At 70.2% G+C, this 54,878-nt stretch carries 56 protein-coding genes and 3 pseudogenes (1 of these 59 only partly in view); 37 read left to right on the forward strand and 22 right to left on the reverse strand.

What is annotated here, in order from left to right:
- A pseudogene (locus ACFY10_RS47510) lies at positions 1–744 on the reverse strand (hypothetical protein); the annotation flags it as partial.
- A 421-nt stretch (positions 745–1,165) separates the two neighbouring features.
- On the opposite strand from ACFY10_RS47510, the gene pstS reads away from it, so the two are divergent.
- The gene (gene pstS / locus ACFY10_RS47515) at positions 1,166–2,311 is read left to right on the forward strand and encodes a phosphate ABC transporter substrate-binding protein PstS (protein WP_390671631.1); all 1,146 of its coding nucleotides are present in this window, start codon (positions 1,166–1,168) and stop codon (positions 2,309–2,311) included.
- Positions 2,312–2,331: 20 nt separating this feature from the next.
- Here the strand turns inward: pstS and ACFY10_RS47520 are convergent, their stop codons facing one another.
- Positions 2,332–2,898 (reverse strand): TetR/AcrR family transcriptional regulator, encoded by a 567-nt coding sequence (locus ACFY10_RS47520; protein WP_390671632.1) that lies wholly within the window; start codon positions 2,896–2,898, stop codon positions 2,332–2,334.
- 85 nt (positions 2,899–2,983) lie between these two features.
- Between ACFY10_RS47520 and ACFY10_RS47525 the strand changes: the two genes are divergently transcribed.
- Both ACFY10_RS47525 and rph read left to right on the forward strand, forming a co-directional pair.
- A complete protein-coding gene (locus ACFY10_RS47525) occupies positions 2,984–3,907 on the forward strand; it encodes an SDR family oxidoreductase (RefSeq protein ID WP_390671633.1) in 924 nt (307 codons plus the stop codon).
- Between the two features lie 343 nt (positions 3,908–4,250).
- Positions 4,251–6,854, forward strand: coding sequence for a rifamycin-inactivating phosphotransferase (gene rph / locus ACFY10_RS47530; protein ID WP_390671687.1), 2,604 nt, complete (start codon positions 4,251–4,253; stop codon positions 6,852–6,854).
- A gap of 13 nt (positions 6,855–6,867) precedes the next feature.
- Here the strand turns inward: rph and ACFY10_RS47535 are convergent, their stop codons facing one another.
- Complete coding sequence (locus ACFY10_RS47535; RefSeq protein WP_390671634.1) at positions 6,868–7,143, reverse strand: hypothetical protein; 276 nt, start codon at positions 7,141–7,143, stop codon at positions 6,868–6,870.
- A 71-nt stretch (positions 7,144–7,214) separates the two neighbouring features.
- On the opposite strand from ACFY10_RS47535, the gene ACFY10_RS47540 reads away from it, so the two are divergent.
- On the forward strand, positions 7,215–7,463 hold the full coding sequence (locus ACFY10_RS47540) for a hypothetical protein (protein ID WP_390671635.1): 249 nt from the start codon (positions 7,215–7,217) through the stop codon (positions 7,461–7,463).
- 19 nt (positions 7,464–7,482) lie between these two features.
- Here the strand turns inward: ACFY10_RS47540 and ACFY10_RS47545 are convergent, their stop codons facing one another.
- The 4 genes from ACFY10_RS47545 to ACFY10_RS47560 all read right to left on the reverse strand — a co-directional run bounded on the left by ACFY10_RS47545 (position 7,483) and on the right by ACFY10_RS47560 (position 11,846).
- Positions 7,483–8,358, reverse strand: a complete 876-nt coding sequence (locus ACFY10_RS47545; RefSeq protein WP_390671688.1) for a phosphotransferase family protein — start codon at positions 8,356–8,358, stop codon at positions 7,483–7,485.
- Between the two features lie 191 nt (positions 8,359–8,549).
- A complete protein-coding gene (locus ACFY10_RS47550) occupies positions 8,550–9,242 on the reverse strand; it encodes a DUF4328 domain-containing protein (RefSeq protein WP_390671636.1) in 693 nt (230 codons plus the stop codon).
- Positions 9,243–9,385: 143 nt separating this feature from the next.
- The gene (locus ACFY10_RS47555) at positions 9,386–10,864 is read right to left on the reverse strand and encodes a transferase (RefSeq protein WP_390671637.1); all 1,479 of its coding nucleotides are present in this window, start codon (positions 10,862–10,864) and stop codon (positions 9,386–9,388) included.
- A 280-nt stretch (positions 10,865–11,144) separates the two neighbouring features.
- Complete coding sequence (locus ACFY10_RS47560; protein WP_390671638.1) at positions 11,145–11,846, reverse strand: hypothetical protein; 702 nt, start codon at positions 11,844–11,846, stop codon at positions 11,145–11,147.
- Positions 11,847–11,883: 37 nt separating this feature from the next.
- On the opposite strand from ACFY10_RS47560, the gene ACFY10_RS47565 reads away from it, so the two are divergent.
- A complete protein-coding gene (locus ACFY10_RS47565; protein WP_390671639.1) occupies positions 11,884–12,393 on the forward strand; it encodes a CGNR zinc finger domain-containing protein in 510 nt (169 codons plus the stop codon).
- Positions 12,394–12,424: 31 nt separating this feature from the next.
- On the opposite strand, the gene ACFY10_RS47570 is transcribed toward ACFY10_RS47565, so the two are convergent.
- Positions 12,425–13,240, reverse strand: coding sequence for an NAD(P)H-binding protein (locus ACFY10_RS47570; RefSeq protein ID WP_390671640.1), 816 nt, complete (start codon positions 13,238–13,240; stop codon positions 12,425–12,427).
- 87 nt (positions 13,241–13,327) lie between these two features.
- Here ACFY10_RS47570 and ACFY10_RS47575 point away from each other — a divergent pair, with 87 nt between their 5' ends.
- The 3 genes from ACFY10_RS47575 (at position 13,328) to ACFY10_RS47585 (ending at position 15,395) form a co-directional block, all read left to right on the forward strand.
- Positions 13,328–13,750 carry a winged helix-turn-helix transcriptional regulator gene (locus ACFY10_RS47575; protein WP_390671641.1) on the forward strand — a complete coding sequence of 141 codons (423 nt, stop codon included), beginning with the start codon at positions 13,328–13,330 and terminating at the stop codon, positions 13,748–13,750.
- A gap of 221 nt (positions 13,751–13,971) precedes the next feature.
- Positions 13,972–15,174, forward strand: a complete 1,203-nt coding sequence (locus tag ACFY10_RS47580; protein WP_390671642.1) for a cytochrome P450 — start codon at positions 13,972–13,974, stop codon at positions 15,172–15,174.
- Positions 15,171–15,395 (forward strand): ferredoxin, encoded by a 225-nt coding sequence (locus tag ACFY10_RS47585; RefSeq protein ID WP_390671643.1) that lies wholly within the window; start codon positions 15,171–15,173, stop codon positions 15,393–15,395. The genes ACFY10_RS47580 and ACFY10_RS47585 overlap by 4 nt, the downstream gene beginning before the upstream one ends.
- Positions 15,396–15,446: 51 nt before the next feature.
- On the opposite strand, the gene ACFY10_RS47590 is transcribed toward ACFY10_RS47585, so the two are convergent.
- Together ACFY10_RS47590 and ACFY10_RS47595 are read right to left on the reverse strand one after the other, a co-directional pair.
- The gene (locus ACFY10_RS47590) at positions 15,447–16,094 is read right to left on the reverse strand and encodes a methyltransferase family protein (protein WP_390671644.1); all 648 of its coding nucleotides are present in this window, start codon (positions 16,092–16,094) and stop codon (positions 15,447–15,449) included.
- 96 nt (positions 16,095–16,190) lie between these two features.
- The gene (locus tag ACFY10_RS47595) at positions 16,191–16,862 is read right to left on the reverse strand and encodes an enoyl-CoA hydratase-related protein (RefSeq protein WP_390671645.1); all 672 of its coding nucleotides are present in this window, start codon (positions 16,860–16,862) and stop codon (positions 16,191–16,193) included.
- A 270-nt stretch (positions 16,863–17,132) separates the two neighbouring features.
- Here ACFY10_RS47595 and ACFY10_RS47600 point away from each other — a divergent pair, with 270 nt between their 5' ends.
- The 3 genes from ACFY10_RS47600 (at position 17,133) to ACFY10_RS47610 (ending at position 20,726) form a co-directional block, all read left to right on the forward strand.
- Complete coding sequence (locus tag ACFY10_RS47600) at positions 17,133–17,969, forward strand: DUF2182 domain-containing protein (protein ID WP_390671646.1); 837 nt, start codon at positions 17,133–17,135, stop codon at positions 17,967–17,969.
- A 211-nt stretch (positions 17,970–18,180) separates the two neighbouring features.
- Entirely contained in the window at positions 18,181–19,365 is a 1,185-nt protein-coding gene (locus tag ACFY10_RS47605; RefSeq protein ID WP_390671647.1) for a permease, read from the forward strand.
- 125 nt (positions 19,366–19,490) lie between these two features.
- Positions 19,491–20,726 (forward strand): alpha/beta hydrolase family protein, encoded by a 1,236-nt coding sequence (locus tag ACFY10_RS47610; RefSeq protein ID WP_390671648.1) that lies wholly within the window; start codon positions 19,491–19,493, stop codon positions 20,724–20,726.
- A 20-nt stretch (positions 20,727–20,746) separates the two neighbouring features.
- Here the strand turns inward: ACFY10_RS47610 and ACFY10_RS47615 are convergent, their stop codons facing one another.
- Positions 20,747–23,425, reverse strand: a complete 2,679-nt coding sequence (locus tag ACFY10_RS47615) for a discoidin domain-containing protein (protein WP_390671649.1) — start codon at positions 23,423–23,425, stop codon at positions 20,747–20,749.
- A gap of 334 nt (positions 23,426–23,759) precedes the next feature.
- On the opposite strand from ACFY10_RS47615, the gene ACFY10_RS47620 reads away from it, so the two are divergent.
- Complete coding sequence (locus ACFY10_RS47620) at positions 23,760–24,581, forward strand: SAM-dependent methyltransferase (RefSeq protein ID WP_390671650.1); 822 nt, start codon at positions 23,760–23,762, stop codon at positions 24,579–24,581.
- Between the two features lie 21 nt (positions 24,582–24,602).
- Here the strand turns inward: ACFY10_RS47620 and ACFY10_RS47625 are convergent, their stop codons facing one another.
- The 3 genes from ACFY10_RS47625 to ACFY10_RS47635 all read right to left on the reverse strand — a co-directional run bounded on the left by ACFY10_RS47625 (position 24,603) and on the right by ACFY10_RS47635 (position 27,737).
- On the reverse strand, positions 24,603–25,562 hold the full coding sequence (locus ACFY10_RS47625) for a hypothetical protein (protein WP_390671651.1): 960 nt from the start codon (positions 25,560–25,562) through the stop codon (positions 24,603–24,605).
- Between the two features lie 87 nt (positions 25,563–25,649).
- Entirely contained in the window at positions 25,650–26,648 is a 999-nt protein-coding gene (gap, locus tag ACFY10_RS47630) for a type I glyceraldehyde-3-phosphate dehydrogenase (protein WP_390671652.1), read from the reverse strand.
- Positions 26,649–26,780: 132 nt separating this feature from the next.
- A complete protein-coding gene (locus tag ACFY10_RS47635) occupies positions 26,781–27,737 on the reverse strand; it encodes a GlxA family transcriptional regulator (protein WP_390671653.1) in 957 nt (318 codons plus the stop codon).
- Positions 27,738–27,867: 130 nt separating this feature from the next.
- On the opposite strand from ACFY10_RS47635, the gene ACFY10_RS47640 reads away from it, so the two are divergent.
- On the forward strand, positions 27,868–28,110 hold the full coding sequence (locus ACFY10_RS47640) for an SDR family NAD(P)-dependent oxidoreductase (protein WP_390671654.1): 243 nt from the start codon (positions 27,868–27,870) through the stop codon (positions 28,108–28,110).
- Positions 28,111–28,463: 353 nt separating this feature from the next.
- Positions 28,464–29,000, forward strand: coding sequence for a GNAT family N-acetyltransferase (locus ACFY10_RS47645; RefSeq protein WP_390671655.1), 537 nt, complete (start codon positions 28,464–28,466; stop codon positions 28,998–29,000).
- A gap of 121 nt (positions 29,001–29,121) precedes the next feature.
- Here ACFY10_RS47645 and ACFY10_RS47650 read toward each other — a convergent pair whose 3' ends face one another.
- The gene (locus tag ACFY10_RS47650) at positions 29,122–29,790 is read right to left on the reverse strand and encodes a Type 1 glutamine amidotransferase-like domain-containing protein (protein WP_390671656.1); all 669 of its coding nucleotides are present in this window, start codon (positions 29,788–29,790) and stop codon (positions 29,122–29,124) included.
- Between the two features lie 18 nt (positions 29,791–29,808).
- Between ACFY10_RS47650 and ACFY10_RS47655 the strand changes: the two genes are divergently transcribed.
- Complete coding sequence (locus ACFY10_RS47655; protein ID WP_390671689.1) at positions 29,809–30,441, forward strand: tyrosine-type recombinase/integrase; 633 nt, start codon at positions 29,809–29,811, stop codon at positions 30,439–30,441.
- Here ACFY10_RS47655 and ACFY10_RS47660 read toward each other — a convergent pair.
- Positions 30,378–30,704 carry a hypothetical protein gene (locus ACFY10_RS47660; protein WP_390671657.1) on the reverse strand — a complete coding sequence of 109 codons (327 nt, stop codon included), beginning with the start codon at positions 30,702–30,704 and terminating at the stop codon, positions 30,378–30,380. The two genes, ACFY10_RS47655 and ACFY10_RS47660, sit on opposite strands and share 64 nt — an antisense overlap.
- Positions 30,705–31,080: 376 nt before the next feature.
- Here ACFY10_RS47660 and ACFY10_RS47665 point away from each other — a divergent pair, with 376 nt between their 5' ends.
- The 3 genes and pseudogenes from ACFY10_RS47665 to ACFY10_RS47675 all read left to right on the forward strand — a co-directional run.
- Positions 31,081–31,668: a DUF4240 domain-containing protein gene (locus ACFY10_RS47665; RefSeq protein WP_390671658.1), complete on the forward strand. Its 588-nt coding sequence runs from the start codon at positions 31,081–31,083 to the stop codon at positions 31,666–31,668.
- 38 nt (positions 31,669–31,706) lie between these two features.
- Positions 31,707–32,129, forward strand: coding sequence for a hypothetical protein (locus ACFY10_RS47670; RefSeq protein WP_390671690.1), 423 nt, complete (start codon positions 31,707–31,709; stop codon positions 32,127–32,129).
- A pseudogene (locus tag ACFY10_RS47675) lies at positions 32,089–32,187 on the forward strand (AAA family ATPase); the annotation flags it as partial. The gene ACFY10_RS47670 and the pseudogene ACFY10_RS47675, both read left to right, overlap by 41 nt.
- Positions 32,188–32,285: 98 nt before the next feature.
- Here ACFY10_RS47675 and ACFY10_RS47680 read toward each other — a convergent pair.
- Both ACFY10_RS47680 and ACFY10_RS47685 read right to left on the reverse strand, forming a co-directional pair.
- Positions 32,286–33,191 carry an aminoglycoside phosphotransferase family protein gene (locus ACFY10_RS47680; RefSeq protein WP_390671659.1) on the reverse strand — a complete coding sequence of 302 codons (906 nt, stop codon included), beginning with the start codon at positions 33,189–33,191 and terminating at the stop codon, positions 32,286–32,288.
- A gap of 299 nt (positions 33,192–33,490) precedes the next feature.
- Entirely contained in the window at positions 33,491–34,030 is a 540-nt protein-coding gene (locus tag ACFY10_RS47685) for a hypothetical protein (protein WP_390671660.1), read from the reverse strand.
- Between the two features lie 153 nt (positions 34,031–34,183).
- Between ACFY10_RS47685 and ACFY10_RS47690 the strand changes: the two genes are divergently transcribed.
- From ACFY10_RS47690 to ACFY10_RS47725, 8 genes are all read left to right on the forward strand, one after another.
- Positions 34,184–35,266: a substrate-binding domain-containing protein gene (locus ACFY10_RS47690; protein ID WP_390671661.1), complete on the forward strand. Its 1,083-nt coding sequence runs from the start codon at positions 34,184–34,186 to the stop codon at positions 35,264–35,266.
- Positions 35,267–35,401: 135 nt separating this feature from the next.
- Complete coding sequence (locus tag ACFY10_RS47695) at positions 35,402–36,733, forward strand: ABC transporter substrate-binding protein (protein WP_390671662.1); 1,332 nt, start codon at positions 35,402–35,404, stop codon at positions 36,731–36,733.
- A 25-nt stretch (positions 36,734–36,758) separates the two neighbouring features.
- Positions 36,759–37,736 carry a carbohydrate ABC transporter permease gene (locus ACFY10_RS47700; protein ID WP_390671663.1) on the forward strand — a complete coding sequence of 326 codons (978 nt, stop codon included), beginning with the start codon at positions 36,759–36,761 and terminating at the stop codon, positions 37,734–37,736.
- Entirely contained in the window at positions 37,733–38,596 is an 864-nt protein-coding gene (locus tag ACFY10_RS47705; protein WP_390671664.1) for a carbohydrate ABC transporter permease, read from the forward strand. The genes ACFY10_RS47700 and ACFY10_RS47705 overlap by 4 nt, the downstream gene beginning before the upstream one ends.
- Positions 38,597–38,634: 38 nt before the next feature.
- Positions 38,635–39,654: a hydroxyacid dehydrogenase gene (locus tag ACFY10_RS47710; protein WP_390671665.1), complete on the forward strand. Its 1,020-nt coding sequence runs from the start codon at positions 38,635–38,637 to the stop codon at positions 39,652–39,654.
- Complete coding sequence (locus ACFY10_RS47715; protein WP_390671666.1) at positions 39,651–41,540, forward strand: DUF2264 domain-containing protein; 1,890 nt, start codon at positions 39,651–39,653, stop codon at positions 41,538–41,540. The genes ACFY10_RS47710 and ACFY10_RS47715 overlap by 4 nt, the downstream gene beginning before the upstream one ends.
- Before the next feature lie 123 nt (positions 41,541–41,663).
- Positions 41,664–41,978 carry a hypothetical protein gene (locus ACFY10_RS47720; RefSeq protein WP_390671667.1) on the forward strand — a complete coding sequence of 105 codons (315 nt, stop codon included), beginning with the start codon at positions 41,664–41,666 and terminating at the stop codon, positions 41,976–41,978.
- 43 nt (positions 41,979–42,021) lie between these two features.
- Entirely contained in the window at positions 42,022–42,486 is a 465-nt protein-coding gene (locus ACFY10_RS47725; RefSeq protein ID WP_390671668.1) for a nitroreductase/quinone reductase family protein, read from the forward strand.
- Positions 42,487–42,499: 13 nt separating this feature from the next.
- Here ACFY10_RS47725 and ACFY10_RS47730 read toward each other — a convergent pair.
- Positions 42,500–42,655, reverse strand: a pseudogene (locus tag ACFY10_RS47730) (aldehyde dehydrogenase family protein); the annotation flags it as partial.
- A gap of 333 nt (positions 42,656–42,988) precedes the next feature.
- Between ACFY10_RS47730 and ACFY10_RS47735 the strand changes: the two are divergent.
- Entirely contained in the window at positions 42,989–43,429 is a 441-nt protein-coding gene (locus ACFY10_RS47735; RefSeq protein WP_390671669.1) for a MarR family winged helix-turn-helix transcriptional regulator, read from the forward strand.
- Positions 43,430–43,445: 16 nt separating this feature from the next.
- On the opposite strand, the gene ACFY10_RS47740 is transcribed toward ACFY10_RS47735, so the two are convergent.
- Complete coding sequence (locus ACFY10_RS47740; RefSeq protein ID WP_390671670.1) at positions 43,446–44,441, reverse strand: Gfo/Idh/MocA family protein; 996 nt, start codon at positions 44,439–44,441, stop codon at positions 43,446–43,448.
- A gap of 23 nt (positions 44,442–44,464) precedes the next feature.
- Here ACFY10_RS47740 and ACFY10_RS47745 point away from each other — a divergent pair, with 23 nt between their 5' ends.
- Positions 44,465–44,626, forward strand: coding sequence for a hypothetical protein (locus ACFY10_RS47745; protein ID WP_390671671.1), 162 nt, complete (start codon positions 44,465–44,467; stop codon positions 44,624–44,626).
- Positions 44,627–44,632: 6 nt separating this feature from the next.
- The gene (locus tag ACFY10_RS47750; RefSeq protein ID WP_390671672.1) at positions 44,633–45,388 is read left to right on the forward strand and encodes a DeoR family transcriptional regulator; all 756 of its coding nucleotides are present in this window, start codon (positions 44,633–44,635) and stop codon (positions 45,386–45,388) included.
- Here the strand turns inward: ACFY10_RS47750 and ACFY10_RS47755 are convergent.
- On the reverse strand, positions 45,303–46,289 hold the full coding sequence (locus ACFY10_RS47755) for a threonine/serine dehydratase (RefSeq protein WP_390671673.1): 987 nt from the start codon (positions 46,287–46,289) through the stop codon (positions 45,303–45,305). The two genes, ACFY10_RS47750 and ACFY10_RS47755, sit on opposite strands and share 86 nt — an antisense overlap.
- Before the next feature lie 101 nt (positions 46,290–46,390).
- On the opposite strand from ACFY10_RS47755, the gene ACFY10_RS47760 reads away from it, so the two are divergent.
- The 4 genes from ACFY10_RS47760 to ACFY10_RS47775 all read left to right on the forward strand — a co-directional run bounded on the left by ACFY10_RS47760 (position 46,391) and on the right by ACFY10_RS47775 (position 51,046).
- Complete coding sequence (locus tag ACFY10_RS47760; RefSeq protein WP_390671674.1) at positions 46,391–47,491, forward strand: ABC transporter substrate-binding protein; 1,101 nt, start codon at positions 46,391–46,393, stop codon at positions 47,489–47,491.
- Positions 47,492–47,573: 82 nt separating this feature from the next.
- Positions 47,574–48,239: a LysE family translocator gene (locus ACFY10_RS47765; RefSeq protein ID WP_390671675.1), complete on the forward strand. Its 666-nt coding sequence runs from the start codon at positions 47,574–47,576 to the stop codon at positions 48,237–48,239.
- An 83-nt stretch (positions 48,240–48,322) separates the two neighbouring features.
- The gene (locus ACFY10_RS47770; protein ID WP_390671676.1) at positions 48,323–48,997 is read left to right on the forward strand and encodes an HAD family hydrolase; all 675 of its coding nucleotides are present in this window, start codon (positions 48,323–48,325) and stop codon (positions 48,995–48,997) included.
- 639 nt (positions 48,998–49,636) lie between these two features.
- A complete protein-coding gene (locus ACFY10_RS47775; RefSeq protein WP_390671677.1) occupies positions 49,637–51,046 on the forward strand; it encodes an RICIN domain-containing protein in 1,410 nt (469 codons plus the stop codon).
- Positions 51,047–51,094: 48 nt separating this feature from the next.
- Here ACFY10_RS47775 and ACFY10_RS47780 read toward each other — a convergent pair whose 3' ends face one another.
- The gene (locus ACFY10_RS47780; RefSeq protein ID WP_390671678.1) at positions 51,095–51,583 is read right to left on the reverse strand and encodes a polyketide cyclase; all 489 of its coding nucleotides are present in this window, start codon (positions 51,581–51,583) and stop codon (positions 51,095–51,097) included.
- Positions 51,584–51,734: 151 nt separating this feature from the next.
- Between ACFY10_RS47780 and ACFY10_RS47785 the strand changes: the two genes are divergently transcribed.
- The 4 genes from ACFY10_RS47785 to ACFY10_RS47800 all read left to right on the forward strand — a co-directional run.
- Complete coding sequence (locus tag ACFY10_RS47785) at positions 51,735–52,904, forward strand: sensor histidine kinase (protein WP_390671679.1); 1,170 nt, start codon at positions 51,735–51,737, stop codon at positions 52,902–52,904.
- On the forward strand, positions 52,901–53,560 hold the full coding sequence (locus ACFY10_RS47790) for a response regulator (RefSeq protein ID WP_390671680.1): 660 nt from the start codon (positions 52,901–52,903) through the stop codon (positions 53,558–53,560). Before ACFY10_RS47785 ends, ACFY10_RS47790 begins: the two co-directional genes overlap by 4 nt.
- A 114-nt stretch (positions 53,561–53,674) precedes the next feature.
- Positions 53,675–54,313 carry a GPP34 family phosphoprotein gene (locus ACFY10_RS47795; protein ID WP_390671681.1) on the forward strand — a complete coding sequence of 213 codons (639 nt, stop codon included), beginning with the start codon at positions 53,675–53,677 and terminating at the stop codon, positions 54,311–54,313.
- A 15-nt stretch (positions 54,314–54,328) separates the two neighbouring features.
- A protein-coding gene (locus ACFY10_RS47800) for a carboxylesterase/lipase family protein (RefSeq protein ID WP_390671682.1) crosses the window boundary here: on the forward strand, positions 54,329–54,878 show its start. The gene runs 1,007 nt beyond the window's last position; 550 of the gene's 1,557 nt are visible here — the first part of the coding sequence; the start codon lies at positions 54,329–54,331; its stop codon lies beyond the right edge, outside the window.

Genomic DNA, 54,878 nt, shown 5'->3' on the forward strand with positions numbered 1-54,878 from the left:
CGGCTTCACCGGGTGCTCCGGATAGGCAGGCTTCACCGGGTGCTCCGGATAGGCAGGCTTCACCGGGTGCTCCGGATAGGCAGGCTTCACCGGGTGCTCCGGATAGGCAGGCTTCACCGGGTGCTCCGGATAGGCAGGCTGAGCCGGATACGCAGGCTTCACCGGCTGCTCCGGATAGGCAGGCTTCACCGGGTGCTCCGGATAGGCAGGCTGAGCCGGATACGCAGGCTTCACCGGCTGCTGAGGATAAGCAGGCTGAGCCGGGTACGCAGGCTGGGCCGGGTGCGCCGGATACGCAGGCTGAGCCGGATACGCAGGCCTCACCGGCTGCTGAGGATAAGCAGGCTTGACCGGCTGCGCCGGATACGCGGGCTTCACCGGATACGCAGGCTTCACCGGCTGCGCCGGATACGCAGGCCTCACCGGCTGCTGAGGATAAGCAGGCTTGACCGGCTGCGCCGGATACGCAGGCTTCACCGGCTGAGCCGGATAGGCGGGCTTCACCGGCTGAGCCGGATAGGCGGGCTTCACCGGCTGAGCCGGATACGCAGGCTTGACCGGGTGTTCCGGATACGCAGGCTTGACCGGGTGTTCCGGATACGCAGGCGGCGCCGGGTACGGCGGGTGCGGGGTGGCGCGGTCCTGGGCGTAGGCGGTTCCCGCGCTGGCCAGCGCGGCTGCGCCGAGCGCGGCAGCCATGACGGCTGGCGCCAGAACGGATCGCCATTGCGGCGACTTCGTCATCTTCTCCACTCTCCTCGACTCGGTTCGGGGCTTCGTGACGGCCGGTCAGTACCAAGAGCCGGATAGTGGAATGATCAGAAAATCGGAGACATGAATAACGCTCTGGCGCCCATAAGCCACCGGATGGTGTACCGCGGGAGGCCAGTTGGCCCGGGTGGCGGCGAGGGTCTGGGCCGGGACGGATTCATGAGCCGGCCAGATCGCCGACCCTCACCGCCGCTCCGCCCGCCTCCTCCAGTTGCCGTATGCCGGCGACTTCTGCGGCCAGGCATGACCGGATAGACGCCCGAAATCGACTGATTTGGTGCGTATAGTGCCGCTGAGGTGAAGGCCGTGACCGCTACTCGATCACTCGATCCACGGTCATCACACCCCTCTGCTGCGCAGACTGCGGACGCCTACAGCAAGGAGCACGGAAGAAGTGAAGCCTCAGCGGAAGAGCAGGCTGCGCGCCCTGGCGGCCGGCTCGGCGGTTGTCTCCGGCGCCTTGCTCCTGACGGCCTGCGGCTCGAGCGACGGCTCCGGGGCGTCCGGTGAATCGTCCACGGCTGCCGCACCGGCCACCACGGCCGCCAACGCTGTCAAGTGCGGCAAGGCGGCCCATGTGTCGGCTTCCGGCTCGACTGCGCAGGAGTTCGCGATGCAGTTCTGGATCAAGAACTACATGCGCGCCTGTCCCGGTACGCGGATCAGCTACAAGAGCAACGGCTCCGGTGCCGGCCAGACCGATTTCCTCAACGGCAGGACCGCCTTCGCGGGTTCCGACTCCGCGCTGAGCGCCGCCCAGATCGCCCAGTCCAAGAGCGTCTGCCCGGGCGGCGGCCAGGCCGTCCACCTGCCGACGGTCGGCGGCCCGATCGCCATCGGCTACAACCTGCCAGGGGTCCGGAGGTTGATCCTGGATGCCCCCACACTCGCCAAGGTCTTCGACTCCCGGATCACAAAGTGGAACGATCCGGCGATCGCGAAACTCAACCCCAAAGCCAAGCTGCCGTCGACGCCGATCCAGGCGTCGCACCGCTCCGATTCCTCCGGCACGACGGACAACTTCACCTCCTATCTCAGCGCCGCTGCACCGAGCGCCTGGCCGCATGGGCACAACAAGGAGTGGATGGCCAAGGGCGGCCAGTCGGCCAAGGGTTCCTCGGGCCTCGTCGATCTGGTGAAGAAAACCCCGGGTGCGATCGGTTACGTCGAGCTGTCGTATGCCATCGCCCGCAACATTCCCACGGTCTCGATCGACACCGGCGCCCCCGCTCCGGTCGACGCCAGTGTCTTCACGGCTTCCAAGGCGATCTCCACGGCCAAGATCGCCGGCACCGGTGACGACCTCGTACTCAAGCTCGACTACGCGACCAAGACCCCGGGCGCGTATCCGATCGACATGGTCACGTACGAGATCGTCTGCGACAAGGGCAACAAGGCGACGACATGGCCCGCCACCAAGGCGTTCCTGACGTACATCGCCGGCGTGAAGGGGCAGCAGGACCTGAGCTTCCAGGGCTACGCCACGCTCCCGGCCGCCATCGTGAACCAGGTCCGCAGCAAGATCAACAGCCTGTCCTGACCCCACGGGACCGCGCGGCTTCAGCCGCCCGCGGTCACGGCCTTGAGCTCGTCCAGTGATTCCCGCATCAACTGCGCCATCGTGCGTTCCTCGGCCGCCGCGATCCAGCGTTCGAAGCCGACTTTGAAGACGGCGACCCCCGCCTCGGCGGTGAGGCTCGCGGCCGGCTCCGGCACGCCGCGTCGGCGCAGGGCGTCGGCGAGCGCGGCGGACAGCGAGGCGAGCTTGATCAGCTCGCGCTCCTGGAGTACGGCGTTCGCCACGATGACGGCATGCCGCCGCCGGGAGTGTCCGTGGCGGCCGACGAACACGCTGGAGACCGCCTCGAGGCCCGCCGCGATCGCGTCGATCGGTGCCGCGGACTCCGGAGCCTCGGCGACCGCGTTCACAAACAGCTCCTGCAACGCGCTCGAGCCGTCGAACAGCACCTCGCGCTTGTCGGCGTAGTGCCGGAAGAAGGTCCGCTCGGTGAGGCCGGCCCGTTTGGCGATCTCCGCCACCGTGGACTGCTCGTAGCCGCGCTCGCTGTAGAGCTCCAACGCCGCTTTCGCCAGGCGTTCGCGCGCGTTCGGCTCCCATCTACCCATGAGCAGATCCTACGTGATGACAGCCCCTGGCATCACATGCTAGCGTCGACGACAGTCACTGACATCGACAGTTTGGGGCTCTCCCATGCGCATCTTCGTGACCGGCGCGTCCGGCTGGATCGGCTCCGCCCTCGTTCCCGAACTCATCGACGCGGGGCACCGGGTCGTGGGGCTCGCCCGCTCCGACGCCTCTGCCGCCGCCCTCACCACCGCAGGCGCGGACGTGGTCCGCGGCACCGTCGACGACCTCGACGTCCTGGCCGGCGCCGCCGCCGCGTCGGACGGGGTGGTCCACCTCGCCTTCAAGCACGACCTCGCCTTCGGCGGTGATTTCCAGGGCGCTGCCGAGGCCGACCGCCGCGCCGTCGAGACCCTCGGCGAGGCGCTGGCCGGCACCGGCCGCCCGTTCGTTCTCGCCTCCGGGCTGGTCGGTCTCAAGCCGGGGCAGGTGTCGACCGAGCAGGACATGCCCGCGGTCGACGGCTCGCCGGTGTCCATCCGCTCGGCAACCGCCACGGCGATGCTCGCACTTGCCACGCGCGGTGTGCGCTCATCCGTGGTGCGGCTGTCCCCGACCTGCCACGGCGAAGGAGACAACGGATTCATGGCGACTCTGGTCGCCATCGCCCGGGACAAGGGTGTCTCCGGCTACATCGGCGACGGCGCCAACCGCTGGCCGGCCGTCCACCGCCTCGATGCCGCACGGCTGTTCCGCCTGGCGGTCGAGAAGGCTCCGGCGGGCACCGTGCTGCATGGCGTCGCGGAGGAAGGCGTCCCGATCCACGACATCGCCGAGGTGATCGGCCGTCACCTCGATGTACCGGTGGCCTCCGTGGCCCCCGAGGCCGCGGCCGAGCACTTCGCCTGGCTGGGCCGCTTCCTCGGACTCGACGGCCCGGCGTCCAACACCCTGACCCGCGAACTGCTGGACTGGCATCCGACCCACCCCGGCCTCCTCGAGGACCTCGACAAGGGCCACTACTTCCACGCCCCTGCCGCCACTTCCTGACCGGGCGGCATACCTGCCGCCGGCGACAGGAGCGCCCGGATGCGGCGCGCCGCCGCCTCGCGAGAAGCTTGTCGGTTCCATTGAACGCCAAAAGGCAAGGAGATATCTCTCCTTGCCTCTCTCAACGTATAGCGCACTGGGGGGCTTGCCGCAAGACCCGGGTCACGGCGCAGAATCGTCGGCCGAGGCCACAACCTGCGGAAATGGGGGCGGGACGTGCGTGTGTTGGGAGTTGACCAGGGATGAGGACGTGCTCGACAAGAGGATCGACGGAGTGGGAGGCGCCGGTGATTCGATCGGCCACCGCAGTTCAACGGAGCACGGCCGCCTCGGAGGTGTCGCAGTGATCGAGCGGTACGTGTTGGATCTTCAAGAGGTTGACGGGACGCAGGTCTCGGTCGTTGGCGGCAAGGGCGCGCACCTGGGCGGGTTGTCGCGGATCGCAGGCATCCGCGTGCCGGGGGGCTTCTGCGTGACGACGGACGCGTTCCGGCGCATCATCGCGGAAGCGCCGTCGATCGACGATCTACTCGATCAGCTGTCGCGCCTGAACCCGGACGACCGCGAGGCCATCCGCACGCTCAGCGCGCAGATTCGTCGGACCGTCGAAGGGATTGCCATCCCGGACGATCTCGTGGCGGCGATCACCCACGCGCTCGCCAAGCTCGGCGAGCAAGCCGCCTACGCCGTCCGATCCAGCGCGACGGCGGAGGACCTGCCGACGGCCTCCTTTGCCGGCCAGCAGGACACGTACCTGAACGTCATGGGACCGGCGGCGATCCTCCAGCACGTCAGCCGGTGCTGGGCCTCGCTGTTCACCGAGCGGGCCGTGACCTACCGTCAGCGGAACGGCATCGACCACCGTACGGTCCACATGGCCGTGGTCGTGCAGCAGATGGTCTTCCCGCAGGCGGCCGGCATCCTGTTCACGGCCGACCCCGTCACGGGCAACCGGAAGGTCGCCACCGTGGACGCCGGCTTCGGCCTCGGCGAGGCCCTGGTGTCCGGCCTGGTGAATCCGGATGTCTTCACGGTGCGGCACGGCGAAGTCGTCGCCAGGGCGATCGCCGCCAAACAGCGTGCCGTTCATGCCCTGCCGGCCGGCGGTACGCAGGAAGTGGCGATCGACGCGGAGCGCCAGGAGCAGCCGGCGCTGACGGATGCGCAGGTCGTGCGGCTCGTGCAGCTCGGGCGGCGGATCGAGGCGCACTTCGGCCGCCCGCAGGACATCGAATGGTGCCTGGTCGATGACGGCTTCCAGATCGTTCAGAGCCGGCCGATCACAACGCTGTTCCCCATCCCCGAGACCGGCGACCAGGAGAATCACATCTACGTCTCCGTCGGTCATCAGCAGATGATGACCGACCCCATGAAGCCCTTGGGGCTGTCCATGTGGCAGCTGACGGCCATGGTGCCGATGCACGAGGCCGGCGGGAGGCTGTTCGTCGACGTCACCCGGCGCCTGGCCTCGCCCGCGAGCCGCGCCGGCCTCCTGGACGTCATGGGGAGAGGCGATCCGCTGGTCAGGGATGCTCTGGAGACCGTGCTCGACCGCGACGATTTCGTCCCGTCGCTCCCGGACGCGGGTCCCGGCGGGCCACCGGCCGGCGGTGCCTCCACGCCGGTCCAGACCGATCCGGCCGTCGTCACCGAGCTGATCGAGCGCAGCCAGGTGTCCATCGCCGCCCTGGAGCGCGACATCCGGACGAAGACCGGACCGGCACTGTTCGACTACCTGTTGGAGGCCTTCGAGGAGCACAAACGAGTCCTCAGTGATCCGCTGAACATTCAGGCGATCATGGCGGGGATGGAGGCCACCTGGTGGCTCAACGACAAGCTGCAGGAGTGGCTGGGCGAGAAGAACGCGGCTGACACGCTCACGCTGTCCGCCCCCGACAACGTCACCTCGGAGATGGGCCTGGCGCTGCTCGACGTCGCGGACGTGATCCGCCCGCAGCCGGAGGTGGTGGCGTTCCTCGAGGGTATCGGCGTCGAGGACGAGGGCTTCCTGGACGAGCTGGCGAAACTCGCGGGCGGGGCCGAAGCACGCGACGCCATAGAGACCTATCTCGACCGGTACGGCATGCGCTGCGTCGGCGAGATCGACATCACGAGGCCGCGTTGGCGCGAGCGCCCCACCACGCTCGTGCCCGTGATCCTCGACAACGTCAGGAACTTCGAACCGGGCGCCGCCGGGCGGCGCTTCGAGCAAGGGCGGCACAAGGCGCAGGAGAAGGAACAGGACGTGCTGTCACGCCTGCGGGCCCTGCCGGACGGGGACCGGAAAGCCGACGAAACCAAGCGGATGATCGACCAAGTCCGAGCCTTCATCGGGTACCGGGAGTACCCGAAGTACGGCATCATCAGCCGCTACTTCGTCTACAAGCAGGCCTTGCTGGCGGAGGCGGAGCGCCTCGTGGAGGCCGACGTGCTTCCTGAGAAGGAGGATGTCTTCTACCTCACGTTCCAGGAACTCCACGACGTCGTGCGCTCGAACCAGCTGGATGACCGGCTCATCCGGCAGCGCAAGGACGCCTTCCGGTCGTACCACGCGCTCACACCGCCCCGGGTGCTCACATCGGATGGAGAGGCCGTCACCGGGGCGTACCGGCGCGACGACGCGCCGGCCGGCGCCCTGATCGGCCTGCCGGTCTCCACCGGGACCGTCGAGGGAAGGGCCCGCGTCATCCTCGACATGGCGGAGGCGGATCTCGAAGCGGGCGACATCCTGGTCACGACCTTCACGGACCCCAGCTGGTCGCCGCTGTTCGTCGGAATCGCGGGCCTGGTGACGGAGGTCGGCGGCCTGATGACCCATGGCGCGGTGATCGCCCGGGAGTACGGCTTGCCGGCTGTCGTGGGCGTGGATCGGGCCACCCGGCTGATCCGGGACGGGCAGCGGATCCGCGTGCACGGAACCGACGGGTACATCGAGATCCTGCCCTGAGCGACCACGCCGGCTAGAGCGCCGCCAGCCGGCTGCTGCGGCCTTGCAGGCGGATCGTGGCCAGGGTGCCGCAGACGAGTGCCACGCCGAGGAGGGTGCCGCGGGCCGCCGCGGGGGTGTGCGCGTCGCCGTCGAGGGCGGCGCGCAGGCCTCCGGCGGCCCAGTAGCCGGGGGAGGCCGGGGCGGCGTCTGCCACCCAGGCCGGCAGGACGCTGAGCGGTACGAGGGCGCCGCCGGTGCTGCTGAGCAGCATGCCGCCGATGTCGTAGGCGGCTGAGAGCTCGCCCATGCTGCGGACCAGCACACCGAGCAGCGCGCCGAGGCCGAGCAGGGTGCGAGGCCGGGGTTCCGGAGCCCGAAGTGCCGTGGCTGGTACGTCTGATCAGCACCTTCGTGATCGGATTCGCCGCCTCCGAGGCGTCGGGCCGCTTCTCCCCCGGCGCCCTCGACCCGCGCAGCCGTCGCGGCCGGCTCCCGGAGAAGGAGCTTTCCGGCCACAGCAGGCTCGGGCCGTGGCTGGATCTGCCCGTCGACCTCACCGCCGAGTTCGAGGCCGACCTGGCCGACATCCGACGCCCGGTCGAAGCGGCCGCGCGGCAACCGGACTGACCCGCCGCCCTGAGGGAGTTCAGGTGCGGATCAGTTCCAGCGCCTGTTTGAGGTTGTGTTCGGCGATGCCCGCCATGAACGACCGGTCGGGGAAGGCGCCGTCGAGCAGCCGCAGCGGGCCCGCGGTCAGCGAGAGCCGCTGGGCCAGCAGGTAGAGCGCGAGCCGGTCCTCGTCCAGTCCGTCGGCTGCCAGCGGCCCGTAGGCGTCGTGAAGACGGATCTGCAGAAAGACGTGCTCCCACTCGACGTCGAAGTACATCGTGCCCTCGATGTCGATCGCCACGGGGTTCCCGTCCGGGTCCACCAGCACATGGTCGGGGCCCAGTTCACCGTGTACGACCGCGTACTCCGAGCGCGGCCGCACCGCCGCCGCCAGGCCCAGCAGTCGCTCCTCCAGCCGGTCGCGGGCTGCCGCGATCCGCGGATCACGCGACGCCGCCTCGGCGAGGTCCGTCAGCGCCCGCTTCAGGACGACCCCCTCGCACGACGTCCCGCGCGACGTTCCGCCTGCGTCGACCACGGCCACCTTGCCGTACCCGGGGGCCCGATGACGCCGCATCGCCTCCAACGCCTCCCCCAGCCGGGCCATGACCGGGGCAGCCGCGCGGGGGTCGCGTGCGAGCAGGTTCTCCAGGTTCTCGCCCGGCAGATCCTCGACGATCGCCACGTCGGCCGGGCAGTGGGCGCCGTCGCGGTCGACCAGTCGGATCGCCGGGACGCGAACGCCGAGCGCGTCCAGCCGAGCGTGCGCGGCCTCGAACAGGTCGAGTCCGAGACCGGGCGAGAACGGGTCGGTGAGGTCGTCGTCGCCCTCGGCCGCCGGCCAGTAGTTCTCGGCGTCGTCCCACAGGTAGGCGATCGCCGTCGTCGCATCGTCCATCACCAGGCGGTACACGCCCTTCTTGCTGCCGCCCGCAATCCGCCGGACCGCCTCCAGCCGCCGCCCGCCGCCCAGCGCGTCCCGCGCCGCACTCGCCAACTGCTCCTGCGTCGCTGCCCCGAGCACCACGTTCCGACCCGCCCCTTCGTCACGGCAACTCGCGCACCTTACGGGGGCGGCGATGCGCAGGCGAGTGGTTTGTTCCCTCAGACCGCGTTCGGGACGTGCCCCTGGGTCTGCCACGCGGTGATTCGCCTGATGATGAGGATGACCAGCAGGCCGGCCCCCACGTAGAGCACCGTGAGCAGGGTGGACACATTCGCGTTGGACAGCACGTCCTGCTCGCTGTCGAACTTCGAGGCCATGCGCCATTGGATCGGCTTTACGACGACGGTGGCGGCCGCGAACAGCGCCCACCAGGCGTTGACCAGGGTGAGGGGGACGGGGCGCCGTGGGGCGCTGGCCCGCCAGATGTCCGACACGACCTGGTACGGGATCCACAGGTTGACCACTGGGCCGATCCAGCCGCCCACCACCCAGCCCCGGGACCGGCGCTGCGCGGCGGCGCCGCTCATCAGCTCGGCGTTGATCCGAGCCCGCCACAGCCAGACGACGAACGCCACTCCGGCCGCGATCCACACCAGGAACGACGGCCACGACACCAGCTTCGCGAGGGCATCGCTGTCGGCGGCATCGAGGTCCGCGGCCGTCGCCCTCCCGGCCAGGTAGTCGTGGGCGACGAAGTAGAGGCGCCAGTTGGCCGCCGAAAGCAATACCTCACGCACGACCGCCAGCGCGATCAGTACCGTCACGGCAGTGGCCGCGCCGGTCACCGCCCTGCGCCGTTCCGCAACGGCCGGGCCTGTGCTCGTCGGCGTGCCCTGCTCTGGACCGTCCATGATCCCCCCGGAAGATCGTTCGACCCGCTGTGCATCACTTGGAGCCCGGGGGACGTTACTGTGCGTTGCCCTGTCGTGCCCGCGGTTTCACAAGTCCCTTTCTTCTCCGGCATGTTGTGCTGGAATGGCGCCACGGAACGGCGCTACCGCAGGCCGAACAGTTGCAGCGCCCGGAACGCCAGCCAGGACAGCAGGGCCAGCGCCGTCACCACAACGACGCCTTTCCACAACGACGTCTGTGTGGCGAGGGTGGCCCTCCAGGCCATCGTCCGTTTACGGACCCCCACGGACGCCAGGGCGGCTTTCATCGCGCGGGCCACGTGGTGCACCGGCGAGAGCATGATCGTCGAAACCAGGGCGGCCTTCACGGCGCGGGCCGCGCGGCGCACGAGCGCGCCCCGCGGGGTCTTGGCGCGGGGCGCGGGCCCAACCGGGTGCACCTGGGGCGTCCAATCGGGCGCGAAGGTGATGACGGCGGAGGTCCAGGGATCGCCCCCGGCCACTTCGTTCAGTCGGGACGGGGTCGGCAGGTGCTGGTCCAGCCGTTCGGCCACCTCCGGCTGCCCGCCCGGCGCCAGCAGGACGAGCTTCCGCGCGGGCTGGGTGGCGCGGGCCTGCTGGACCTCCCACCACAGCCCGTCGCCCAATCCCAGGCGCAACACGATGAGTTGGGACAGCTCCATCAGCCGCAGCACCGTGGGCTGCCAGTCGTCGAGCGGCAGATAGAACCGCGCCGCCCCCAGCTGCGGCAACGGCTCCCCGGGCCTGCCCACCGTGATCACGGGACCGACGGCGCCCAACGCCCCCGCGAGCTGCTCCTCCCGCGAGTGGAGACTGACGTACGCCGCCGAGTCGTCGACCTGGGCAGCGGTGTCGTCGTCGGCGAAGCTGCGCAGGTAGAGCACAGGTTTGCGGCCGTCTGCCAGCAGGGCCTGGGCCGCGCCGCGCGCCGAGCGTGGGCGGGTGTAGCGCAGGAGCAGGACCCCGACCCCCAGCGCGGCCAGCCCGCCGACCAGCAACAGCACGAAGTCCACCGGGGGCAACTTGTAGCCCTGCCGCTGTGCCGTGGTGGCGGCGATGGCGCCGCCCGCGAACAGCCCGTATCCGGCAGCGCCGGCCACCACGAACATCGGCCGCCACCACCACGGCCGCCGCGGGACGAACTGGCTGACCACGGCGACGATCTCCGCGGCGCCCGCCCGGCGACGACGCCGCAGCCACAGTGCCGGCACGAGCAGCAGCACGGCCGGCACCGCCCACCACAGCGCGGTCGCGCTCGACGAGTTGAGCCTCCGGTCGAGCCCCGCCTGATCCTGTTCGACCTCCGCAGCCAGCCCGGCGACACGCGCGCGGCCAAGGGAGATCCGGCCCTTCTCGGCGTCGCCGGTGACGGAGGAAACCACAGACCGGCTTTCTCCCGACGGGGCGTTCCGCTCGAACCACGCGTTGCCCGCACGGATCTCAGCGCGCGCGGACACCTCCCCTTCGGCGTAGCGGTCCACCGCGGCGGTGAACGCGGCGGCCCTCGCCGGGGCGCCACGGAAGCGGTCGCAGGCCCGCAGGTCCAGGCCTGCCGTGATCGCCAAGTGCAGTGCGACGTAGGCCGTGACGATCGTGACCATCGTGACCAGCCGAGCGAACGCCCGAAAGCCCGAGGACACCTCGGACCACCCCCCTTACCGCGCCCCAGCACCACCGTCCGGCTCAGATCGCCTCCCGTACTACCACCCGGGCCCGGCGGCCGTGTCCAGCTCAGGCCACCACTGCCGACCAGGCGGCACTGCGAGCGCTCGCCGGCGCCCGCTGCACCCACTGCACCCACTGCACCCACTGCACCCACTGCACCCACTGCACCCACTGCACCCGCAGATCCTGGCCGCCCGATGGCGAGTTGAAACAGCGTCAGAGCGCGCGGAGCAGCCAGGTCAGGTTCAGCTCACGGGCGGTCAGGCGCGCTGTCTCGCGGAGTTGGTCGGCCTCGGTTCCAGGGGGCAGTTCACCGGCAAGCGTCAGGGCCGCCGCTGCCGTCTGCGGACGAGCACCGAGGGATGCCCGCAGATGGTAGGAGCGGCGCAGCAGGCTGATGCCCTGTTCCCGGTCCCGCTCCATGAGCTGGGCCCCGATGTGGCGTACGGCGTACGACTCCAGCAGCGCGTCATCCTGCTCCCGGGCCTGATCCAGGGCCTGCTGGTAGGCCGGTCCGGCCGCGCCGGGATCGCCGTCGATGTTGTCGGCGAGCACCCCGAGCCAGAACGTGGACCAACCGGACAGTCGGGGGTCGGCCGTGGCGGCGGTGAAGGCCTCGCGGGCCTGCTGGAGGTCTTCGGGGAGTGGGCCCAGGCTGAACAGCAGCCGGGTGTAACGGACTTGTGCGCCGAGATATCCGGCGAGCACCGGGTCGTACAGAAAGAGTGTGATGACCGCCTCGTCGGCCGCCGCGGCGCCGTCCAGCCGCCACCAGTAGCGGTCCACCAGGATCTCGGCCCGCTCCGCGAGTGCGCCGGCGGGCAGCACGGCGAGCGCCTCGTCCCACCGGCCCATGCGGTGCAGCATTCGCGCGACGGCGGGTCCACGATCCATCATGTAGGCGACATCAGTAGTCATGGTGCCTACTTTTCAGGCACGGGAGGTAGGTGGTCAAGTGCGTTACGTCGACTACATCGGGAACCTGACGCGGCTGGCGGTCGAGATCGTCAACGGCGACGTCCCGGGCGAGCTGCGCCGGGAGATGTTCCGCCAGCACCGGATCGCGGAGCCGGACGCCGAGCGGCTCGCCGCATTCCTGCCCGGACTGCGCGATGCCGTCGAGGCCGCCTCCCAGGGTGGTCCTATCGACCCCGTCAACGCCCTGCTGGAACAGCACCCACCGCTGATCCGGGTCGACGACCACGACGGCGAAGGCTCTGCGCACCTGCACTTCGCTCCGAACGGCGAGGATGCCGTGAGCTGGCTCGGACGCAGCTGCGCCGCCGCACTCGCGCACGTCGTCTGCGGCGACCCGGCCGTGACGATCGGCCGCTGCCGCGCCGCCGCCTGCGGGCGTTTCTACGTCGACGACTCCCGCAACCGCACCCGGCGCTTCTGCTCCAACGCCTGCGCCAGCCGGACCACCGTCGCCGCATACCGCGCGCGCCGCAAAGCCGCCGGCTGATCCGGAAGGGGGCGGGTCCTGTCCCTGCGGATCAGAGGGCCGGCCTCGCGGCGGACGCGGCTGCAACGGCCGTAGTCAGTGGGTCGCGGGCGGCGCGGCCGAGGAGGTCCGCGAGGTCGGGGGTGGTGCCGTCCAGGAATCCGTGTCGGATGCCCGTGGCTATCGAAGCGAGCATGGGCGGCTGGAACGGCAGCAGTCCCGGTGTCTCGTCCAGGAGCCTGCGCCGGTATTCGCCCAGGCCGATGGTGCGGTGCGGGACGCCGAGCCGATCGGCCACCTGATCCGCCGTGATCGGCATGCCGACGAGGTCGTGGACGCGCCCGCCGTGCCGTGCCGGATTCGCCGCCACGATCGCCGCGGCATCGGCGAGATCCTCTCGTGCGACCGCGGCCAGCGCGCCGTCCCCGAACGCCGACTCCACACCGTCCTCGGCCCACATCAACAGGCCGCCGAAGAGTTCGGCGTAGAGGCCGTTGCGCAGGATCGTCCAGGGCAATCCGCTTGCCCGGACGAGGCGTTCGGTCGCACGGTGCGCGAGTGCGAAACCGAGATGGTCGCCGGCGCCGGTCAGGCTCGTGTAGACGACGTGGCGGACGCCGTCCCGGACGGCGGCGTCCAGGACCGCCGCGTGCCGCCCGACAACCTGGTCGTCCTCGGCATAGCCGGCGGAGATCAGCACCAGGGTCGACACACCGGCGAGATCGACGCCCGCATGGTCGTCGAAGTCGAGACGCCGCATCCCCGCACCCGGCGTGCGGCTGCCGCCCGTCGCGGCGACGCCGCGGGCACGCAGGGCCGCAAGAGTGGCCGAGCCGAGGTTCCCGTTCGCTCCGGTCACCAAGATCATGTCAGTCGCAGTCTTCCGTCGTGGTTCTCATCGGTAACTACGGTTGATCCTTGACCGCACGCCCACCGGCCACAAGAAGGCAGTTTCATGTCACTCACGCACACCGGGGTAACCGCCACCCCGGCAGATCTCGAGCCCTGCGGACGCGAAGAACACCCCGACTGCGGCATCCGTGACGTCCTGGACCGCATCGGGGACAAGTGGTCGGTGCTCGTGATCGTCGAACTCGCGGGCGGTCCGCGCAGGTTCCGCGAACTGCAGCGCGCCATCGACGGCATCTCCCAGCGCATGCTCACCCTCACCGTGCGCAGGCTGGAACGCGACGGTCTCGTGCTGCGCACCGTGTACCCGACCGTCCCGGCCCAGGTCGACTACCGCCTGACCGAGACCGGGACGGGACTGACCCACCTGGTCAAGGCACTCGCCGACTGGTCCCTCGCCCACCGTGCCGTCATCGCCGAGGCACGGCAGACATACGACCGCGCCCACCCCGGCCACGACATCCGCTGACGAGCCGCCCGGCGAGGGTCAACCGTCCTGCTGCCGTGTGCCGCCGGTATTGCCTTCGCCGCCATTCATTGCAACGCTTCGTTGCATTCGACGTCAGCGTCATTGCATCAATTTACCGCCGTTTACCTGGTGTTACACCTTGAGATTCATTGACACGATTCTGAACGCAACGTAGCTTTCGGAAAGCGTCAAACACGTAATATCTCGAGATGGGAATGGCCATGAGTGAGTCCCTCCACACCGTCACGACGCTGCCGACGGAACGTCAGTCCGGCTGCCCCTTCGACCCGCCGGCCGAGCTGCTCGACGCCCGCCGGCACGGCCCCATCAGCCGCTACACCCATCCCGGCGGAAAACCTGGCTGGCTCATCACCGGATACGACCTGGTCAGGTCGGTCCTGGCCGACTCGCTGTTCAGCTCACGGAAGGAGCTGCTGAATGTGGGCGACTTCGAGGTGCCTGCGGCGCCGCCCGGCGAGTTCCTCCTCATGGACGAGCCGCAGCACGGTCGCTATCGCAAGCCGCTGGTGGGCAAGTTCACGGTGCGGCGGATGCGGCTTCTCACCGAGCGCATCGAGCAGATCACCGCGGACTGCCTGGACGCCATGGAGCAGGCCGGGCCGTCGGCGGACCTGGTGACCGCGTTCGCCAAGCCCATCCCCACCATCGTCATCTGTGAGCTGCTGGGGGTGCCGTACCAGGACCGCGGCTCCTTCCAGGAGCAGATCGACACGTTCATGGGCGGGGAGACAAGCGACGAGGAGCTGATAGCGGCCTACACCGCAACCCAGGAGTACCTCGCGAAGCTGGTGGCCGCCAAGCGCGCAAACCCCACCGACGACGTGCTCAGCGAACTCACCGACAGCGATCTGACCGATGAGGAACTGCAGGGAATCAGCCTGATTCTGCTGGCCGCCGGATTCGACACCACCGCGAACATGCTGGCCCTCGGCACCTTCGCACTGCTGCAGAACCCGGCACAACTGGCCGCACTGCGCGCCGACCCCGCGCTCACCGACGGGGCGGTGGAGGAGCTGCTGCGGTATCTGAGCGTCGCCAAGACGTTCATGAGGACGGCCCTTGAGGACGTCGAGGTGGGCGGCCAGACCATCGAGGCGGGCACGACGGTCGTCCTGTCGTACAACACCGCCAACCGCGACCCCGAGCGCTTCTCCGACCCCCACGTGCTCGACCTCCGCAGGCAGGACGCGGGCGGGCACCTGGCCTTCAGTCACGGCATCCACCAGTGCCTGGGGCAGCAGCTGGCCCGTGTCGAGATGCGGGTCGCGTTCCGCGCGCTGGTCGACCGGTTCCCCACGCTGCGCCTGGCCGTACCGGCTGAGGAAGTCGGCCTGCGCCCCGAGACCGCGGACATCTACGGGGTGAAGAGCCTCCCGGTCACCTGGGACAAGGAGGAGTCATGAGGACGACGCATCTGCGCGTGGACCGTGAGCGCTGCATCGGCGCCGGGATGTGCGCCCTGACCGCTCCCGAGGTCTTCGACCAGGATCCCGACGACGGCCGCGTGCTCCTGCTGCACACCGAGCCGCCCCCCGCCCATCGCGCGGCCGCACAGATGGCCGCCGGCGTCTGCCCCTCCGGGGCGATCACCCTCCGCGAGCCGGAATCATCCGGCGGTTCCTGACTCCGGGGGTTCACGGGCTGCCGTACACGTCGGTGGGTGCGTCCCTGGGCATCACAGCCGGTGCTCCTCGCCGGCGGCATGGCGGGGCCCGACAGGAGCGGGGCGTGTCCAGGGGATCAGTGCCGGGACGCCTGCGCGGTAGGCGTCGTAGGCAGTGCCGAACCGGCCGGCCATGAGACCGTCCTCGATCCGGACCCGGCGCAGCAGCCACGGTATGGCGACCACCGTCAACGCAATCCAGACGCCGAAGCCGCAGGCGAGCATGGAGCCGATGACCAGGCCGAGCAAGCCGGTGTAGATGGGGTGGCGGACCAGCCGGTAGGGGCCGTCGGTGCGCAGCTCGTGGTGGTCCTTGACCATCGGGACGCCGGCCCACATCGTGCCCAGAACCCAGCGGGCCCACAGCAGCAACGCGGTGGAGGCGACGGCGAGCAGGGCGCCCAGGAGCGCGAGTTCGGGCTGCCAGTACTGCAGATGGCGCCAGAAACTCTGCGAGTGACGGACCAGCGCGGAAAGGGCATAGACGCCCGCTATCAGCAGAATCCGGCGGGGCAGCGTACGTCGCAGGCCATGCGCCCAGCCGTGCAGGCCGGCCTGGCTCTTCACGCCGAAGTAGACGGCGCCCACGATCCAGGCCACGACGAAGATCAGGACGCAGACGCCGGTGAGAGCGACGAGTGCCGAGTGGAGAGAGCCCATGCCTCAAGCCTGCTCCGGGCACCCGGTGGATCACCACCACCCACGGGTCGATGGAGAGGTCTCCACCCATGGACTGCGGCGGCTTTGCCCGTTTGGTCAGCCCAGGGGGTCGGCCGTGTCGCGCAGGGCGGCGAGGGCGGGTGCGTACATGCGGGCCTTGATGGTGGCGAGGGTGTCGCCCGCCTTGGCCGCCTGGGCCCGCGCGATCCCAACTGCCGTCGTCCGTACGGCGTCCTCGTCGGCGGCGTGGTCGACGATGTCGGCGGCCAGGGCGTCATGGCCGCCGTAGCGGCGGGCGGTGACCATGGCCTCGTGGGCGGTCCGCGGCGTCAGGCGGGACTGGATGAGCGCGGACATGCCGGGCGTGAAGGGGATGTTGATGTCGGCCTCGGGCAGGCACCAGAAGCCGCGGTCGGCGCGCATCACGCGGAAGTCGTGGGCCAGCGAGAACATGGCTCCGGCGGCGAAGGTGTGCCCCTGCAGCGCCGCCACGGTGACCACCGGCAGGGACAGCAGCCGTGCGAAGAGCGCGTGCACGGAGACGACGTAGTCCGCGTGCTGGTCGGCGTGGGCGAACAGCCAGTCCAGGTCGAGGCCGTTGGAGTAGAACTTGCCCGTCGCGGCGGTCACCAGGGCGCGCGGCCCGTCCGCCTTCTCCACCTCTTCCAGGGCGGCGTCGACGGCGGCGATCCAGCCGGGGTGGAAACGGTTCTCGCCGTCTCCGAGGTCGAGGACGTAGACGTCGTCCTGGCGGTCGAGCACGGGCATGGCGGCTCCCTCGGGCTGTGCGGTCACGGGCGGGTGCGGTGCTGCGTCCGGCCCGGCACCACGGTCGGGCCGCCGGCCGGAATTCGCTTTCCCGCCGCCGGCCTTCCATGGGCACCCACCATTGCTACCAGCAGGTAACTTATGGTGCGCGGCGTAGAACATGCAAGAGGTGGCACGCCTGCCGGGGCGCCGCCGACGCCCGGCAGTGCTTTGGCTAGCGCCGCTGACGGGGGCGTGCTCTCCTGGAAGTGTCTGCAGGAGAGCACGCCGATGCGTCACATCCGGACTTCCGCCCGCCCATCCGCCCGTCCGCCCGCGCCGACCGGAACGAGCGGAGGCCTGCTGCCGGTGCGGGACCTGGCAATCGCCTGGCTCCTGGTCGTCCTGATCGCGGTGCCCGCCTGGGCGCTGACCATCGGGCAGGCCCAGGACATGGGGGTCGAGCCCGGCACAATGGGCTTGGCACTGCCACTGTTCCTGCTGCTGTGGGTGACGATGATGGCGGCCATGATGCTGCCGTCCATGGCACCGGTGGCCATCACCTGGGTGCGGGGCATCGGCCGGCAGTCCTCCGGCTGGACTCGCACCGTGCGCACCGTCGAGTTCGTGGGCGGGTATCTGCTGGTGTGGACCGCGTTCGGGCTCCTCGCCTACGCGGCCCTGGCTCTCACCGGCGGCCTGGTCGACGACCATCCGACCGCCGGACGCTGGATCGGCTCGGTGGCCTTCCTGCTCGCGGGCCTGTATCAGCTCGGCCCCCTCAAGCACGTCTGTCTGCGGCACTGCCGCGACCCCATGAGCCACCTGGTGCACTACGCCGGGTTCCGGCAGCCGGCCCGGGATCTTCGGGTGGGCGTCCATCACGGCACCTACTGTGTCGGCTGCTGCGCGGGGCTGATGGTCGTCCTGATCCCGCTCGGCGTGATGAACGTGGCGGCGATGGCCGGGCTGGCCGTGGTGATCTTCGTGGAGAAGCTGTGGTCCCGCGGCCCGCTGCTCGCGCGGGCCGTGGGCGTCGCCTTCCTCGTGCTGGCCGTGCTCGCACCGTTCCAGGACTGGATCCTGCCGGGTCTGCAGGGGTCGATGCCCTCGATGGGCGGCATGTGACTCACCTGGCCCTCGATGGGTCTCCCGTGTCCGTCTCGCTCGGACCCTGTGTCCGGCTGGGAGGGAGTCGACCGGCCGTCGCACGGACAGCTGCACAACACCGCACAAGAGCAACCGGCCGCATCAGTGCCGGATATCGTCCACGACATGGCTGCTCCCCTTCCCCGACGGTGGTGGCGAGCGTCGTCCTTTGAGCAGAAGTGGGTGCCCTGTGGAAGCGATCGGCCACGCGCTGTCCATCGCCGGGTCGATGACCTGGGAGGTCACCTGGGCGCTGATCCTGGGTTTCGCCCTGTCGGCCGTGGTGCAGGCGGTGGTGCGCCGGTCGACGGTCGTCCGGCTGCTGGGTGATGACCGGCCGCGCACGCTGAGTCTGGCGGCCGGGCTGGGGGCGGCCTCGTCGTCCTGCTCGTACGCGGCCGTGGCCCTGGCCCGTTCGCTGTTTCGCAAGGGCGCGAACTTCACGGCGGCGATGGCGTTCGAGATCGCCTCCACCAATCTGGTGGTGGAACTCGGCGTGATCCTCGCGCTGTTGATGGGCTGGCAGTTCACGGCCGCCGAGTTCGTCGGCGGGCCGATCATGATCGTCGTACTCGCTGTGCTGTTCCGCCTGTTCCTGCGCGAGCGGCTGCTGGGCCGGGCACGGGAGCAGGCCGAGCGCGGGATCGCGGGTTCGATGGAGGGCCATGCGGCCATGGACATGTCGGTGCGGGCGGAGGGCGGCTTCGCCCGGCGCCTGTTCTCCCGTGCCGGCTTCACGTCCGTGTCGCACATCTTCGTCATGGAGTGGGCGGCGATCGTGCGGGACCTGGTGGCGGGGCTGCTGATCGCGGGGGCGATCGCGGCCTGGGTGCCGGACGATTTCTGGCGCACGTTCTTCCTGGCGGACCATCCGCTCGCCGCCAAAGTGATCGGCCCGCTGGTCGGGCCACTGGTGGCCGTCGCCACCTTCGTCTGCTCGATCGGCAACGTGCCGCTGGCCGTGGTCCTGTGGAAGGGCGGTATCAGCTTCGGCGGTGTGATCGCCTTCATCTACGCCGACCTGCTGATCCTCCCCATCCTGAACATCTACCGGAAGTACTACGGCGCCCGGACGGCCGTCTTCCTCCTGGCCACCTTCTTCGCCGCGATGGCCGTCGCCGGATACGTCGTCGAGTTCACCTTCGGCGGGCTGGGCCTGATCCCCGACCAGGCCGACGCCACGGTCCCCGAGGAGGGGATCACCTGGAACTACACGACCTGGCTCAACATCGCCTTCCTGCTGCTGGCCGCGACTCTGCTCGTACGGTTCTGGCGCACCGGCGGCCCGGCCATGCTGCGGATGATGGGCGGCTCGCCCGAAGCCGGGGAACACGGACACGAGCACGGGCACGCGCACACCCCGCACGAGTCGTGAGTACGGGAACCGTGGGATAACCCCCGTGTGCATCAACCGGCCTGCCGGATGGTCGACGGCCGGGTCGCTCCACAAGTCTGTACTGCGTGGACGTTGAACACGCATACAGACGAAGGAGTTGAGGCATGCAGACCCGCCGCGCCGCCATGCTGTCGGCCGTTGCAGCGGTCGCCCTGTCCGCCGTCCCGGCGCGAGCCGCGGCCGCCGGGGCGCGGGGAGCCGGTCCGGTGCGGCTGACCTTGCCCGCGCCCGGCGGCCCGTATCCCGTGGGGACGGTCTCGCTGCGCCTCGTCGATGCCTCGCGTGCCGATCCCTGGGTCGCGTCGCAGCCGTACCGGGAGCTCATGATCGGCATCCGGTACCCGGCCCGGAGCGTCGGCGGGTACCCGGCCGCACCCCAGATGCTCCCCGGCGAGGCCGCCGGGTTCGCGGCCCTGAACAACCTGACCGATGTGCCCAGCGGTCGGGTCGACTGGTCGGCCACCCGCACGCACGCTCATGAAGGCGCCCCGGTCGATCGGGACGGTGGTCCGTTCCCGGTCGTCTGCTACTCCCCCGGTGTCGGGGACCCGCGCTCCCTGGGCACCACACTCTGCGACGACCTTGCCTCCCGGGGCCATGTCGTGGTGACCGTCGATCACACCTACGACGCCTCCGCCGTCCAGTTTCCCGGCGGCCGCGTCGAAAGTTCCGTTCTGCCCGCGGAGTTCGCCAAGGCGTACCCGGACCAGCAGCGCATCACCGCGCTGCTGCAGAAAACCATGGCCGTACGCGTGGCCGACACCCGCTTCCTCCTCGACGCACTGCCGAGGGCACTGCCTCAAGACCTGCGCGGCATCCTGGACTTCGGCCGCATCGGCATGTTCGGCCAGTCGGCAGGTGGCTTCACCGCCTTGCAGACCATGCACGACGACCCGCGCATCGCAGCAGCGGCGAACCTGGACGGCGTTCTTGCGTACGTCCAGGACGACAGCACCCCCGGCGACCTTTCCACCGTTGCCGCCGACGGCCTCGACCGCCCCTTCCTGCTGATCGGCAAGGACGGCAACGACCTCGGCACGGTGCCGTCCTGGGAGGCGCTGTGGCGGCACAGCCGCGGCTGGCACCGGGGCCTGAGCCTGCGCGGCGCGCAACACGCCACGTACACCGACGCCGAGGTGATCGTCCCGCAGATCGCGAGGCGGCTCGGCCTGCCCCGGAAGACCGTCGTCGAGAACATCGGCACCATCGCCCCGAGGCGCGCGATCACCGCCCAACGGGCCTACGTCGCCGCCTTCTTCGACCGCTGGCTGCGCGGGCGGGACGACGACGGGCTGCTGGACGGGACGTCGAGTTGTGTCCCGGAGGCACGGTTCTTCTGACGCCGGCGTGCCCGGCTCTCTCACCCGCGGATCGTCAACCAGTCCAGGGCCGCGACCTGAGGGCCTCCCCTGGCGACGAGGTAGAGGGTGTGGATGCCGGTCAGCCGACGGGACAGGGAGATGGACTGTTCCTGCCAGGTGTCGGCGGCGCCGGTCGGGTGCACGGGAAGGGTTGCCGCCAGGGGACCGTGTGGGGTGTCGAGGCGGAGTTGGAGTGCGCAGCCGCTGGTGCAGGTGGAGGCCAGGCGTACGGTGAGGCGGTCGCCGCTCGCGCTCGCCCGACGGAAGCCGACATGGCCGCCGGAGCCCAGTGTGCCGGTGGCTGCCGTACCGGACGCCACCCCGTGCACGGACGTGGCCTGCTCGGCCTGGAGCGTGGTGGAGGCGTCGGGGCCCTCGCCGTACAGGCGCAGGTCGTTGACCACCCAGGGGACGGGGCCGCGTGCGGTGAGGGTGATCCGGACGTAGCGAGCCGTTTGGGTCGGGAAGGCCGCGTCCTGGGTGAAGGAACGGCCGAAGACCCGGGCGAGGTTCTTGCGCCAGTGCCTGCCGTCGTGGCTGACCGACACCGAGAAGCCGTACGGCTGTCCGCCGGTGTCGCGTCCCGCGTCGAGGGCGAGCCGGTCGAAGGTCTTCGCCTCGCGCAGGTCGACGGTCAGCGACTGACCGGGGGCCTGCGCGGCGGTGACCGTCCAGCGGGTGTTGATGTCCCCGTCGACGGCGGCGGAGGCGTCCGTGCCGTCGCTTGCGGTCGCGGTCCAGGTGCCGTGCCGGACGCGCTGCAGGCAGCCGGGAAGGTTGCAGCCGGTCGACCAGATCGGCTCGCCGTATTCGTAGGCGCCGATGTCGGCGGCCGCGCCCCGGACCTCGGTGGTCACTCCGTCGATCGTCTCGCCCGCGTCGATGACGGGTGAGCCGGCCGCCGGCCACAGTTCGCCGTTGACCGCGTCCGTGTAGCCGGGCCGCTCGCTGGTCAGGTTGGAGCGGACCACCGGCGGCGGATCGCCCGTCCGGCTGGCGCTGACCGGCTGCGGTCCGACGATGTTGCTGAGGTACGAGCCGGAGGCGTCGGTCGCACCGCTCAGCAGCACCGAGTTGCCGTTGATGCCGGGGCCGTAGCTGGAGTTGTGGTCCTGGTTGGCGATGCTCGGGCCGGTGTGGCCGTTGAAGAAGGTCCCTCGGGTGCCGGTGTTCCAGACGACGTTGTGGTGCAGGAGGAAATGGCCGGAGTAGTTGTCGACGTAGAAACCGACCTGGCCGTCGGCGTCGTGCGAGGTGTTGTGGTCGATGGAGGTGCCGGAGCCGTTCAGGCTGCAGCAGACGTAGAAGGGTGAGCCGTCGCGGGAGATGCGCATCGCCTCGGACAGGTCGTTGTAGGCGATCCGGTTGCCGTGGAACTCGGTGCCGTTGAGCTGCCAGGCCGTGTCGATGGAGGCACGGCCCGTACGGCGGATCGTGTTGTGCGTGATCGTGTGGTCGTTGCCGTTGATCTCGATGCCGGGGGTGTAGCTGCCCATCCAGCCGACGTCGTGGATGTAGTTGTCCGTGACCGTGTTTCCGGTGCCGCGCACCAGGACGCCGTCGCCCGCGGACTGCGAGATCTCGCTGTTCTCGAGGGTGTTGCCCGTGCCGAGGATCTGCAGGCCGGAGTCGAGGATGCGGGAGGCGACTATGTGCCCCTCGGAGGGCGGGATCGCCAGGTCGCCGTCCGGTGGCATGGGGAGGGTGGAGAACTCGGAGATGTACGTGGCGTGCAGGCCGTCGACCACAACTCCCGTGCTGGACGGCCCCGTTCGCAGGGAGGTGCCCCACAGGTTCAGGCCGCGCACGGTGACGTAGGAGGTGTTGCTCAGGTCCATGCCCCAGATGCGGTGCTTGGCGGTCGCCGCGTGTCCGGCCATCCCGCCCTTCGGCGGGACGAGGTAGAGCCGGTGCGCGGCCTTGTCGTAGTACCACTCCCCCGGCTGGTCGAGGGCGGCCTTCGAGCCCACGAGGTAGTAGTTGCGGTAGTTCTGGTTGCCCATGCAGAGGGGCGGACAGCGATGGTTGCCGCCCGTGAAGTCCAGGTTGCCGGGTGCGGTGGCGGTGACCGTGCCGGTCTGCTGGGCCCAGGGATTGGAGCCCGCCCACAGGTGCACGGTCGCGCCGGTCCAGTCGGCGTCCGGGAGGTCGGGGTTGTCGATGTGCTGGTCGGTGGAGGTGGAGTCGGCCTCGGCCCAGGTGGTGTTCAGCGGATCGGAGCCGGAGTTGGGCCAACGGCCCTCGGGGGCACGGTCGTTGTCCAGGAACACCGCGTTGAAGTCGGGGTCGAGCGGCAGGTTCGTGTCGGCGGCGACCAGTCCGCCGCCGGCGTCCTGCCAGCCGGCCACCGGCTCGGTTCCGTCGACGGTCACCGGGCCGTCACCGTACGCGGCGAGGGTGATCGGGGCGCCCTTCGTGCCGGAGGGCGGGGTCACCTGCTCGCGATAAGTGCCGCGGTGGACCAGGCAGTTGTCGCCGGGGCGGACGCGGGAGAGGCAGTCGCCGATGGTGCGGAAGGGGCTGGTCAGGGAGCCATGCGCCTGGTCGCTGCCCCAGGGGGCGACATGGTAGGTGCGGCCGGGGCCCGCTGCCTGCGCCTGCACCGGGAGAGCCAACAGGGCCGCCACAGCGGCCAGTACGGACAGATGTTCCGCTCTCGGTCTCGGTCGCGGTCTCATACTCCGGCTCCCGTCTCCCGTCGTCGGACTCATGGCTCAAGGTCGGCGACCGCCCCGGAAACGTAGGAGATTCATCCGATGACGTCAACAGTTCGGGCGGGAACCGGCGACAGCCTTGACTGAAATCCCCGATATAGGAAGGGACTTCGGAATCCAACCATCCCCAAGGCGCGCACAACAGCTCCGATGTATCTGATGAGGCCCGGGCTCAGGCGACTGCGAAGATCGGGGAATCAGTGGCCTGAGCCGACACCGCCCGCTACGTTGTCGCTTGCCCACAGGCGCGAGGGGGCGGCGGTCGAGGGGGCCGCCGGTCCAGGACGAGGAGCGTGTCATGACCGAGGAACCGGCCGCCGACCGTGAGGCCGTGCTGGCGCGGCTGGATCTGACCACCCCGCATTCGGCACGGGTGTGGAACTACTGGCTGGGCGGCAAGGACAACTACGCCCCCGACCGCGCCATGGGCGACCAAGTCCTGGAGTACTTCCCGGAGATCGTCGACGCCGCCCGGGCCGACCGGGCGTTCCTGGGCCGGGCGGTGCGCCATCTGGTCGGCGAGGCGGGCGTGCGCCAGTTCCTCGATCTGGGCACCGGCCTGCCCACCGCGGACAACACGCACGAGGTCGCCCAGCGGCTGGCCCCGGCCTCACGGATCGTCTACGTGGACAACGACCCCCTGGTCCTGGTGCATGCCCAGGCCCTGCTCACCAGCAGCCCCGAGGGCGTCACGGACTACATCGACGGCGACGTCCACGAACCCGGCCCGATCCTCGATGCCGCCGCCCGGACGCTGGACCTCACGCAGCCGGTGGCGCTCATGCTGCTGGGCATCATGCAGTTCGTGAACGACGACGAGCAGGCGTACGAGATCGTCGACCGGCTCGTCGCCGCCCTGCCCTCCGGCAGCTACCTGGCGCTCGCCCATCCCACCGCCGAGGTCCACACCGAGGCCATGACGGCGGCGGTGGCCAGCTGGAACGAGCAGGGCTCGGCGCCGATGAAACTCCGCAGCCGCGAGCAGTTGCAGCGGTTCTTCGACGGTCTGGATCTGCTGGAGCCGGGCGTGGTGTCGTGTTCGCGCTGGCATGCGCAGCAGCCGGAGGTCGGCGAGATCGTCGACGTGACGCAGTTCTGCGGGGTGGCGCGGAAGCCGTGAAGCAGCATCGAGGGCAAGCCTTCAGGACCGGCCCTCGAGGATGTCGTGGGCTTTGCGGAGCGCGTCGCGGTTCCAGCTGCGCTGCTGCTCCAGCTTCGCCCGGTTCTTGGCGATGAGCTGGTTCTGGATGCGTACGTCGATGGCGTGCACGGTGCGGACGTAGCCGGTCCGCTGCTTGCAGCGGGCGTCGGCGGTCGCGGTCTGCTTCTCGAGGGCGGAGGGCTCGTCGGGGTCCTGGGGCGGCGCGGAAAGCCGTGCCGCCAACTCCTTGCGCTGGCGGTCCTCGCCGATCTCGGCGTCCCTGGGAGTCGCATAGTGGTAGCCCGACTTCCGCATACAGGCCGACCACGCCTTCTCCGCCTTCTTCCAGACGGGGTCCTTCATGCCCTGCTGGAGGCTCTTGCTCTCCAGGTCCAGGACCGGGTCCCTGCGGTCCTGCGGGTTCGTACCGTAGATCCCGCGGTCCGCCTCGCCGAGACAGCCGCGGCGCGGGATGCGGTGGCCGTGGACCGTCTTCGGATCGTCGCCGAAGAACTGGCCGGTGAGCGCAAGGTATTCGGAGAGGGTCCACTTCCTCTCCGGGTAGTTGCGCCGGTACTTGGCACGCGCCGCCTGATAGCCGTAGTGAGCTGCCTGCTCGGGGTCCTGAATGCCGTAGCGGAAGTCGTCGTCGGCAAACGCGACGGCCGTGAACACGCCCGTGCCCGCCGGGCGTTGGGGCCAGGCGGGGAGGGGGTCGATGTCGAGGTTCTTCAGGCCGTCGAACCCGAGCCGGACCATGCACTCCTTGGCGAGCGTCCACCGGGCCGTGCCGACGGTCTGTCCGTGGTCGGACATGTCGTACGCGGTCAGCGGCAGGAACCGCGGGTCGTTCGACGAGGTGGGGCCGGACTCGGGCGTCGGCGAGCCGGACGGCTGCCCGCAACCGGCGAGGGCGAGGGCCGAGGCGAGGACCAGTAAGAGGGGGGCGGCTGTGCGCATTGGGCCAGCTCATCAGGGTCCGCACACGGCGGACCGTGGTGGAGGCCACAGTTCCGGGTCACAGCCGCATCACAGGTCCGGCGCCGGTCAGCCGGCCGCGAGGAGCTCCAGCGTGTCGATCACCCGGTTGGAGAAGCCCCATTCGTTGTCGTACCAGGCGACCACCTTGACGTGGCGGCCGTCGACGCGAGTGAGGGCCGAGTCGAAGATCGACGAGGCCGGGTTGCCGGTGATGTCGGACGACACGAGCGGGTCGTCGGAGTACTCGAGGACGCCGGCCAACGGGCCCTGGGCCGCGGCACGGTAGGCCGCCAGCACGTCGTCCCGGGTCACGTCGCGGGCGACCGTGGTGTTGAGCTCGACGATCGAGCCCACCGGAACCGGTACGCGGATCGAGTCGCCCGACAGCTTGCCGTCCAGGCCCGGCAGCACGAGGCCGATCGCCTTCGCGGCGCCCGTCGTGGTGGGAACGATGTTGATGCCGGCGGCGCGGGCGCGGCGGGCGTCACGGTGGGGGCCGTCCTGGAGGTTCTGCTCCTGTGTGTAGGCGTGCACCGTGGTCATGAAGCCGTGCTCGATGCCGGCGAGTTCGTCGAGGACCGCGGCGAGCGGCGCGAGCGCGTTGGTCGTGCAGGACGCGTTCGAGACGATCGTGTGCAGCTCCGGGTCGTACGCGTCGGTGTTGACCCCGTACGCGAGTGTCACGTCGGCGCCGTCCGACGGTGCGCTGACCAGGACCTTCCTCGCGCCCGCGTCGAGGTGGGCGCGGGCGGCCTTGGCGGAGGTGAAGCGGCCGGTGGACTCCAGCGCGACGTCGACGCCGAGTTCGGCCCAGGGCAGCTGCGCCGGGTCGCGCTCGGCGAGCACCTTGATGCGCCGGCCGTCGACGACGAGGGTGTCGCCGTCGACGGTCACCGGGCGGCCGAGCCGGCCGGCCGTGGAGTCGTAGGCGAGGAGCCGGGCGAGAGTGGCGGGCTCCGTGAGGTCGTTGACGGCGACGATCTCGAGGTCGGTGTCGCGTTCGAGCAGGGCGCGCAGCACGTTGCGTCCGATGCGGCCGAATCCGTTGATGGCGACGCGAGTCATGAATACCCCTTGGTGTCTCTGCGGCTCGTCTGGGTTCAGCACCAGCCTCGCGTGCGGGATCCGGCGGTGGCCGTGGCGTGAGCGCCATGGTTCGCAAGGATCGCGCCAAGCCGACGGAGCGGGCGGCGCGGCCTACTCGCCCTGGGTGAACGTGCGCCGGTACTCACTCGGCGTGGTCCCGAGGATGCGCTGGAAATGCATGCGCAGATTCGCGCCGGTGCCCAGGCCGACGTCGTTGGCGATCTGCTCGACACTGCGCTCCGACCGTTCGAGCAGCTCCCGGGCCAGGTCGATGCGGGCGCGCATGACCCACTGCATCGGCGTGTATCCGGTGTCCTCGACGAAGCGCCGCGAAAAGGTGCGCGGTGAGACCGCCGCGTGCTCGGCGAGGGTGTCGAGGCTGAGGGGTTCGTCGAGCCGGTGCAGGGCCCACTCGCGGGTGGCGGCGAAGCGCTCGCCGAGCGGCTCGGGCACACTGCGCGGCACGTACTGCGCCTGGCCGCCGCTGCGGTAGGGGGCCGCGACCAGGCGCCGGGCCGCGTGGTTGGAGGCGGCCACGCCGAGGTCGCCGCGCAGGATGTGCAGGCACAGGTCGATGCCGGAGGCGGCGCCGGCCGAGGTCAGCACGCTGCCCTCGTCGACGAACAGGACGTTCTCGTCGACCTGGACGAGCGGATGCTTCTCCGCGAGCGCCCGCGTGTAGTGCCAGTGCGTCGTGGCACGTTTGCCGTCGAGCAGGCCGGTGGCGGCGAGCGCGAAGGCGCCCGTGGAGATGGCGGCGAGCCGTGCGCCCCGCTCGTGGGCGGCGATCAGCGCGTCGACGACGGCCTGCGGCGGGTCCTCGCGGTCCGGGAACCGGTAGCCGGGCACGAACACGATGTCGGCCCAGGCGAGCGCGTCGAGCCCGTCGGCGACGTGGTACGCCAGACCGTCGCCGCCGGTCACGAGCCCGGGTTTCGCACCGCACACCCGCACCTCGTACGGCATGCTCGCGCGGGTCGTGAACACCTGCGCGGGAATGCCGACGTCGAGCGGCTTCGCGCCTTCGAGGACCAGGACGGCGACGCGATGGAGGCGGGAGGTCGGCACGGGGAACAGGGTACGAGGGGTGCAGGGCGGGCGTGATCATCTGCGCACCGGCGGGCAGGCGGAACCCCACCGGTTCGTCGTCACGGATCGACGCGGCCGTCGCCCGGCGGCCGGCCGCGGAAGCCTTCGAGTGGTCGTCAACTCGTCCCGGAGCGAGGCCGCGGGCAAGGAGCTCGCCGCCGGTCTGCCCGACGCGGTGCACGTACAGGGGGACGTCGCCGACCCCGCGGACGCCCGGCGGATCGTCCAGTCGGCGATCGACGCCTACGGTCGGCTCGACATCCTCGTGAACAACGCGGGCACCACCCGCTTCATCCCTTGGACGACCTCGAGGCCGCGGACCTCGAGGTCAGGCGGGAGATCTTCGACGTGAACGTCTTCGGCGCACGGCAGCTGACCGCCGCCGCGGTGCCGCATCTGCGGAGGTCCGACGCCGCCTCGGTCGTGAACAGCTCGTCCGTCTCGGCCACCCGCGCCCTCGGTGCCGCCAGAGCTCCATGCGAGGGTGAGTCCGGCGGTGACGGCGTTTCGACGGGGTGGGCGGTGCCGGAACATGTCAGCACGGCGTACGCGATCTCAGAACCCATCCTTGAACGCGCAGGGCGAAGCAGCGCGGGATTGTGGCTCGTTGGAGGGGATGCGAGAGAAGAAGGACGGACCCGGGCAGGTGGGTTGATCGGTCCGCGAATCTTGATCGCTACCGAGCCTGCTGATTAGCTGGCCGGCATGTCTGATCTTGGCCCCGTCGCCTGGCCACCTGCCCCGATCAGGACCGAGAGGCTCGTGCTCCGTGAGCCCGAGGCCCGCGATCGTGCGGCGGTCATCGAGTTGCTGGCCTCGCCAGAGGTGGGCACCTACCTCGGTGGCCCCCAGCCGCGTGATGAGCTCGAGCGCGCGATACCGGGGGCGCCCAGCCGGCACCCCGGCCGTTTCATAGTCGATCTCGACGGAGCGATGATCGGCCAGATCACGATCTACAGAGAAACGGGCCACCTTCGTCAGGCTGCTGGAAAAGCTGAGCTCGGCTACTTGTTCCTGCCGCGGACGTGGGGACGCGGGTACGCCGCCGAGGCGTGCGCCGCGGCACTCGACTGGTTCGCCGGCGCGCTTCCCGGCCAACCAGTGGTACTCGCCACCCAGACCGCCAACGTCCGCTCGATGCGCCTCGCGGCGAAGCTGGGGTTCATCGAGGTAGAGCGGTTTGAGGCTTACGGCGCCGAGCAGTGGTTCGGCATGTGGTCCCCGGCCGCGCTGTCCCACTGAGCTCGTGCTCGGCGGTGCCCGCACTCACCGCGAAGAAGCCGGGCGGGCGCGAGGCGATCAACCGAGGTTCAAGGATGGGTTCTCAGACTGCCCTGTCCGGGGCTCCCCACCGCGCGTCGCGTCACGGATGGAACCGCCACCGGCCTTCAGAAATGACATCCACCTTGCCGTCCCTCACGCGAACGGCCGTCTCGTCGTCGATGAAGTAGATCGGGAAGTCCGCCCGCGCGGCGATGCGATCAGCCCAGGCGTCGTCCCGCTCGGGGAAATCCGGCGAGTACAGGTGGGGCTTGAGATACCAGTCGAAGAGGCCGAACGGCGGCTCCACGGTCGTCGCGCCGAGCACGTGGAGGTCCGTGGTGTCCCCGATGACGTCGGCGGAGTGTCCGGTGAGATTACGGCTGAAGATCATTGATCCGGCGCTCACCCCCACATAGACCCGGCTCTCCAGCGCCTTAAGGAAGCCGTCGGCCAGACCGTTGCCGGTGATGCTGCGCGCGAGGTGGTAGTGGCTGCCGCCCTCGACATAGATGACGTCGGCGTGGAGCAGCCGGTCGAGCACCATCTGCCGGGGCAGCCCGTTCAGCTCCAGGACGTCGAACTCCCGCCAGCCGAGGCCGTGCAGCCGGTTCATGTCCGAGACGAACCACCCGTGGTCCCCGGGCTCGGCGACTGACGCCGTGGGAACGAACACGACGTTCGCCGATCCGAACGGCTTCCCCAGCATGTCCCGCAGCGCATCCCGCAGCGTCTCGTTGCGCAGGCCACTCGCCGTCAACAGAAAGTTCATCGGACGACCCAAGCACGACTGACGGGCGCGCGCAACGAACCCTGGAGCCACCAATACTTCCGCCGAATCCTCTCAACGGAAACGGTCAACGGCGGCCTGCCGATCCACATCGCTGCGAAGCTCCTTGGCCATCTCGATCTCAACACCACTCAGGCTTACGTCGCCGTGTATCCCGAAGAGGTGATCCGCCACCACCGGCAGTTCGTCGACAAACGCCGAACCCACCGTCCCAGCGAGGAATACCGCGAGCCCAGCGACACCGAGTGGCAGGACTTCCGCGACCACTTCAGCCTGCGCAAGGTCGCACTCGGCACCTGCGACCGGCCTTATGGAACCCCTTGTCAGCATGAAAACGCCTGCATCAGATGCCCCATGCTCCGCCTCGACCTAAGTCAGGAACCCCGGCTGCTGGAGATCGAAGCCAACACCCGTCAGCGCCTCGGAGAGGCCCAACGGATGCGGTGGCTTGGTGAGGTCGCCGGCCTGCGGGAGCCTGCGGCACATCGCCGACAAGAAACAGCAGGCCGAACGCCTTCGAGCCCAAACAGACCGAGGGGAGGACGGGGTCGCCGCTCTTGGTTGAGCGGTCATGCCTCCGCGATGATCTGGGCCTTCAGGCGGTCATATTCGGCAACCGCGTCCGGCACGTGATCGAAGTAGTTGTCCCAGAAACCCGGTCGCTGCCACTCCTGGGGCGCCAGGGTCAGCCGGCCATCCTCCAGCCCGGTGACCCAACAGGTCGGCATCCGATCGGACACGATCTCGAACATGTCGGCGTCCCACAGTCCGGGCGAGTCGATGTCGTCCCGCCTCGCACTGCGGTCAGGAAGGCGGAACAGAATCCGCGGCCGGGCGGCGAGCACTTCGAGGACCGGGTACTCCTCGCCGATCCGCACGCCCGGATGCTCGCTCACGACCGTCGAGGTCCCGGGTTGGATGATTTTGATGCATCGGACGATCACCACGGCAGCCTACGCAGTCCCGACGACGGGCCTCCTCAACCCCTTGCATCCATGAGAATGCCTGCCTGCGATGCTCGATGCACTGGCCCGACCCGGCTCAACGGGCCCGGATCGTCGACATCCGCGACAACATCATCGCCCGGATCGCGGAGGCCGAGCGAGGGGGCTGGCTCGGCGAGGTCGAAGGGCTCCAGATCACCCTTGCGGGAGCGGACGACAAGCTCGCCCAGATCGACCGGCGGGTTCCGCGAACCGTTGACCTCCCCATGCCTACTGCCACGACCGGCCCCCGGAGTCGGCTGTCAGGGCCAGGTGAGAGGGTGCGGCCATGAACATCGACGAATTCTGGACCGTCATCGAAACGGCACGCACCGACGCCGCTTCGACCTCCGGAGACCCGGGCCAAGCGTTCGCATCGGCCCTGGTCGAGCGGCTCGCGGCGACCTCGAAGCAGACGATCCTCGAATACCAGCAGTGCTTCGATCAGCTCCACGGGGCGATCTACCGCTGGGACGTGTGGGCTGCCGGCTATCTGATCGGTGGAGGCTGCTCCGACGACGCCTTCATGGACTTCCGCGCCGGCCTCATCGCCCAGGGCCGAGAGTGGTACGACCGGGCCGCTACTGCACCCGATGTTCTCGCCCAGCATCCGGACGTCATCGCTGCGGCGGCCGAAGGCAGCGACGAGGCGCTGTTCAACGAAACCGTCAACTACGCAGCCTCCTACGCCTACGAGCGCATCAACGCAAACGAGGACGACTGCACCTTCTACGACGACTACGACCAGTTCTGCGGCCCCCGAGCCAACCAAGAGCCAGCCGATATGGGCGAGAGCTTCGATTTCGACAACGCCTCGGAGATGCATGCCCGTCTTCCCAGACTGGCCCAGCTCTTCCTTGATCACGGAGACGACTGAGTTCGCGTAGCCTCCTCACCGCCAAGTTCAGAGAACAGATCAGTGTCGGTACCAACCGCTACTCGGTGCCGCTGCGGCTGATCGGGCGGATGGTGAGGGCGACGCTGCACGCGTCCGACCTGGTGGTCTACGACGGCCGGCAGGAGGTCGCCCGCCATGAACGGCTGATCGCCAAGGGGCAGGCTCGGCTGGATCTGGACCACTATCTGGAAGCCCTGGTCCGCAAGCCCGGTGCGTTTCCCGGGGCCACCGCCCTCGAACAGGCCCGTTCTGCAGGGAAGTTCACGCCGGTCCATGACGCCTGGTGGGAGGCAGCGAAGGCTGCCCATGGCGAGCGGAACGCCACCCGGGCCCTGATCGAGGTCCTGCTGATGGGCCGCCACGTCCCCCACGAACACCCGGTCGCCGGACTTACCTCCGGACGAGCTGGGCTACATGGAGCTGGACCGCAGGGGTGTTGAGCTGCTGTTCCAGGTGCTCACCGAACGCAAGGAGAAGAACAGCGACGCCATCGTCAACCGCCTCACACAACCGCGGGATGAAGTACTGCGAAAGAGACAGTGATTACACACGGCCCCATCAAGATTTCCTCACCCGCGACCAGCAGCTGCTTCAAGTCACGCGAGCGGCTTGTCCGCCAGGATGCGTTCCAGGGATCGTTGGCCCATCCGGCTCATGGCCGGGTTGCTTTTGACGTAGTACCAGACCAACCCCATCGCCTGAACGAAAGCCCACGCCTTGCCTCGCTCCCATTCAAGGTCGTCGCTACCCAGGTGATCACGGAGCACCTGCCGCGGCCCGGCCTCGAGCAAGTGCCACGCACTCACAAGATCCAGCGAAGGGTCAGCCGGCCCGAAGCCGCCGACGTCGACAATCCCCGCAAGCCGACCAGCGGACACGAGCACATTGCCGGGAATCAGATCGCAATGGGCCATGGCATCCTCAGCCGCACCTCGCGGCAGGTCACGCAAAGTTGCCCAGATACGGCGCAGCCGAGGGACGTCCAGGAGTTGCTCACTGTGTCTGAAACAGGTCTCCATCCACGCGTCATGGGACTGCAGGTCGCCTCCTCGACCTGTGCCGGCGAACGTGCGGCCATGCGTGTCGATCGCGCGTAGGTCGCCGATGAGATGGGCCAAGTCACGGGCAAACGCAGCTGATTCGCCGGGGTCCTCGTCGGCGGCCACGACGCCGGGCAGCCACGTCTGCACCGACCACGGAAGCGGGTAACCTGCCCCAGGTTCACCCAGCGCGACCGGCTCGGGGGTGGGGAAACGCGTGCGACCCACCAGCTCGCGAGCCGCTTCCGCCTCGGACTCCAGCCAGCTCCGCGTCGACTCGACGTCTGCGGACTCAAGAGGGAATCGGGCTGCGAAGCCATCGCCAATACGGAAGATGGCGTTGACCGTACCCTGCGACGCGATGCTCCTGACCGACAGGCCCCGCCACTCAGGAAACTGCTGCTCCACCAATATGCGCACCGTCTCAGGTGACACCGTCAGCTGGTTGGCGTGCATCTTCATGCTGGAAGAATCCGCGTCACGATCTTCGACTGCAACCCATTTCTGTCGCGCCACGTTGCCTGCTGGAAGTCCGGCACGTGATGCGGTGCCCCTGAATGCCATAGCGGGTCATGCCATGGCGGTCACCGAGACCAGACGGACGGCCCCCGCAGCGGTGCGACCCATCAAGAACCGTTGTCGGATCTCATCGGCGCACAAAACCATCAGTGCACTACCTCACCAACGCGGCGTACACGACCGGCGACGTGCTGACCGTGGACGGCGGCCGCCACATCGTCTGAGGCGCTCGCGAGGAAGCGCTACGGCTTCTCCCCGCCGACATCCGGAGGTGCCTCCAGAATGTTGCGCACATCGCGTACGAAGTCCCGGTAGGCGAGTTGTATCTGCCCCTGCAGGTCGCGTAGTTGGGCGCTCCGCTCGGAGACATCGGCGGCCCCCGAGAGCAGGTCATCGCGCCATGCCATGAGGGATCTGCGAGCGCCCCGCAAGAGGGTTGCGACCTGCCCTGCGCTCTGCGAGACGAACTGGGGTCCGGCGACCGCCACTCGGCTTCGGGCGTTTCCGAAGGTATCCAGGGACTCCTTGAGGGCGGCCACCAGGTTTTCCAGTCCGTCGGTTCGGCCGTCCTCCAGGGCGTCCTCCAGCGCAGTTGCGGCGCCCGCAAAACGTTCGTAGGCGATGAGGAAGTCCTCGTAGGCGAGCTGGCGCCGACCGCGTAACCACTGCCCGTGCTCCACGCGCCCCTGGTCCTTGGCCTGCTGTCGGGTCGCCAGATACGTCAGACACGCAGTACCCAGCGTGCCTACGACGCCGACGCCCGCCCCGAGTACCGCTGCCAAGCCCTGATCCACAGCGACCATGCTGCCGATGGATCTCCCGGTCGACAACCGTCCGGAGCCCGCTGTCCTCGCGCCCCGTGCGATCGTATGATGGCGCCCCGATCGCTCAAACGAACATCCGGGGCGAACGAACATCCGGGGGCGGAGGCCAGCATGCGTGAGCCGGTCGATCTCAGGCGACAGCGGATTCTGGCCGCCGTGCAGGCGCGCGGTTCGGCGCGGGTGCGGGATCTGGCCGCCGAGCTGCAGGTGTCGGTGGTGACGATCCGGCGGGACGTCGAGGAGCTGACCCGGGAGGGGAGGCTGCGGCGCGGCCATGGGGTGGTGCGTTCGACGCTGCCCGCGCAGGAGTTGCCGGAGCGCGTCGGCGGCGACGGTGACACCGTGGCCGTGGTGGTGCCCGAGCGGCACTCGTACCTCTACGAGGCCCTGCACGGCGCCCGTACCGCTTTCGACGCGGCCGGTGTGCGCGTCGCCCTGCACATCGCGCCGCAGGTGCCCGGCGCCGAACGGCCGCAGGTGGAGCGGGCGTTGGCGGACGGTGCCCGGGGTGTGCTGCTCGCGCCGCGGTGGCGCAGCTCGGCCACCGAGGAGGCGGACTACGGTTGGCTCGCCGAACTGGACGTGCCGACGGTGCTGATGGAGCGCCGGCCGCCCAGGGGCAGTGCGCTGCACGCCATGGATTCGGTCTGCTCGGACCACTGGTACGGCGCCCACCTCGCCGTCGAGCACCTGGTGCGTCTGGGCCATCGGCGGCTGGTGTTCGCGACCCGTGACGACAGCCCCACCGCGCGCACCCTGCGCGCCGCCCTGGCCGAGATCGCCGGTGCGCACTCGCTGGTGGAGGAGTGGGCCTGGACGCTCAGCGCCTCCCGCGGCGGCCTGGACCGGGAGCCCACCGAAGTGACGGATCTGGCCGCGGTGTTGCGCAAGACGGGTGCGACGGCCGCGGTGCTGCACGGCGACGTGGACGCCCTGATGCTGGTGCAGCAGCTCGCCGGGAACGGGGTGCGGGTGCCGGAGGACTGCTCGGTCGTCGCCTACGACGACGTGGTGGCCGGCCTGGGCACCCCGCCGCTGACGGCCGTGTCGCCGCCGAAGGGCGAGGTCGGGCGGGTGGCCGCGGAGTTGCTGCTGCGGCGCATCGACGATCCGGGCGCGGGCGGTGCGCGCTCGGTGCAGCGCATCGAGCTGCTGCCCGCGCTCACGGTGCGCGGCTCGACCCGCCCCGCATGAATCACCCCGCATGAGCGTTTGACCGCTTTATTTTCCTCTGATCGGTCTCTTGACCGTTTGTTGCCGGGCGTTGAGGATTCCCGTGACTCGAACAGGTCGTGCCCGTTCGGGCACGCAGGAGCCTCGGGAGGCGCCATGCCTGGTCGACACAGCCGTCGATCCGTGCTCGCCGCGCTGGCCGCGCTGCCGCTGACAGGGGCCGTGAGCGCCTGCAGCAGCAAGGCGGCAGCCGGCGCGCGCAGCACCCACGGGACCACCCGCATCACCTTCTGGTCCGCCCTGCGCGGCAGTCAGGAGGTGGTGGACGAGTTCAACCGCACGCACGACCGTATCCAGGTCGACTTCCAGCAGATCCCGTCCGGCGGTCAGGGCGGCTACGCCAAACTCAGCAACGCCGCCCGGGCCGGCAACGCGCCAGACGTCGCCACCATCGAGTACCCGCAGCTGCCGGGCTTCGCCATCGACGGCGTCGCCCGCGACATCACCGCCCTGGTCAGCGACGACCTGCGCGCCAAACTCCTGCCCCAGGCCCTCGGCCTGACGACCTTTCAGGAGCGTGTCTACAGCGTCCCGCTCGACGTCGAGCCGATGGTCATGCACTACCGCACAGACCTCTTCGAGCAGTACGGCCTCCAAGTGCCCCGCACCTGGGACGAGTTCGCAGAGCTCGCGCACACCGTCGGAAGCAAGGCACCCAAGCGGCGGCTGGTGCTGTTCCCCACCGACGGCGCGACGCAGTTCGCCGCCTACAGCTGGCAGGCCGGCGCCCACTGGTTCGACACCTCCCACGGCGCCTGGAACGTGTCCCTCGCGGACGCGCCCACCCGGCGTGTGGCCGCGTACTGGCAGCAACTCATCGACGACGACGCGGTGTTCATGAACGCCGTCGACAGCCGCCAGTCCGACGCGCAGATCGCCGACGGCCTGGTCCTCACCCGCCTCAGCGGGGCCTGGGACGCCGGTGCGCAGATGAAGGCGCGGCCCGCGCAGCAGGGACAGTGGCGGATCGCGCCGCTCCCGCAGTGGGATCCGGCTCGTCCCTACGTCGGCACGCACGGCGGCTCCACCTTCGCCGTCACCAAGGACAGCCGGCACCCCGAGGCCGCCATGGAGTTCATCGAGTGGCAGGTCTCCCACCCGGACTCGCTGCGCGCCCGCCTCTCCAGCGGCACCAGCAGCCAGTACCCGGCCGCCGCCGCGCTCGTCGCCGTCGGCCGCAAGGCCTTCGACCGCTCCTACTACGGCGGCCAGGACATCTACCGCCTCTTCGAGCAGGAGGCCCACAAGATCCGCGACGGCTGGGTGTGGGGCCCGCGGATGACCGCCACCGGGCGGGTGATGCAGGACGCCTTCGCCCGGGTGAGCGCCGGCCAGGGCACCCTCATCGGCGCGGCCCGCGCGGCGCAGGACGGCACCATGCCCGACCTGAAGGCCCTGGGTCTGTCCACCACCCAGCACAGCACCTGAGCCGCCCGAAAGGCAGGTGAACCCCATGACCGCGACCACCCAGCACACCCGGCCCGCCGCACTGCCCACCGCCGCCCCGGCGTCCGCCCGCCGTACCCGCAAGGCGGCCCGTCGGCGCCAACTCGCCGCCTGCGGCGTCCTGATGGCGCCCTTCTTCGCCCTGCTCGTCACCGTCTTCCTGATCCCCGTCGGCACCGCCGTCTACCTCAGCTTCCACAGCGACGACCACCCCGGCCTCGGCTTCGGCGACGCCCGCACGGTCTTCGTCGGACTGCGCAGCTACGCCGCCGTCGTGACCGACCCCACCTTCCTGTCCGGGCTCGGCACGGTCGCCCTGTACTGCCTGATCTACATCCCGGTCATGGTGATCGGCTCGCTCGCCCTGGCGCTGCTGCTGGACTCCGGCGTCGTGCGGCTGCGTGCCGGCGCACAGCTCGGCCTGTTCCTGCCGCACGCCGTGCCCGGCATCATCGCCGCCCTGATCTGGCTCTACCTCTACACACCCGGCATCAGCCCGGTCGTCGAGCTGTTCGCCAAGGCCGACATCCACCTCGACTTCCTGGGCCTGCACACCGTGCTCCCGTCGATCGTGAACATCGCCGTGTGGAGCAACCTCGGCTACAACATGGTGGTCTTCTACGCCGCCCTGCAGGCCGTGCCCCGCGAGGTGATCGAGGCGTCCGTCGTCGACGGCGCCGGCCCGGTACGCACCGCCCTGCAGGTCAAGACACCGCTGGTGCGCGCCTCGATCGTCATGGTCGCCATGTTCACCCTCATCTGGGGCCTGCAGCTGTTCACCGAGCCGATGCTGCTCAGCCAGTCCTCCCCGATGATCAGCGCCCGGTTCTCGCCCAGCATGTACATCTACGACGCCGCCTTCACCCGCAACAACTACAGCCTGGCGGCGGCCGCCTCGGTCGTCCTGCTGCTGTGCACCGTCGTCCTGTCCTACGGCGTCACCCGCTGGACCAGCCGTGCCGACCGCGCCCAGGAGGCACGATGAGCGCCGCCGACAGCACCCTCGTACGCCCCAGGCTCCTGGGCCGCGCCACCGTCAACGTCGTGGTCTCCCTCTCCGTGCTCTACACCCTGCTGCCCGTGCTGTGGCTGGTCCTGGCCGCCGGCAAGACCCGCGACGCCCTGTTCGGCAGCAACCTGCTGTCGCTGAAGGACTTCTCCTTCGGGCAGAACCTGCACGACCTGTTCACCATGGACGACGGCCAGTACGCACGCTGGTACGTCAACAGCCTGCTGTACGCCGTCGTCGGCGCCGCCCTCGGCGCGCTGGTCAGCGTGGCCTGCGGGTACGCCTTCGACAAGTACCGCTTCCGGCACAAGGAGAAGCTGTTCGGGCTGGTGCTGGCGGCCGTCATGGTCCCGCAGACCGTGCTCGCGCTGCCGCTGTATCTGATGGCCTCCGGCGCGGGCCTGGTCAACACCTACTGGTCGGTGTTCATCCCGGTGCTGTTCAACCCGTTCGGCGTCTACCTGGGCCGTATCTTCAGCCAGGGCTACGTCCCCGACGAGGTCCTGGAGGCCGCCCGCATCGACGGTGCCGGCGAGCTGACGACGTACACCCGGGTGGCGCTGCGCATGCTCGGCCCCGGGCTGGTGACCGTGTTCCTCTTCCAGCTCACCGCGATCTGGAACAACTTCTTCCTGCCCATGGTGATGCTGTCCAACCAGGACCTGTATCCCGTCAGCCTCGGCCTGTACACGTGGAACAGCTCGGCCACCGTCTCGCCCGAGTACTACCCGGTGGTCATCATGGGCTCGCTGCTGGCCGTGCTGCCGCTGATCCTCGCCTTCGTCCTGCTGCAGCGTTTCTGGCGCAGCGGGCTGACGGCGGGTTCCGTCAAGTGACCTTGTCCGTCGCCCCGTTGAGGAGTTCCCGCACGCCGATGACCGACTCGCTGTTCCGGCCCCCGGCCGCCCTCGCCATGTCCCAGGAGGCGGCCGCGGCCGTCCTCGACCCCGAGTCCCTTGCAGCGCTCGCCGCGGTCTGCGACCTCGCCCCGCTGCCCGCCCTCGACGACCTCACCACGGCGCGGGCGCGTGAAGTCCTCGCCGGTGTCGACCTGTTGGTGACCGGCTGGGGCTGTCCGCCGCTGGACGCGGAGGTGCTGGCGGCCGCGCCCCGGCTGCGTGCGGTGGTGCACACCGCGGGCACTGTGCGCGGGCACATCACCGAGGCCTGCTGGGAGCGTGGCATCGAGGTGTCCTCGGCCGCCGCGGCCAATGCCGTGCCGGTCGCCGAGTACGCCCTGGCGATGATCCTGCTCACCGGCAAGCAGGTCCTCGAACGCGCCCGGGCCCTGCGCTCCACCGGCGTCCGCGACCGTCTGCCGCGCATCCCGCGCACCATCGGCAACCACCGCCGTACCGTCGGCATCCTGTCCGCGTCCCTCACCGGCCGCCGCGTCATCGAGCTGCTGCGCCCGCACGATGTCGGGATCCTGCTCCACGACCCCTACGTCACCGACGCCGATGCGGCCGAACTCGGCGTCACCAAGGTCGGGTTGAGGGAGCTCTTCGCCCGCAGCGACACCGTCAGCGTGCACACTCCGCTACTGCCCGCCACCCGCGGCCTGGTCAGCAGGCCCCTGATCGAGGCGATGCGTCCCGGTGCCGTACTGATCAATACCGCGCGCGGTGCGGTCGTCGACCAGGACGCGCTCACCGATGCCGCCCGGTCCGGCCGCATCCGGGCGGTCCTCGACGTCACCGACCCCGAAGTGCTGCCGTCCGAGCACCCGTTGTGGGCCTGCGACAACGTGCTTATCACCCCGCATCTGGCCGGCTCCCAGGGCAATGAATGGCGCCGGCTGGCCGAGCACGCCGTCGCCGAGACCGCCCGCTGGGCCTCCGGCACCGGCTTCCTGCACCCCGTACGACGCGAGAGGCTGACGTATTCCGCATGATCATCCCCTTCCAACTGCCGCCGGAAGAGCGGGAGTCGAGCCCGTACACCGGCTGGACGCGGGCCCACTGGGAGGCCGTCGCTGACGGGCTGCTGGCCGCCGCGTGGCGGTGGAGCACTCCGGGCGGTGGGCTGCTCGACCTGCCCGGCCGCCCGTCCCGGTCGGGTGTGCGCTCCGACGGGCTTGAGGGCTACGCCCGGACCTTCCTGGCGGCCGCGTTCCGCGTGGCGGGCGCGGGCGGCGACGACCCGCACGGCTGGCTCGACCGCTACGCCCGCGGCCTCGCCGCCGGTACTCGCACCCCCGGCCGCGACGACACCGAGTCCTGGCCGCTGATCCTCGACCACCATGTCCAGGGCCAGCCGATGGTCGAGTCGGCGTCCGTCGCGCTCGGCCTCAGACTGACTGCGCCCTGGCTGTGGCAGAACCTCGACGCCGACGTCCAGGACCGGGCGGAGCAGTGGCTGCGGGGCGCGCTGCGGCACACGCCCGCGGCGAACAACTGGTACCTCTTCCCGTACACCGTCGCCGGGTTCCTGGAGTCGGTGGGCCGCGGTGACGCCGAGACGGCCGCGGTCCGTGAGCGCGCCCGGGACTTGCTGGAGGGCTGGTACGCCGGTGACGGCTGGTACGCGGACGGCGACGGACGCGCCTTCGACCACTACAACGGCTGGGCGCTGCACCTGTATCCGGTGCTGGACGCCCACCTGGCCGGTGCGGATCCGGGACCGTACGGGCCTCGGCTGCGCGAGCATCTGCACGGTTTCTCGCTGATGTTCGGTGCGGACGGCGCGCCCATGCACTTCGGGCGCTCCCTGACGTACCGCTTCGCCGCCTCGGCCGCCGTCGGCCTGGGCGCCGTCACCGGTCACAGCCCGCTGACGCCGGGCGCCTCCCGCCGTCTGATCAGCGGCAGTCTGCGTCACTTCCTGGAGGGCGGCGCCCTGTCCGGGGACGGCCTGCTCTCGCTCGGCTGGCACGGCCCGCACGAGGCGACGCTGCAGAGCTACTCCGGCCCGTCCTCTCCGTACTGGGCGTCCAAGGCGTTCGTCGCGCTGCTGGCACCGCCGGGCCACCCGCTGTGGACCGACCGCGAGGAGCCCGCACCGGTCGAGGAGAAGGACCGGGTCCTCGCCCTGCCGGCTCCGGGCCTGCTCGTCCAGGCGACCAGCGCCGACGGGATCGTACGACTGCACAACCACGGCAGCGACCACATGCGGCCCCATGAGGGCGAGACGGCAGCCGCCGACGATCCGCACTACGGGCGGCAGGCGTACTCGACCCGCACCGGGCCGACCGCGCGGGGGAACGTCGCGGACAACCATCTGTCCGTCGAGGTGAACGGATGCGGCAGTGTGCGGCGCCGCATTCATCCGCTCGGTGCGGGCCAGGGCGACGGCTGGGGGTGGGCCGCCTCGTGGCACCGGCCGGTGTTCGCCGCCGGCCCGCCCATGGTGCCGGGCCTGCGAGTGGAGAGCGTCACGGTGGCCCGGGGACGCCACGAACTGCGCGTCCACCGGGTGATCGGCGCACCGGTCAACTCCCTTGTGACACACACGGGTTGGGCCACCGGACCCGACGACCCCGTCGCCTCGACGCTGCACGGCCTGCACGGCTGGGACGAGGGAGCCGCCCCCGTCCGCGCACCCCAGGGCACGGCCTACACCCGCTGGGCGCAGGTACCGCGGCTGGTCGGCCGGGCCGGGGGCACCACGGTCCATGTCTGCCTGGCGTCTCTGGCCGCCGAGCCGGTCGTGTTGGAGGAGGCGGTCACCGATGTGGTGGTCGACGGCGGCGCGGTGCAGGTGACGTGGGCGCGGGACGGGGCCCGGTCCCGGATCGAGTTCGGGCCGGTGCGGGTGGCGCTGGTGGAGCGGGCGCCCTGATCCGGCTCACTTCACCGCTCCGAACAACAGGCCGCGCACCAGGCTGCGTTGGCAGAGAACACGCAGCACGGGAGAGCCGTCGACCAGAGGCCGGGCCTGGCCAGGGGAAGCACGATGCTGCGCATGATGCGGATCCGGCCGGCGCCGTCCATCGCCGCGGCCTCCGTCATCGCCACCCTCTACCGACGCTTTCCCGACCGCGAAGCCCTCGTCCAGCAGGTCGTCCTCGACAGACTCACCACCGTGACCGTGACCGAGGCCGCCCGCCGGCCGGACGCCACCCACATGGACCTGATCACCATCGGGGCCCTCGCCACCCGTCACGTGCACATCTTCGTGGACGGTCTGCGCCCGAACGGCGCCCGTCCGTCCACTGCGGACGACAAAAAACTGCGGAGCCGATTTCTGCTCACAGCAGCCTCATCCCTCCGCTGTTGACTCATGATTGGCTGGCCAATATTTTTCTGTGCCAGGAGGTCACATGAGCTTCAACACACCCTCGGGCACCCGTGGTACTCGTCAACCCGGCCGCGCGGTCAAGTGGTTCAACAAGTGGACCATGAGGCGCATACGCCGCAAGGGCGGCGGCAAGCTGATGGGCATGGACGCGCTGGTGCTGACGACCGTCGGCCGCAAGAGCGGTGAGCCGCGCGAGACACCCGTGGGCTGGTTCCCGGGCAAGGACGGCAGCTGGATCATCGTGGCCTCGGCGGCCGGGGCGGCGAAGAACCCGGCCTGGTACTACAACTTGGCCGCCCATCCCGACCGGGTGCAGGTGCAGATGGGAAGCCGCAAGGTGGACGTCGTCGCCGAGCAGCTCCACGGGGAGGAACGGGATGAGGCATGGCGGCAGATCACCACCGCCGTGCCTCGTTTCACCCAGTACCAGGTGAAGACCGACCGCGAATTGCCGATCATCCGGCTGGTACCCCGCTCCCCCAATTGATCCATCTTCAGGGTCAGTTGGCGTCGAGCTGCATCACCACCGCCTTGGGGTCGGTGAAGAACTCCCGGCTGAAGGTACCCCCTTCACGCCCGATCCCGCAGTCGCCCGCACCGCCGAAGGACGCCCGCAGGTCCCGTACGAAGAAGCAGTTGACCCAGACCGTGCCCGATGAACGGCTTGACCACGTCCTGGGCGGCGGCGAGGGCGAGTTGGACGTCGACGCCGGTCGAGATGCCCATGCGCTCGAAGGCGGCGGCCGGCACCTCGGTCGGCGAGTTGCCCGCACCCGCACCTAGCGCGCACAGCGCACCGTCGACAGGCCGGGGCTTGCCGCCACGCAGGCAATACATTGGCCGACCAATTTAGCATGGGTGAGATGATTCCACGACAAGTGACTCGCTCGCCGAGCAAGGCTGAGCAAGGAGGAAGAACAACCATGCCGCCAGCGTCCGAATCGGTTCAGGGCAAAGACGACGCGGTTCCGAATGTCGCCGACGCTCCGATGAGCGAGGCCATTTTCCGCGCCGCCCGTGTCCACCGGATAATGGCGGGCAGCCTGCTGCGCGAGACCGGCCTCTACCCCGGGCAGGAGCTGCTGATGATGCAGCTGTGGGAGCGGGGTGAGCAGCGCCAGGCCGACCTCATCAAGACGCTGGGGCTCGATCCGTCCACCGTCACCAAGATGCTGCAGCGGCTGGAGCAGTCCGGGTTCGTCACCCGCAGCCCCTCCCCCACCGACCGTCGGGCCGTCGTCGTGAACGCCACGCGCGCGGGCCAGGCCCTGCGCGACCGGGTCCTGCAGGCCTGGCGCGATCTGGAGTCGGTCACGGCCGCGGGCTTCTCGGACGAGGAGTACGAGCAGGCGATGCGGGTCCTGACCCGGATCGAGGCGAACCTCACCGGCACGAACTCCGACGCCGACGACTCCTCGGTCACCTGCTGACCGTCGTCACCACGGCTCATTCGCCCGGGTAGCGGACTCCGATGCGCTCGCGTACGGCGTCGAGCGTCGCCATGACCGCGAGCGTGCCGTCCAGTGGGACGTACGGCGACTCGGTGGCCCCGTCCCGCAGGCAGCGGGCCACCTCCAGCGCCTCGCGGGTGTAGCCGTTGCCCGGGGAGTCCGGCGCGCGGACCTCCTCGGGCTCGTGGCCCTGGCGGTGCAGGACGAAGCCGTCGGCGTGGAAGAAGTCGCTCGCGAACTCGATCCGGCCCAGGGTGCCGTTGACCGAGGCGCGCTGGGCCGTCTGTGTGCCCAGGGAGCAGGAGAGCACCGCGACGGCTCCGCTGTCGTAGCCGAGCAGGATGCCGGTGTTGTCGTCGACTCCTCGCGGGTTCAGGTGCGCCCAGGCCGAGACGGCGTCCGGGACGCCCAGCAGCAGGTGTGCGAAGGAGACCGGATAGACACCAAGGTCGAGCACCGCGCCGCCGCCCTGGATCGGGTCGTGCAGCCGGTGGGAGGCGTCGTAGGGCAGGGCGATGCTGAAGTCGGCGTGGACGGAGCGGACTTCACCGATGGCCCCGTCCGCGATCAGCTCCCGCATGCGCAGCACGGCGGGGTTGACGTAGGTCCACATCGCCTCCATCAGGAAGACGTTCCGCCTGCGGGCGATCGCCACCAGGTCCTGTGCCTGCGCGAGGTTGAGCGTGAGGGGCTTCTCGCACAGCACCGCCTTGCCGGCTTCCAGGCAGAGCGCGGCCGCCGTGCGGTGTGCCGAGTGCGGGGTGGCGACGTACACCACGTCCACCTCGGGATCCCCGGCCAGGTCCCGCCAACTGCCGTGGGCCCTGGCGATGCCGTGCCGGTCGGCGAAGCGCCGTGCGGCATCGGTGCTGCGGGAGCCCACGGCCACCAGTTCGGCGTCGTCCGGGATGAGGCGCAGATCCTCGGCGAAGGTGTGCGCGATGGAGCCGGTGGCGAGGACGCCCCAGCGGGCGGGGCGGGTGCTGGTCATGGGCGGAGTTCCTTCCGTAGTGCGTGAGTGCGTGGCTGCCGTTTTACGTCACCGCGATGGCCCTGATCGGCTCGGGCGCCGTCGACACCGCCGAGATCGTCACCGCCACCTACCCGCTGGAGGACGCTGCCAAGGCCTTCACCGCCTCCGTCGACCCCGAGCAGGTCACGGTGGACGGACCGTGACCGTCCGTGCGGACATGTGCGTCGTACGCCGCGCGGGCGGCCGGGGGGCCGAGGGCCCAGTACGTCGCCGAACACGGCGAGACCCGCATCGACGACCTCGCCCGGCACTTCGACGTCAGCCTGATGACGATGCACCGGGACCTGGACGACCTCGCCGGGCGCCATCTGCTGCGCAAGGAGCGCGGCCGGGCCGTCGCCTTCCCCGCTCTGACCATGGAGACGGCCACCCACTTCCGGGAGAACAGCGCCCTCGCCGCCAAGAACGCGCTGTGCGCAGCCGTCGCTGCCCGGATCAGGCCAGGCAGCACGGTACTCATGGACGACTCGACCACCCTGTTCCCGCTGGCCCCCGCGCTGGCCCGGCTCGATCAGCTGCACGTCGTCACCAACTCCGTCGGACTCCCCCAGCCCCTCGGCTCCGCGCCCGGCGCGCTCGCGACGGGTGCGGCCCTGGGGTTCATCCCGGAGGAACGACGACCCGGCGTTGCTCCGGCACTGGGACTACACGGCGCTGCACCTGGCCCTCATCGCCCACAGACGTGCCACCGTCGTCCGTCTCCGCGACGAACGCCACATCGACGACACGGTTTTGCACCGCTGCAGGCCGACCTCGACAGCGAGGAGGTCCGCCTGTCCGGAGGTGCGGTGGTGGGGTTAGCAGCGGCTCGGACCGTGGTCAAAACCGGTGGATGGGAGCCGCACCCGCACCGACCCAGCGGTGATAGGCGTCCACGTCGACGTTGCTGCCGCACACGATGGTGACGACGTGTCGGCCGGCGAAGCGGTCGCGGTCTTCGAGGATCGCCGCGATGCCGAGCGCGGCCGACGGTTCGACGACGAGGCCTGCATGGTCGAGGAGCATCCGCATACCGGCGATGATCGACGCCTCCTGGACCAGGACGGCGTCGTCGGCGACCAGCAGGAGGTCGTCCAGGACGGCCGGGATGGGACGTCGGCCGGCGACGCCGTCGGCGATGGTGTCGGTCGAGTCGGTGGTGACGACGCGCCGACTGCGCCACGAGCGGGTCATCGCCGGTGCGCCCAGCGGCTGAATGCAGATCACCTCGGCTTCGGGCGCCAAGGCCTTGACCACATGCCCCACGCCGGTGGCCATTGCCCCGCCGCCGAGAGCAATCAGCACGGCGTCGAACGACGGCGTCGCGTCCACCAGTTCCAGGCCGATGGTCGCCGCGCCCTCGCAGGTCTCTAGGTCCAGGCTGTCTTCGAGCAGCCGGATGCCGTCGTGACGGGCGATGGCCGCCGCCCGCTCGCGCGCCAACTCGTGGTCGCCGTCCACCAGTTCCAGCCCGGCGCCCAGGGCGCGGATACGATCAAGCTTGGCCGCGGTCGCGAAACGGGAGGCCACGACGGTGACGTCGAGCCCCCGGCCACGGCCGGACCAGGCGAGGGCCTGGCCGAGGTTGCCCGCACTGGCGCACACCACGGCTCGCGAGCCGCTGTCGGCGAGCAGGCTCGCGACCACCTCGGTGCCGCGGGCCTTGAAGCTGCGGACCGGGTTGGCCGTTTCGAGCTTGATGCTCACCGTGCACCCGAGATCGGGCTCCAGCGCCTCGCAGCGGTACAGCGGAGTGTCGAGGAAGATCGGGTCGATCATCTTGCGGGCGGCCCGGATCCGAGCAGTGTCGAGGCGCGTCTGCTGCATGACACGGCAGCGTATCGCCGTCGGCGCGAACAAATAATCGGTTGCCTGTTGGCGATGGTGGTGGATGCAATGTCCGGCGTGATCACCCACGTGCGCCCGCCATGGCGAGACGAGACGAGATGAACGCGTACTGCCCGTCCGTCCGGATCGGCGCTCTCGTTCCGCTCACTCGGCCTGGCTGGGTCGAGGCGGGCCAACACCTGCTTTTCGGCCTCGAGTTGGCCGTTCGCGACGTCAACGAGGTCGGCGGGATCGCGGGTCGACCACTCGAGCTGGTGGTCCGGGACACCGCGGCTGATCCGCAGAGGGCCGTGGCGGCCGTAGATGAATTGGCCGGCCTGGGCGTGGCTGCCTTGGCGGGTGAGTATCACAGCGTCGTCGCTCGCGCCGCTGCCGCCCGGGCCGACGCCCTCGGCCTGCCGTTCCTCTGCTCGTCAGCGGTTCTCGACGCGCTCACCGAACAGCCGACGGAATGGGTCGCGCGTCTCGCCCCGCCGCAGTCGCGCGGCTGGCGGACCTACGCGGACTTCCTCCTCGGCGCGGGCCACAGTCGCATCGCCGTAGCAGCCCAGCCGAGTGTCTACTGGGCATCCGGGACCCGCATTCTGCGGGACTACCTGGCGCCACGCGGCGGCACCGTCATCGAGCTCGACATGAGCGTGCTCACTCCCGCGGCCGTGTGCGACGAACTCGTCGGCCATGACACAACAGCCCTCCTCCTTCTGGTCGGCCACCCGGAGCCGGCCGTGTCGATCGTCAAGTCCGTCCGGCGCGACCAGCGCCTCGCCGAGATCAGGATCGGTGCTCCGGCCGGGCAACCGGAGTTCGCCGAATGGGCGGCGTTGCTGGGCTCCGACGGCGCCGGCGTCCCGTTCTTGCGCTACCTGCCCGAGCGCCTCACCCCACTCGGTGCACGAGTCGAGACAGCCCTGCGCGAGCGGCTGGCCGAAGCGCCCTCCTTCGTGGCCTTCGAGGGCTACGACACGGTCGCCGTCCTCGCCGATGTGCTGCGTTCTCACGGCGCGGACCGGGCGCGCACCGCCGAATCCTGGCGGCGCGTTGCGGTCGAAGGCACCCGCGGGCAGATCCGGTTCTCCCGCACGCCGGGCATCAGCGTGTGGCAATGGGCTTGGCCGCCGATCCAAGTCGTTGATCGAGATCCGGCGGAACCCGATCGCTTTCGCATCCTGCACGCCGACTGAGAGAGCACGAACACCGCCCCTCCTGCCCGATTTCGGGCAGAAATGTGGACGTTCCAGGGGGCTCGACCTAGGGTGATCGCTCATGATCACCCTAGAGGCATTGGGGACGTTCACCCTGATAGTGGGACTCCTCACGCTCACCCCCGGACTGGACACCGCACTCATCCTGCGCACCGCGGCGCTCGGGCACCGCCGTCGCGCCTGGGGCGTGGTCCTGGGCATCCAGAGCGGCACGCTGGTGTGGGGCACGCTCGCCTCGCTCGGTGTGACCGCGCTGCTGACCACGTCTCACGTCGCATACCTGACTCTTCGTTGGGTCGGAGCCGCGTACCTGGTGTGGATGGGCGGCAGGCTGCTGTGGGCCACTTGGCGCCACTCATCGAGCGATAGCCCGCAGACGGCGGAGGCCGGGGGCGAGACCAAGGCCCGGGCCGGGGCAGGCGCCGGTGACACCCTGCTCGGCGGCTGGCGGCAAGGGATCGCGACCAATCTCCTCAATCCGAAGATGGGCGCCTTTTACGTTGCGGTTCTCCCGCACTTCATCCCCGCCGGTGCCTCGCACCTCGGTGCGGGCGTGCTTCTGGCCGGTGTCCACGTCCTCCTGGCTGTCGCCTGGGCCTGCGCGCTGATCGCCTTCGCGCGCGTGCTCCGAGACCGCCTGCATCGGCCCTCGGCCCGCCGCTTCCTCGACCGCATCACTGGCACGGTCATCGCCGCTTTCGGCGTCCGGCTGGCGCTCGGGCAGTGAGCCGCCGGTCGACGTGGCCGCAAGGGCGCCGCCGGCCGCCGAACGCGCGATCCGCGCATCATCCCAAGGGAAAGGACATCTGCATGCGCTCGCTCCCCACCAGCACCGAGGCCGTGGTCTTCGACTGCGACGGCCTGCTGGTCGACACCGAAGGCTGCTGGACCGTTGCGGAGTCGGCCATCTTCGCGGCGCACGGGCATCCCTTCGGTGCCGAACAGAAGGCGCTGGTCATCGGCCGCACCGTGGAGGCCGCCGGAGAGGCCATGGCCCAGTACCTCGGGCGCCCCCGCGCCGGTGCCGAACTCGCCGCCGAGCTTTTCGAAAGAGTCCGCAAGGAGCTTTCCCGAGGCGCCGCGGCCCTCCCCGGGGCGGCGGAACTGGTGCGCGCCTGCCGGGCGGCCGTACCCATCGCCGTAGCCAGCAACAGTCCCCGTGAACTGCTGGACGCGGCACTGTGGTCGGCCGGTCTCGCCGACTGCTTCACCCGCTCGTTCGCGGCCGACGAAGTGCACTCCCCCAAGCCCGCACCAGAGCTCTACCTCACGGCATGCGAGGCGCTCGGCACGCCTCCCGAACGCTCCGTCGCCTTCGAGGACTCGGCCACGGGCATCGCCTCGGCGCGTGCTGCCGGGCTCTACGTCGCAGTGGTGCCGTCCCTTCCCGGCGCCGACCTCGACCACGACTGGCTGGGGACCAGCCTGGCCGAACCCGAATTGCTGGACTGGGCCGGAGGACTGCGAGATGGCACGGTCCGCTGATCCGGGGGGGGAAGGATTCATCCCCTGGTTGTTCACACCCGGGTATGAAAACCTCCCCTTTTGCGCACCGGCACGCGGCGGAAACATGGCGGAACTGCAACCGAGATCCGGCGCCGACCCTTGGTACAGCAGACCGACGTCGCCCCCCTTGTCGATCAAAGTGCTGTTCGCGGCGAGGCGGAGGTGGGCCAGCACGGGGAGACTGCCGTCGGCGCCGCGGGGTGTGTCCCAGCCGGACGTCGACACGCTCTGGAACTGCGCGTCCGACAGGGTGATGCCCAGGTTCCAGGAGTTGTTCGTAGCCCTCGTGCCGGTCATGTTCGAGGTCAGGGTGCCGGTGTAGGCGATGTTGTGGCGGAGATTGCCGCGGCCGACGGCGGTGCCGCTCGCGTCGATGCGGGTTCCTTCGTCGGGGGCGCCGGCTCTTGCAAGGAACGGCGAACTCCCGGTGCAGGCAAGGATGTTGATCCGCGCGAACGGTCCGGCCCACTACCGACGTACGGGTAGGCCGGCGGCCATCCGGAAGTTCGCCTCTTGGTCGCCGCCCACCTCGACGAAGTTGCCGCCGCGCCAAATCCTGAGCACCAGCAAGAATTCACACGCAACGTCTGGCGCATCGCACGTGTCACCGGATATGTCATGTCTCGGTCATCGTCGGCACGCCCGTGCCGGAGTGAAGGGAAACCCCCCGTGCGCCTGCGCCCCCTGCGCGTCCTGTGCTGTTCCGCCGCCCTGGCCCTGTCCCTGCCGGCCCTGCTCCCCGGCGCGGCCTCGGCGGCGGTCCCCGTCTCCTCGGTCTACCTGCAGAACTACGTCACCGGCCGCAACGCCGCCGACAGCAGCGGCAGCGTCACCGCGCACAATCCCAAGGGCAACGAAGACCATCAGCAGTGGACCCCGGTCGCGGTCGGCGGCGGCTACCGACTGCAGAACACCGACGAGTCCGGCACCTGTCTCGGCCGCAGCGGCACCTCCGCGGTCACCACGACATGCAGCGCGGACGGCACCACCTGGTCGATCACCTCCGGCGCCGACAGCACGTACACCATCGGCGTCCCCGGCACCTCGCAGTACCTCACCGGCTCCGCCTCCGACGCCGCGGCGGTGCAGCTCGGCACCGCGGGCGATCTGGCCCGCTGGTACCTCACCCCGGTCACCTACGCGACCACGGCGATGCCCTCCGCCGACACCCGCACCCTGGACCAGGTCACCTTCCTGACCGCGCACAACGCCTTCGCCAACGGCGTCGACGGCAACTTCGCCACGTTCCCGGTCAGCTGGTTCCCCAACCAGAACTACGGCATCAGCCGGCAACTGTCCGACGGCGTACGCGGCTTCATGCTCGACGACTACACCGTCTCCGGGCAGGCCGTGCTCTGCCACAACAGCTGCGACGGCGTCAGCGGCCCCGTCCCCCTCGCCACCGACCTGCAGCGCATCGTCGACTTCCTCAAGGCCCACCCCGGCCAGTTCGCCACCGTCTTCCTGGAGGACTACGCCTCCTCCGACGTGCTGAAGTCCTCCCTCGCCTCCGTGAGCGGCCTCTACGACGTCCTGTACCGGCCCGATCAGGAGGGCGTGGCCACCAAGGGCTGGCCGACCATGGCCGACCTCGCCGCCCGCGGCAAGCAGCTGCTGATCTTCAGCGACCGGACCCGGGCGAGCGACACCGCGAGCGGCTGGAGCACCCGCGACACCTTCGGGGTGATGTACCAGCGCGAGTGGACCGTGGAGAACTACTGGTCCATGGGCGGCGGCATCGGCGACTCGGACTGGTCCTGCTACAGCCGCTGGGACACCCGGCCCCTGACCACGGACTCGTCCGCCTTCCACCCGCTGTTCGTGATGAACCACTTCCGCGACTACACCATCGGCTCCACCGCCCAGACCGACAACGGCAAACTCCTCAACCGTGCGCAGAACTTCTGCACACCCGCCGCCCGCAAGAAGCCCAACTACCTCGCCGTGGACCGCTACGACCTCGGCTCCCCCAGCCCGCTCAGCACGGTGGGCACCCTCAACACCTACATCCTCACGCCGGGACAGTGACCGTCGCTCGGCCGGGGCGCCCCGTCGCCTCGGCCACCCGCCGGACGTTCAGGCCTGGGGCGTCGGTGCGGCCAGCTCGGCCAGGTGGTGCAGCGAGTTGACGAGATGCTCAGGGCCGAACGGCGGGAACCGGATGCCGCGATCGCGGATGAACTGCGGCACCGCCGACCAGTCGTAGGTGAGCGTGACCTCGGTCTCGGACGGACCGAGCGGCGCCAGGTCGTAACGCCAGATCCAGCCACCGAACTCGAGGTGACCGTCGCCCTTGTCCTGCCCCGTCAGCCAGCCGATGGTGCGCGGCGGGTCGAGCACCTGGACCTTGTTGACCACCTGGTAGTCACCGTTTGGATGGTCGGAGTGATACATGTCCATCCGGAAAATCTGCCCCACCTCGGCCAGCGGCGCCCGGTCGACGGATTGCTGAACCCAGCCGGTGCCGTCGATCGCGGAATGGGCCGTCGGGTCGGCCAGCACCGCGAACACCCTCGCGGCTGGCACGGCGACCGTCAGGGTGGCGCTCACGTTCTCCCGGTCCATGGTGTGCATCCTCCTCGTCATCATCATCTCTTCTCGGGCCTCCCGCAGGCGCGGAACGGGCACGTTTCCAACATGCAGACGACGCGGCGCGGCGGAACTCATCGGTCGTGTGAGCAGAAGCCGCGCCGGCACCGCTGGATAGGGTCGGGGCGTGGACCGCAACAGCAGACAGCCCGACGACGCGTTCGCCGGGGACGCGGAGGGCGAGCTGTCGCCCCGGGCGGCCCGGGCCCTGTGGTGGGGGTCCGCCGCTCTGGTGCTCGCGGTCCTGGGCACCTCGGTGCTCGTGGCGGGCGCGGAGCACGGCCGGCGACTGGCCGTGGCCCTGGCCCTGGTCCTCGCGCAGGTCTGCGCCCTGAGGTGGCAGGCGCGCGTCCCGGTCGTCGTACTGGCCGCGAACGCGGCCACGGGGCTCGCGGTGTGGGCGCTGCTGCCCGCCGTGACCTTGACGGGGGCGCTGCTCGCGGCGCAGCTCACGTTGTGCGTGCTGTCGGCCGTCAGACCGCGGCGGGTGTCGGTGCGGGCGCTCGCGGCGATGTGTCTGCCGGCGCCGCTGGCGTTCGCGGCGGGCGGCCCCGCGGGTGTGGCGGTCTATCTGCTGGCGGTGGTCCTGGCGTGGACCGCCGGGCAGTGGCGCGGGGCGCAGCAGGCACGGAGAAGGGCGGATGTGCGTCGGGCCGTGGTGGAGGAGCGGGCGCGGATCGCGCGCGAGGTGCACGACGTCGTGGCGCACACCCTGTCCGTGATGGTCATTCAGGCGGGCGCCGCCGAAGACGTGTTCACCCAGCAACCCGACCAGGCTCGTCAGGCATTGCGGGCCATCGAGACGGGCGCCCGCTCGGCGCTCGGTGAACTCCGCCTGCTGCTACGGGCGTTCGGGCCCGAGGAGAGGGAGGACGAGAACCGGGAGCAGCGGGAGCCGGGGCCCTCGCTCGCGCGCCTGGACGAGCTGGCCGACACCGTGCGCGCGACCGGGATGACCGTGCACGTGTGCCGCGAGGGGGCCGCCGACGGGCTGCCGGCCGCGGTGGACCTCGCGGCGTACCGGATCGTCCAGGAGGCCCTGACCAACACGCTGCGCCATGCGGCAGGCGCCGACGAGGTGAGCGTGCACGTGACGGCCGAAAGGGAGTGCGTGAAGGTCACGGTGGTCGACAACGGGCGTACGCCGCAGGGCCGTTCGGCCGCGGCGGGAGCGGGACGCGGTCTGGTGGGGATGAAGGAGCGGGCACGGCTCGTGGGCGGCAGCCTGCGCGCCGGGCCGCTGGCCGGAGGCGGGTTCGAGGTGGCGGCGCGACTGCCGGTGGAGCGCGTGTCATGACGCTGCGCGTGGTGGTGGCCGACGACCAGGCCCTGGTCCGTACCGGATTCCGCATGATCATCGACGCCCGGGACGACCTCGAGGTGGTCGGTGAGGCGTCCGACGGTCAGGAGGCGGTGCGGCTGACGCGGGAACTGGCGCCCGACGTGGTGCTGATGGACGTACGCATGCCCGTCCTGGACGGCATCGAGGCGACCCGGCAGATCGCGGAGTGCGGCAGTCGGACCCGGGTGCTCGTGCTGACCACCTGGGACGTGGACGCGCACGTGGTCGCGGCGCTGCAGGCCGGGGCGAGCGGCTTCCTGCTCAAGGACATCCGCCCGGCGGAACTCGTCGACGCGATCCGCCTCACCGCGCGCGGGGACGCACTGCTGGCGCCGACCGTGCTGAGCCGCGTCCTGGACCGCTTCCTGCGCACCACGCCCGACCCGGCGCCGCCGCCCTCCCTGCAAGGCCTCTCCGGCCGCGAGCGGGAGGTGCTCACCCTGATCGGACAGGCGCTGTCGAACGCGGAGATCGCCGAACGGCTGCGCCTGTCGGAAGCCACCGTCAAGAACCACGTCACCGCGGTGCTGCGCAAACTGGGCCTGCGCGACCGCGTCCAGGCAGTCGTCGCCGCCTACGACCACGGCCTCGTGGAGCCGCGCCGCCCCTGACGGCACCGCCTCCTCCTCAAGGAGGAGACCAGGAGGCCGTCCTCCTGTGTTCCCAGTGTCGGTCCGTTCCCGCGGCCGATCCGTGGCCGGGGCACCGGGCCATAGCGTCGAAGTGTGAACGACGACCTGGCCTGCCTCATGTATCTGCTCGCCCACGACGACGCGGCCGACGGCCCGTACGACCGTTCCCGTACGGAGCTGCTGGTCCGTGCCGCCGCCCTGATCGACCTCGCGCTGCGTGGCCGGCTGAGGGAGGACGACGGCACGGTCACCGTGTCCGGCACGGAACCGACCGGCGACCCGGTCCTGGACGGCGTTCTGCGTGACGCCGCCGCCGGGCACGGCTGGAAGCACCTCGTGCGCCGCCACCGCAAGCGGACCCTGACGGAGGTGGAGGACCGGCTCGCCGCGGCGGGGCTCCTCACCGTGAAGGCGCCCCGCACCCGCTTCGGCACCCGGCGGTCGACCGTGACGGACCCCTCCGTGCCCGCCGTACTCCGCGCCCGCGTGTCCACGGCGCTGCAGGGGGACGGCTCCGTACGGGAGATCCCCGCTGCCGACGCCGCGCTGCTGGCGCTGGCCGCGGCGGGCGGCATCCGCTCGGTCGTGTCACGGCGGGACCACCGGGCCTTCCAGGCCCGTATCGACGCCTGCACGGGGTCGCTCGCCGCCCTCGCGCCCGGCCTGGAGAAAGCGGTACGCGCCCTGCCGATGACCATGATCGCCGCACAGGGCGGCATGGGCGGCAGCTGACCGAACGGGGAGATCATGAGCATGCACCGCGTCCTGACCACACTGGGCTGCGCCCTGACCGCCGTCCTCGCGACGGCCTGGTCCGCAGCACCACCGACCCAGCCCGCAAGCGCCACTACGGTACGCACCCACGACGGCCCGGTGCGGGGCGTCGCCCACGACGGCTACCGCACCTTCGAGGGCATCCCCTACGCGGCGCCCCCGGTCGGCAGGCTGCGCTGGGCACCGCCCCGCCGCGCGGCCCCCTGGTCCGGGGTACGGGATGCGACCCGGCCCGCGAGCGCCTGCCCGCAGCCGGCCGGCGAGGTGCCCGGCGGCAGCACCGATGAGGACTGTCTCCACCTGAACGTCACGACGCCCGACGGCGCGGGACCGGAACACCCCCGGCCGGTGATCGTGTGGCTGCACGGCGGCGGCTTCACCACCGGAGCGGGCAGCTCGTACGACGCCCACCGCATGGCCACCCGCGGCGACGTCGTGGTCGTCACCGTCAACTACCGCCTCGGGGCCCTCGGTTTCCTCGCGCGCCGGGGGCTGCCCGGCTCCGGCACCTTCGGCCTGGCCG

Source organism: Streptomyces sp. NPDC001401 (assembly GCF_042895385.1).
Classification (GTDB): Bacteria; Actinomycetota; Actinomycetes; order Streptomycetales; family Streptomycetaceae; genus Streptomyces.

What these genes read in the sequence shown, in the direction of transcription:
- ACFY10_RS47520 (WP_390671632.1), bottom strand. Translation starts at nt 2,898, where the DNA reads ATGGGTAGATGGGAGCCGAACGCGCGCGAACGCCTGGCGAAAGCGGCG.
- ACFY10_RS47525 (WP_390671633.1), top strand. Translation starts at nt 2,984, where the DNA reads ATGCGCATCTTCGTGACCGGCGCGTCCGGCTGGATCGGCTCCGCCCTC.
- ACFY10_RS47535 (WP_390671634.1), bottom strand. Translation starts at nt 7,143, where the DNA reads ATGGGCGAGCTCTCAGCCGCCTACGACATCGGCGGCATGCTGCTCAGC.
- ACFY10_RS47550 (WP_390671636.1), bottom strand. Translation starts at nt 9,242, where the DNA reads ATGGACGGTCCAGAGCAGGGCACGCCGACGAGCACAGGCCCGGCCGTT.
- ACFY10_RS47555 (WP_390671637.1), bottom strand. Translation starts at nt 10,864, where the DNA reads ATGGTCACGATCGTCACGGCCTACGTCGCACTGCACTTGGCGATCACG.
- ACFY10_RS47560 (WP_390671638.1), bottom strand. Translation starts at nt 11,846, where the DNA reads ATGACTACTGATGTCGCCTACATGATGGATCGTGGACCCGCCGTCGCG.
- ACFY10_RS47570 (WP_390671640.1), bottom strand. Translation starts at nt 13,240, where the DNA reads ATGATCTTGGTGACCGGAGCGAACGGGAACCTCGGCTCGGCCACTCTT.
- ACFY10_RS47575 (WP_390671641.1), top strand. Translation starts at nt 13,328, where the DNA reads ATGTCACTCACGCACACCGGGGTAACCGCCACCCCGGCAGATCTCGAG.
- ACFY10_RS47580 (WP_390671642.1), top strand. Translation starts at nt 13,972, where the DNA reads ATGAGTGAGTCCCTCCACACCGTCACGACGCTGCCGACGGAACGTCAG.
- ACFY10_RS47585 (WP_390671643.1), top strand. Translation starts at nt 15,171, where the DNA reads ATGAGGACGACGCATCTGCGCGTGGACCGTGAGCGCTGCATCGGCGCC.
- ACFY10_RS47590 (WP_390671644.1), bottom strand. Translation starts at nt 16,094, where the DNA reads ATGGGCTCTCTCCACTCGGCACTCGTCGCTCTCACCGGCGTCTGCGTC.
- ACFY10_RS47595 (WP_390671645.1), bottom strand. Translation starts at nt 16,862, where the DNA reads ATGCCCGTGCTCGACCGCCAGGACGACGTCTACGTCCTCGACCTCGGA.
- ACFY10_RS47600 (WP_390671646.1), top strand. Translation starts at nt 17,133, where the DNA reads ATGCGTCACATCCGGACTTCCGCCCGCCCATCCGCCCGTCCGCCCGCG.
- ACFY10_RS47610 (WP_390671648.1), top strand. Translation starts at nt 19,491, where the DNA reads ATGCAGACCCGCCGCGCCGCCATGCTGTCGGCCGTTGCAGCGGTCGCC.
- ACFY10_RS47615 (WP_390671649.1), bottom strand. Translation starts at nt 23,425, where the DNA reads ATGAGACCGCGACCGAGACCGAGAGCGGAACATCTGTCCGTACTGGCC.
- ACFY10_RS47620 (WP_390671650.1), top strand. Translation starts at nt 23,760, where the DNA reads ATGACCGAGGAACCGGCCGCCGACCGTGAGGCCGTGCTGGCGCGGCTG.
- ACFY10_RS47625 (WP_390671651.1), bottom strand. Translation starts at nt 25,562, where the DNA reads ATGCGCACAGCCGCCCCCCTCTTACTGGTCCTCGCCTCGGCCCTCGCC.
- gap (WP_390671652.1), bottom strand. Translation starts at nt 26,648, where the DNA reads ATGACTCGCGTCGCCATCAACGGATTCGGCCGCATCGGACGCAACGTG.
- ACFY10_RS47645 (WP_390671655.1), top strand. Translation starts at nt 28,464, where the DNA reads ATGTCTGATCTTGGCCCCGTCGCCTGGCCACCTGCCCCGATCAGGACC.
- ACFY10_RS47650 (WP_390671656.1), bottom strand. Translation starts at nt 29,790, where the DNA reads ATGAACTTTCTGTTGACGGCGAGTGGCCTGCGCAACGAGACGCTGCGG.
- ACFY10_RS47665 (WP_390671658.1), top strand. Translation starts at nt 31,081, where the DNA reads ATGAACATCGACGAATTCTGGACCGTCATCGAAACGGCACGCACCGAC.
- ACFY10_RS47680 (WP_390671659.1), bottom strand. Translation starts at nt 33,191, where the DNA reads ATGAAGATGCACGCCAACCAGCTGACGGTGTCACCTGAGACGGTGCGC.
- ACFY10_RS47690 (WP_390671661.1), top strand. Translation starts at nt 34,184, where the DNA reads ATGCGTGAGCCGGTCGATCTCAGGCGACAGCGGATTCTGGCCGCCGTG.
- ACFY10_RS47695 (WP_390671662.1), top strand. Translation starts at nt 35,402, where the DNA reads ATGCCTGGTCGACACAGCCGTCGATCCGTGCTCGCCGCGCTGGCCGCG.
- ACFY10_RS47700 (WP_390671663.1), top strand. Translation starts at nt 36,759, where the DNA reads ATGACCGCGACCACCCAGCACACCCGGCCCGCCGCACTGCCCACCGCC.
- ACFY10_RS47705 (WP_390671664.1), top strand. Translation starts at nt 37,733, where the DNA reads ATGAGCGCCGCCGACAGCACCCTCGTACGCCCCAGGCTCCTGGGCCGC.
- ACFY10_RS47710 (WP_390671665.1), top strand. Translation starts at nt 38,635, where the DNA reads ATGACCGACTCGCTGTTCCGGCCCCCGGCCGCCCTCGCCATGTCCCAG.
- ACFY10_RS47715 (WP_390671666.1), top strand. Translation starts at nt 39,651, where the DNA reads ATGATCATCCCCTTCCAACTGCCGCCGGAAGAGCGGGAGTCGAGCCCG.
- ACFY10_RS47720 (WP_390671667.1), top strand. Translation starts at nt 41,664, where the DNA reads ATGATGCGGATCCGGCCGGCGCCGTCCATCGCCGCGGCCTCCGTCATC.
- ACFY10_RS47725 (WP_390671668.1), top strand. Translation starts at nt 42,022, where the DNA reads ATGAGCTTCAACACACCCTCGGGCACCCGTGGTACTCGTCAACCCGGC.
- ACFY10_RS47735 (WP_390671669.1), top strand. Translation starts at nt 42,989, where the DNA reads ATGAGCGAGGCCATTTTCCGCGCCGCCCGTGTCCACCGGATAATGGCG.
- ACFY10_RS47740 (WP_390671670.1), bottom strand. Translation starts at nt 44,441, where the DNA reads ATGACCAGCACCCGCCCCGCCCGCTGGGGCGTCCTCGCCACCGGCTCC.
- ACFY10_RS47755 (WP_390671673.1), bottom strand. Translation starts at nt 46,289, where the DNA reads ATGCAGCAGACGCGCCTCGACACTGCTCGGATCCGGGCCGCCCGCAAG.
- ACFY10_RS47760 (WP_390671674.1), top strand. Translation starts at nt 46,391, where the DNA reads ATGGCGAGACGAGACGAGATGAACGCGTACTGCCCGTCCGTCCGGATC.
- ACFY10_RS47765 (WP_390671675.1), top strand. Translation starts at nt 47,574, where the DNA reads ATGATCACCCTAGAGGCATTGGGGACGTTCACCCTGATAGTGGGACTC.
- ACFY10_RS47770 (WP_390671676.1), top strand. Translation starts at nt 48,323, where the DNA reads ATGCGCTCGCTCCCCACCAGCACCGAGGCCGTGGTCTTCGACTGCGAC.
- ACFY10_RS47775 (WP_390671677.1), top strand. Translation starts at nt 49,637, where the DNA reads ATGTCTCGGTCATCGTCGGCACGCCCGTGCCGGAGTGAAGGGAAACCC.
- ACFY10_RS47780 (WP_390671678.1), bottom strand. Translation starts at nt 51,583, where the DNA reads ATGGACCGGGAGAACGTGAGCGCCACCCTGACGGTCGCCGTGCCAGCC.
- ACFY10_RS47790 (WP_390671680.1), top strand. Translation starts at nt 52,901, where the DNA reads ATGACGCTGCGCGTGGTGGTGGCCGACGACCAGGCCCTGGTCCGTACC.